At 54.5% G+C, this 57,671-nt stretch carries 43 protein-coding genes, 1 tRNA gene and 2 pseudogenes (1 of these 46 running past the window's edge); 17 read left to right on the forward strand and 29 right to left on the reverse strand.

Annotated elements, in window-relative coordinates:
- Positions 1-554: 554 nt before the first annotated feature.
- Positions 555-1,391, reverse strand: coding sequence for a CDP-diacylglycerol--serine O-phosphatidyltransferase (gene pssA, locus AYI87_RS10130; protein WP_144201769.1), 837 nt, complete (start codon positions 1,389-1,391; stop codon positions 555-557).
- A gap of 133 nt (positions 1,392-1,524) precedes the next feature.
- Here pssA and AYI87_RS10135 point away from each other — a divergent pair, with 133 nt between their 5' ends.
- Complete coding sequence (locus AYI87_RS10135; RefSeq protein ID WP_260865115.1) at positions 1,525-1,968, forward strand: DUF4124 domain-containing protein; 444 nt, start codon at positions 1,525-1,527, stop codon at positions 1,966-1,968.
- A gap of 170 nt (positions 1,969-2,138) precedes the next feature.
- Here the strand turns inward: AYI87_RS10135 and AYI87_RS10140 are convergent, their stop codons facing one another.
- From AYI87_RS10140 to rluD, 4 genes are all read right to left on the reverse strand, one after another.
- Positions 2,139-2,456 carry a hypothetical protein gene (locus tag AYI87_RS10140; RefSeq protein WP_144201773.1) on the reverse strand — a complete coding sequence of 106 codons (318 nt, stop codon included), beginning with the start codon at positions 2,454-2,456 and terminating at the stop codon, positions 2,139-2,141.
- A 146-nt stretch (positions 2,457-2,602) separates the two neighbouring features.
- On the reverse strand, positions 2,603-5,176 hold the full coding sequence (clpB, locus tag AYI87_RS10145) for an ATP-dependent chaperone ClpB (RefSeq protein WP_144201775.1): 2,574 nt from the start codon (positions 5,174-5,176) through the stop codon (positions 2,603-2,605).
- A 114-nt stretch (positions 5,177-5,290) separates the two neighbouring features.
- A complete protein-coding gene (gene pgeF / locus AYI87_RS10150) occupies positions 5,291-6,010 on the reverse strand; it encodes a peptidoglycan editing factor PgeF (protein WP_144201777.1) in 720 nt (239 codons plus the stop codon).
- Positions 6,010-6,981, reverse strand: coding sequence for a 23S rRNA pseudouridine(1911/1915/1917) synthase RluD (gene rluD / locus AYI87_RS10155; RefSeq protein ID WP_144201779.1), 972 nt, complete (start codon positions 6,979-6,981; stop codon positions 6,010-6,012). The genes pgeF and rluD overlap by 1 nt, the downstream gene beginning before the upstream one ends.
- A 123-nt stretch (positions 6,982-7,104) precedes the next feature.
- On the opposite strand from rluD, the gene AYI87_RS10160 reads away from it, so the two are divergent.
- From AYI87_RS10160 to AYI87_RS10170, 3 genes are all read left to right on the forward strand, one after another.
- Positions 7,105-7,863 (forward strand): outer membrane protein assembly factor BamD, encoded by a 759-nt coding sequence (locus AYI87_RS10160; protein WP_144201781.1) that lies wholly within the window; start codon positions 7,105-7,107, stop codon positions 7,861-7,863.
- A 436-nt stretch (positions 7,864-8,299) separates the two neighbouring features.
- A tRNA-Phe gene (locus AYI87_RS10165) sits at positions 8,300-8,375 on the forward strand.
- A 155-nt stretch (positions 8,376-8,530) separates the two neighbouring features.
- A complete protein-coding gene (locus AYI87_RS10170) occupies positions 8,531-10,156 on the forward strand; it encodes a methyl-accepting chemotaxis protein (protein WP_144201783.1) in 1,626 nt (541 codons plus the stop codon).
- A 1-nt stretch (position 10,157) separates the two neighbouring features.
- Here the strand turns inward: AYI87_RS10170 and AYI87_RS10175 are convergent, their stop codons facing one another.
- A complete protein-coding gene (locus AYI87_RS10175; protein ID WP_144201785.1) occupies positions 10,158-11,738 on the reverse strand; it encodes a diguanylate cyclase in 1,581 nt (526 codons plus the stop codon).
- Between the two features lie 132 nt (positions 11,739-11,870).
- The gene (locus AYI87_RS10180; protein WP_144201787.1) at positions 11,871-13,733 is read right to left on the reverse strand and encodes a methyl-accepting chemotaxis protein; all 1,863 of its coding nucleotides are present in this window, start codon (positions 13,731-13,733) and stop codon (positions 11,871-11,873) included.
- A 261-nt stretch (positions 13,734-13,994) separates the two neighbouring features.
- On the opposite strand from AYI87_RS10180, the gene AYI87_RS10185 reads away from it, so the two are divergent.
- From AYI87_RS10185 to AYI87_RS10200, 4 genes are all read left to right on the forward strand, one after another.
- A complete protein-coding gene (locus AYI87_RS10185; protein WP_144201789.1) occupies positions 13,995-14,939 on the forward strand; it encodes an ornithine cyclodeaminase family protein in 945 nt (314 codons plus the stop codon).
- A gap of 257 nt (positions 14,940-15,196) precedes the next feature.
- Positions 15,197-15,769 (forward strand): RNA polymerase sigma factor, encoded by a 573-nt coding sequence (locus AYI87_RS10190; protein WP_011866753.1) that lies wholly within the window; start codon positions 15,197-15,199, stop codon positions 15,767-15,769.
- Positions 15,769-16,281, forward strand: a complete 513-nt coding sequence (locus tag AYI87_RS10195; protein WP_144201791.1) for a hypothetical protein — start codon at positions 15,769-15,771, stop codon at positions 16,279-16,281. The genes AYI87_RS10190 and AYI87_RS10195 overlap by 1 nt, the downstream gene beginning before the upstream one ends.
- Entirely contained in the window at positions 16,278-17,225 is a 948-nt protein-coding gene (locus AYI87_RS10200) for a DUF4097 family beta strand repeat-containing protein (protein WP_144201793.1), read from the forward strand. Before AYI87_RS10195 ends, AYI87_RS10200 begins: the two co-directional genes overlap by 4 nt.
- A 37-nt stretch (positions 17,226-17,262) precedes the next feature.
- Here AYI87_RS10200 and AYI87_RS10205 read toward each other — a convergent pair whose 3' ends face one another.
- The gene (locus AYI87_RS10205) at positions 17,263-18,183 is read right to left on the reverse strand and encodes a LysR family transcriptional regulator (protein WP_144201795.1); all 921 of its coding nucleotides are present in this window, start codon (positions 18,181-18,183) and stop codon (positions 17,263-17,265) included.
- A 622-nt stretch (positions 18,184-18,805) separates the two neighbouring features.
- Here AYI87_RS10205 and AYI87_RS10210 point away from each other — a divergent pair.
- Positions 18,806-23,785, forward strand: a complete 4,980-nt coding sequence (locus AYI87_RS10210; protein WP_144201797.1) for a S8 family serine peptidase — start codon at positions 18,806-18,808, stop codon at positions 23,783-23,785.
- 91 nt (positions 23,786-23,876) lie between these two features.
- Here the strand turns inward: AYI87_RS10210 and AYI87_RS10215 are convergent, their stop codons facing one another.
- From AYI87_RS10215 to AYI87_RS10240, 6 genes are all read right to left on the reverse strand, one after another.
- Positions 23,877-24,110, reverse strand: a complete 234-nt coding sequence (locus AYI87_RS10215) for a hypothetical protein (protein ID WP_144201799.1) — start codon at positions 24,108-24,110, stop codon at positions 23,877-23,879.
- Positions 24,111-24,420: 310 nt separating this feature from the next.
- The gene (locus AYI87_RS10220; RefSeq protein WP_144201801.1) at positions 24,421-26,109 is read right to left on the reverse strand and encodes an NAD-dependent malic enzyme; all 1,689 of its coding nucleotides are present in this window, start codon (positions 26,107-26,109) and stop codon (positions 24,421-24,423) included.
- A gap of 210 nt (positions 26,110-26,319) precedes the next feature.
- Positions 26,320-26,784 carry a DUF1456 family protein gene (locus AYI87_RS10225; protein ID WP_144201803.1) on the reverse strand — a complete coding sequence of 155 codons (465 nt, stop codon included), beginning with the start codon at positions 26,782-26,784 and terminating at the stop codon, positions 26,320-26,322.
- Positions 26,785-26,839: 55 nt separating this feature from the next.
- Positions 26,840-27,979 carry a serine hydrolase domain-containing protein gene (locus AYI87_RS10230; RefSeq protein ID WP_144201805.1) on the reverse strand — a complete coding sequence of 380 codons (1,140 nt, stop codon included), beginning with the start codon at positions 27,977-27,979 and terminating at the stop codon, positions 26,840-26,842.
- A 19-nt stretch (positions 27,980-27,998) separates the two neighbouring features.
- Positions 27,999-29,225, reverse strand: coding sequence for an Nramp family divalent metal transporter (locus tag AYI87_RS10235; protein WP_260865129.1), 1,227 nt, complete (start codon positions 29,223-29,225; stop codon positions 27,999-28,001).
- Positions 29,226-29,364: 139 nt separating this feature from the next.
- On the reverse strand, positions 29,365-29,895 hold the full coding sequence (locus AYI87_RS10240; protein ID WP_144201808.1) for a PH domain-containing protein: 531 nt from the start codon (positions 29,893-29,895) through the stop codon (positions 29,365-29,367).
- A 229-nt stretch (positions 29,896-30,124) separates the two neighbouring features.
- On the opposite strand from AYI87_RS10240, the gene AYI87_RS10245 reads away from it, so the two are divergent.
- Positions 30,125-32,698 (forward strand): TonB-dependent receptor, encoded by a 2,574-nt coding sequence (locus AYI87_RS10245; protein WP_144201810.1) that lies wholly within the window; start codon positions 30,125-30,127, stop codon positions 32,696-32,698.
- A 249-nt stretch (positions 32,699-32,947) separates the two neighbouring features.
- Positions 32,948-33,583 carry a glutathione S-transferase family protein gene (locus AYI87_RS10250; RefSeq protein WP_144201812.1) on the forward strand — a complete coding sequence of 212 codons (636 nt, stop codon included), beginning with the start codon at positions 32,948-32,950 and terminating at the stop codon, positions 33,581-33,583.
- 116 nt (positions 33,584-33,699) lie between these two features.
- On the opposite strand, the gene AYI87_RS10255 is transcribed toward AYI87_RS10250, so the two are convergent.
- The 6 genes from AYI87_RS10255 to AYI87_RS10280 all read right to left on the reverse strand — a co-directional run bounded on the left by AYI87_RS10255 (position 33,700) and on the right by AYI87_RS10280 (position 39,240).
- The gene (locus AYI87_RS10255; RefSeq protein ID WP_144201814.1) at positions 33,700-34,308 is read right to left on the reverse strand and encodes a hypothetical protein; all 609 of its coding nucleotides are present in this window, start codon (positions 34,306-34,308) and stop codon (positions 33,700-33,702) included.
- A gap of 145 nt (positions 34,309-34,453) precedes the next feature.
- The gene (locus AYI87_RS10260; RefSeq protein ID WP_144201816.1) at positions 34,454-34,954 is read right to left on the reverse strand and encodes a DUF4447 family protein; all 501 of its coding nucleotides are present in this window, start codon (positions 34,952-34,954) and stop codon (positions 34,454-34,456) included.
- Positions 34,955-34,990: 36 nt separating this feature from the next.
- Positions 34,991-35,392, reverse strand: a complete 402-nt coding sequence (locus AYI87_RS10265) for an SMI1/KNR4 family protein (protein WP_144201818.1) — start codon at positions 35,390-35,392, stop codon at positions 34,991-34,993.
- A 96-nt stretch (positions 35,393-35,488) separates the two neighbouring features.
- A complete protein-coding gene (locus AYI87_RS10270) occupies positions 35,489-36,271 on the reverse strand; it encodes a RelA/SpoT domain-containing protein (protein ID WP_144201820.1) in 783 nt (260 codons plus the stop codon).
- Between the two features lie 150 nt (positions 36,272-36,421).
- Entirely contained in the window at positions 36,422-38,506 is a 2,085-nt protein-coding gene (locus tag AYI87_RS10275; protein WP_144201822.1) for a M13 family metallopeptidase, read from the reverse strand.
- A 200-nt stretch (positions 38,507-38,706) separates the two neighbouring features.
- Positions 38,707-39,240 carry a sugar O-acetyltransferase gene (locus tag AYI87_RS10280; protein ID WP_144202173.1) on the reverse strand — a complete coding sequence of 178 codons (534 nt, stop codon included), beginning with the start codon at positions 39,238-39,240 and terminating at the stop codon, positions 38,707-38,709.
- 190 nt (positions 39,241-39,430) lie between these two features.
- Between AYI87_RS10280 and rsuA the strand changes: the two genes are divergently transcribed.
- Positions 39,431-40,123 carry a 16S rRNA pseudouridine(516) synthase RsuA gene (rsuA, locus tag AYI87_RS10285; protein ID WP_144201824.1) on the forward strand — a complete coding sequence of 231 codons (693 nt, stop codon included), beginning with the start codon at positions 39,431-39,433 and terminating at the stop codon, positions 40,121-40,123.
- A 14-nt stretch (positions 40,124-40,137) separates the two neighbouring features.
- Here rsuA and AYI87_RS10290 read toward each other — a convergent pair whose 3' ends face one another.
- Positions 40,138-40,575 carry a DUF3069 domain-containing protein gene (locus AYI87_RS10290; protein WP_144201826.1) on the reverse strand — a complete coding sequence of 146 codons (438 nt, stop codon included), beginning with the start codon at positions 40,573-40,575 and terminating at the stop codon, positions 40,138-40,140.
- A 364-nt stretch (positions 40,576-40,939) separates the two neighbouring features.
- On the opposite strand from AYI87_RS10290, the gene AYI87_RS10295 reads away from it, so the two are divergent.
- Positions 40,940-42,763 carry a diguanylate cyclase gene (locus AYI87_RS10295; protein ID WP_260865116.1) on the forward strand — a complete coding sequence of 608 codons (1,824 nt, stop codon included), beginning with the start codon at positions 40,940-40,942 and terminating at the stop codon, positions 42,761-42,763.
- Positions 42,764-42,903: 140 nt separating this feature from the next.
- Here AYI87_RS10295 and AYI87_RS10300 read toward each other — a convergent pair whose 3' ends face one another.
- Positions 42,904-43,674: a substrate-binding periplasmic protein gene (locus AYI87_RS10300; RefSeq protein WP_258406387.1), complete on the reverse strand. Its 771-nt coding sequence runs from the start codon at positions 43,672-43,674 to the stop codon at positions 42,904-42,906.
- A gap of 331 nt (positions 43,675-44,005) precedes the next feature.
- Between AYI87_RS10300 and queG the strand changes: the two genes are divergently transcribed.
- The gene (gene queG / locus AYI87_RS10305; RefSeq protein WP_144201830.1) at positions 44,006-45,169 is read left to right on the forward strand and encodes a tRNA epoxyqueuosine(34) reductase QueG; all 1,164 of its coding nucleotides are present in this window, start codon (positions 44,006-44,008) and stop codon (positions 45,167-45,169) included.
- Positions 45,170-45,378: 209 nt separating this feature from the next.
- Here the strand turns inward: queG and AYI87_RS10310 are convergent, their stop codons facing one another.
- The 3 genes from AYI87_RS10310 to AYI87_RS10320 all read right to left on the reverse strand — a co-directional run bounded on the left by AYI87_RS10310 (position 45,379) and on the right by AYI87_RS10320 (position 48,012).
- Entirely contained in the window at positions 45,379-45,582 is a 204-nt protein-coding gene (locus tag AYI87_RS10310) for a dodecin (RefSeq protein WP_011866777.1), read from the reverse strand.
- Between the two features lie 87 nt (positions 45,583-45,669).
- Positions 45,670-47,373, reverse strand: coding sequence for a GMC family oxidoreductase (locus AYI87_RS10315; protein ID WP_144201832.1), 1,704 nt, complete (start codon positions 47,371-47,373; stop codon positions 45,670-45,672).
- A gap of 36 nt (positions 47,374-47,409) precedes the next feature.
- Positions 47,410-48,012 (reverse strand): gluconate 2-dehydrogenase subunit 3 family protein, encoded by a 603-nt coding sequence (locus AYI87_RS10320; protein WP_260865117.1) that lies wholly within the window; start codon positions 48,010-48,012, stop codon positions 47,410-47,412.
- A gap of 255 nt (positions 48,013-48,267) precedes the next feature.
- Here AYI87_RS10320 and AYI87_RS10325 point away from each other — a divergent pair, with 255 nt between their 5' ends.
- Both AYI87_RS10325 and AYI87_RS10330 read left to right on the forward strand, forming a co-directional pair.
- Positions 48,268-49,818: a glutamate synthase-related protein gene (locus AYI87_RS10325; protein WP_144201836.1), complete on the forward strand. Its 1,551-nt coding sequence runs from the start codon at positions 48,268-48,270 to the stop codon at positions 49,816-49,818.
- A 221-nt stretch (positions 49,819-50,039) separates the two neighbouring features.
- Positions 50,040-51,554, forward strand: a complete 1,515-nt coding sequence (locus AYI87_RS10330; RefSeq protein WP_144201838.1) for an SEL1-like repeat protein — start codon at positions 50,040-50,042, stop codon at positions 51,552-51,554.
- A gap of 147 nt (positions 51,555-51,701) precedes the next feature.
- Here the strand turns inward: AYI87_RS10330 and metE are convergent, their stop codons facing one another.
- Complete coding sequence (gene metE, locus AYI87_RS10335) at positions 51,702-53,981, reverse strand: 5-methyltetrahydropteroyltriglutamate--homocysteine S-methyltransferase (RefSeq protein WP_144201840.1); 2,280 nt, start codon at positions 53,979-53,981, stop codon at positions 51,702-51,704.
- Positions 53,982-54,181: 200 nt separating this feature from the next.
- On the opposite strand from metE, the pseudogene AYI87_RS10340 reads away from it, so the two are divergent.
- Positions 54,182-54,883, forward strand: a pseudogene (locus AYI87_RS10340) (LysR substrate-binding domain-containing protein); the annotation flags it as partial.
- Here AYI87_RS10340 and AYI87_RS10345 read toward each other — a convergent pair.
- From AYI87_RS10345 to AYI87_RS10355, 3 genes and pseudogenes are all read right to left on the reverse strand, one after another.
- Positions 54,882-55,502: pseudogene (locus AYI87_RS10345) on the reverse strand (HDOD domain-containing protein); the annotation flags it as partial. The pseudogenes AYI87_RS10340 and AYI87_RS10345 sit on opposite strands and share 2 nt — an antisense overlap.
- Before the next feature lie 241 nt (positions 55,503-55,743).
- Entirely contained in the window at positions 55,744-56,355 is a 612-nt protein-coding gene (locus AYI87_RS10350) for an arylesterase (RefSeq protein WP_144201842.1), read from the reverse strand.
- A gap of 363 nt (positions 56,356-56,718) precedes the next feature.
- On the reverse strand, positions 56,719-57,671 hold the end of the coding sequence (locus AYI87_RS10355; protein ID WP_144201844.1) for a TonB-dependent receptor. 1,018 nt of this gene lie beyond the right edge of the window; the window shows 953 of its 1,971 coding nt (coding positions 1,019-1,971); the start codon falls outside the window, past its right edge; its stop codon occupies positions 56,719-56,721.

The following is a 57,671-nucleotide window of genomic DNA, read 5'->3' on the forward strand; positions in this document are numbered from 1 at the left end:
CAGCGGGCTAGGGCTGCGTATTCTACGCTTCTCCCTGTCGGCGTCAAGCGCTTTTTTCAAAAGATTTTTAAGTGGTTAATTACTGTGCTTTCGCGTTGTAACTACCGGTTTAAAAACTCGAACCGCTTATCACCTTGACTCGACCTTGGTTGCTTACTCACTTGGTAAGTAGCGCCGTTTGCCGTGTCAGTGGGAGCGCATTATAGGGAGCCAAATCTTTTGCGCAAGGGCTTTTTTAACGAAAGATACCGATCGAACAAAAAACACGCAAAACGAGATGGGCCCAGCGAAAAGCCACACACAAAGGCAACATGCAAGTAACGACGACACCACAAACTGTCGATTGGGTGACTCGCTTGTTTGAAACCGGAAAATAAGTTTGGCACAAAAAATTCGACTCTGCCAAAAATCTGAGCAGCCCGATTGCAAGGCTGTCCTGCTGGCTTATTTACACTATATAGCAAGCCCTCTTTATCTCGGTGTCGCTTTATCTCTGTGTCGCCTTCTCTATTGTCGCCTTATATGGGTATAGGCTTAGAATATAAGCTTAAGTGTTACTGCTTCTTATCAGTATCTGAATCATCTTGCTCAGTTGGTTTGGATTCATCAGTCTCTTGAGCAATATCTATATCGGTTTCGTTCTCATCACCCACCACATGGCTCACCTTTAACTTCTTCACCGTGCGTATGGTGTAGATGGGACCTGAGAGTGCATAGAGACTAAAGACGATAAACAGGATAGTGGCCGGTTGAACCGAGACCACCACAAACAAGCCCACCAGCGCCAGGATCACCATGAAGTTAACCCGGCCGCGCCAGTCATAGTCTTTGAAGGAGTAGTAGCGGAAGTTACTCACCATCAAGAGGCCGGCACCAGCTGTCATTAACAGCGCCAGTATACTGACCTGCTGGCCTTCTATCTCATAATAGGTACCAGTCCAGATGGCGCCGGCAATAATGGCCGCAGCGGCCGGACTTGCCAAGCCTTGAAAATAACGCTTATCGGCGACACCAACTTGGGTATTAAAGCGTGCGAGCCTGAGCGCGGCGCCGGCACAATAGATAAATGCCGCCAACCAACCGACTTTGCCAAGATCGGCCAAGGCCCAGTTATAGGCGATCAACGCTGGGGCCACCCCGAAGGAGACCATATCGGCCATGCTGTCATATTCGGCGCCGAATGCACTCTGGGTATTGGTCATCCTTGCGACACGGCCATCGAGGCCATCGAAGATCATGGCGACGAAAATGGCAATGGCTGCCGCCTCGAAATGACCATTCATGGAGGCGATCACTGCATAAAAGCCGGAAAACAATCCCGCCGTAGTGAACAGGTTGGGTAAAAGGTAGATACCGCGGTTCTTCACCGTCTCTTTGTTTAAATTTTGCATATAATAAGGAGCAAGGTTATCTTGATAAAATAAAAAGATAACACAGATTTAAGCTCACTTTTTATACGGACCTCTAATTGTTGGCAGATGAGTCACTCCTGCACTCTCTCCCGGCCTAAATATGGATACTATGATGACCGGAAAATTTTATCTCAGCGCACTGTTAAGCCTATTCCTTTGCGCCCCAGCATTTGCAACGACCATCTATAAGTGGGTGGATGAAAACGGTGTCACCCACTACAGTCAGGAAAAGCCCCCCGAGGCAAAGACAGAAAAGCTCTATAGCGAAGATATCGAACAAAAGAAGGTTGGCTTCACCGCCCCTAAGGTCACCGAAAAACAAGGCGAACAAAAGAGCGAGGCCGCATTAGCCGCCGAGGCGATCAATGAGAAAGATAAGGCGCAGGCCAAGGCCATCTGCGAAAATGCCAAGCATCAATTGAGTGTGCTCGAGACACATACTCGCCTGACACGTAAGAATGAAGAAAATGGTGAAATGGTGCGTATGACAGAGGAAGACAGGCAGTCAGAGATCGCCGCGCAGAAACAGCGCATCAAGCTCTTCTGCGACAAATAGCTCTGCTAATTTAAACACCTCTTCTAATATAAACAGTCCTTCTGGCTGCTACTCCTCCAAATAGAGAAGTAGAAAAGCAGAGAAGAAATAGAGAAGCGACAACCAAAATGAATCTGGTTGTCGCTTCTTGTTTTTAGGTTTATCGTCCTACTAGGCTTAGCCGACCTAATCTAGCCGCTCGCTTTCACCGTATACATAGAACGGCTCACCCCATCCTGACAGGCCTGAGTACCGGCGTTCCAGCCTTTATCAAACTCGCTCAAACCATCCAACACCTTATCTTTCATTCCTTCTAAGGTATCGGCGCCCGGTTTTTGCTTCAGGTAACCGGCGCTGCGACAACCTGTGTTGTAGCCATAGTGATAGAGGCTGTCATAGTCGACGCTGCCGACGCCGACAAAGGCCGGGCCACTGCTTTGCTCTGGTGCTGAGCTACATGCCGTCATCAACACGGCCAGAGATGCTATAACTGCTAACCTTGCTTTCATCCAGTACTCCTTCACAGTATAAAAACTTAAATTAGGAAGAGATCTCGCCCTTTGCAAACTAGTGCAAATAATAACCAAATGCAATCTGATGCCAGCGATAAAAAAAGCCCAAACCTAAGTTTGGGCTTCTTACATAAGACTAAGGCTTATTGATGGAAGGCGAGTTCGCCACCCGCGGCATCGACCTTGATTGGCGTGCCAGGTAACAGCTCACCACTCAAGAGTTTCTGAGCCAGTGGATTTTCCACCTCTTGCTGCAGCGCGCGTTTCAGCGGCCTTGCACCATAGACGGGATCGAATCCGGCCTGAGCAATTAAGGCTAAGGCATCATCACTCACCTCAAGCTCAAAGTCTTTCTCCGCTAGTCGCGCCTTCAGATTATCTATCTGGATCTGCGCGATATGGGCGATATGGTCAGACTCAAGCGGATGGAAGACCACGCTTTCATCGATTCGATTGAGGAACTCGGGTCTGAAACTATGAGTCACCACATTCATCACCTCGCTCTTCATCTCGGCATAACTGGCGATACCGAAACGCTCCTGAATCACATCTGAGCCCAGGTTAGAGGTCATGATAACCACGGTATTTCGAAAATCGACCGTGCGTCCCTGACCATCGGTCAGACGACCATCGTCCAGCACCTGCAACAGTATGTTAAACACATCGGGATGCGCCTTTTCCACCTCATCGAGCAGGATCACCGAATAAGGCTTACGTCTCACCGCCTCGGTCAGATATCCGCCCTCTTCATAGCCCACATAACCTGGAGGTGCCCCTACCAGACGCGATACCGAATGCTTCTCCATAAACTCGGACATATCGATTCTCACCATAGCCGCTTCGGTATCAAACAGGAACTTCGCCAGCGACTTACACAGCTCAGTCTTACCCACACCGGTAGGACCGAGGAAGAGGAAGGAGCCGATAGGACGATTGGGATCCGCAAGGCCAGCGCGGCTACGGCGAATGGCGTTGGCCACCGCATCCACGGCCTCGTTCTGACCAATCACTCGGGTATGCAGCGCCTCTTCCATGTGCAGCAGCTTCTCCTTCTCCCCTTCGAGCATCTTAGATACAGGGATACCGGTCGCCTTAGACAGTACCTCGGCGATCTCGACGTCGGAAACCTTGTTACGCAGCAGCGTCATATCCTGCATCTCGGCCTGAGCGGCCAGATCCAGCTGTTTCTCCAGCTCTGGGATACGACCATATTGCAGCTCGGACATGCGCGTCAGATCGCCTGCGCGTCTGGCTACCTCTAGATCCATACGGGCCTGCTCGAGATCCGCCTTGATATGCTGAGTGCCCGCCAGCGCCGCCTTCTCGGTATGCCATACCTCATTAAGTTCGGCCGCCTTGGCCTCGACCTCGGCAAGCTCGCTACGTAAGGTGGAGAGTCGACGCAGACTCGCTTCATCACTCTCCTTGCTCAGGGCCTGCTCCTCCAGCTTCAGCTGTATGGTGCGGCGCTCTAATCTATCCAGCGGCTCTGGCTTAGAGTCTATCTGCATACGAATACTGGACGCCGCCTCATCGATAAGATCGATCGCCTTATCGGGCAGCTTCCTGTCTGAGATGTAACGATGCGACATGCTGGCCGCCGCCACGATAGCGGGATCTGTGATCTCCACATGGTGGTGCAGCTCATAACGCTCTTTCAGGCCGCGCAGGATGGCGATGGTGTCTTCGACACTCGGTTCGTCCACCAGCACCTTCTGAAAACGTCGCTCGAGGGCGGCATCTTTCTCGATATATTGACGGTACTCGTCTAGAGTTGTCGCGCCGACGCAGTGCAGATCGCCCCTGGCCAGAGCAGGCTTGAGCATGTTACCCGCATCCATAGCGCCATCGCTCTTACCGGCGCCCACCATGGTATGCAACTCGTCGATGAAGAGGATCACCTGCCCCTCTTCCTGAGCCAGCTCGTTGAGCACTGCCTTGAGGCGTTCCTCGAATTCGCCGCGATACTTGGCCCCAGCCACCAGGGCGCCCAAGTCGAGTGACAAGACGCGCTTATTCTTGATCCCCTCTGGCACCTCGCCATTGATGATGCGTTGGGCCAGCCCTTCGACGATGGCCGTCTTACCCACACCCGGCTCACCGATGAGCACAGGGTTATTCTTACTGCGGCGTTGCAGCACCTGAATCGTGCGGCGGATCTCATCATCACGGCCAATAACAGGGTCTAACTTGCCCTGCTCGGCGCGCTCGGTCAGATCCACGGTAAACTTCTTCAGCGCCTGGCGCTGATCTTCGGCGTTAGGGTCGTCGATATTCTTGCCAAGACGCACCTCTTCGATTGTCTTCTCCAGCAGCTCCTTGGTAGCGCCAGACTTCTTCAGACATTGCGCCAAGGCGTCGCTACCTTCGAGTGCCGCCAACACAAAGAGCTCGCTTGAGATATATTTGTCTTTGCGCTTTTGCGCCAGCTTGTCACACAGGTTCAGCAGGCGAATCAGTGCCTGCGAGAGCTGGACATCGCCGCCCGTGCCCTCAATTTGCGGTAATCGTTCAAGCTCCTGGCTCAGGGCGGAACGCAGAGTGCTGACCGAGATCCCGGCCTGGGTCAGCAGTGGATGAATTGAGCCACCATCTTGATTAAGCAGCGCCATCATCAGATGGATCGGCTCAATAAACTGATGGTCACGCCCCAACGCTAATGACTGAGCATCGGAGATTGCTATCTGGAATTTGTTCGTCATACGATCGAGTCGCATACAGCCTCCTAAAAATTAACGAATGAAGGAAACCTTCAGTGCTTTGTTACCAGTATAAATGGGGACTTTTTAGGAGGATTCAAGCAACAAGGAAAAAATTGCTTGAAATTTGCGCTATTTTTCCAGCCAGATAAATGAGGCCATGCGCCCAGTTTTTGCCTCGCGGCGGTAGGAGAAATAATCTGCGCTCATGCTATAGGTGCAGTGAGGCAGTTGATAGACAAAGCCGACACCGAGACGCTCGGCCCGATAACGGGCTATCCCTTGCAGATCGGCTAAAAACTTATCGTCTCTCGATGTAAAAAAGGCATCTGTTTCGGCATGCTGGGCGAGAAACTGCGCCCTGACTTCCGCCCCAACCTCGAAGGCCTTAGGGCCGATACAGGGGCCAAGATAGATAAGTAACTCTTCGGCGGACGCATCAAACTCAGCGATAACCGCCTCGACAATGCCGTTACATAAACCGCGCCAACCGGCATGCACCGCCGCCACCTGAGTCGCCGCGCGATCGCAGATAAGTACAGGCAGGCAGTCGGCTGTCATCACCACACACACATGCTCGCCACTGCGGCAGAAACTGCCATCGGCAACTCGGTTTGTATCCTGATCCAGATTCACCAGCTCAATACCATGGATCTGCTCCAGCCAGGCTGGCTTACCAGACATGCCCAAGGCCTGAGCCGCAAGCAGACGATTTTGGCGAACATGCTCGGGATCGTCGCCAACATGGTCGCCAAGGTTTAGACTATCGAAGGGAACCTGGCTCACGCCGCCCTGACGCCGGCTAAAAGCCAGCTTCACGCCAGGGGGAATGAACCAGTCTTGAGGCAGCATTAATATTCCGCCGGATGAGCCTTGGTGTCGTCGCGCAGGGCGCGGGTCAAGGCCACCATATCTTCTGGGATAGGCGCCTGCCAGCTCATGATCTCGCAGGTGAAGGGGTGTGCCAGCTCGAGGCGCACCGCGTGTAGCGCCTGACGCTTAAAGCCGTTCAGTGCCTCCATCAGTTCAGGTGTCGCCTTCTTCGGTGGACGAGGACGACCGCCATAGACGGGATCCCCCACCAAGATGTGACCTATGTGCGCCATGTGCACCCTGATCTGGTGGGTACGACCGGTTTCCAGACGCAGACGCAGACGGGTATGGGCGCGGAACTTCTCTGCCACACGGTAGTGGGTCACAGAGGGGCGACCACTATGATGCACAGCCATATGGGTGCGCTTAGTCGGGTGACGGGCAATTGGCTCATCCACCACGCCGCCGGCCGTCATAGTGCCACTCACGATCGCCTCATACTCACGGGTGATCTCGCGGGCCTGCAGGGCTGCAACCAGATGGGTCTGCGCCTCGACCGTCTTGGCCACCACCATCAAGCCCGTGGTATCCTTATCGAGACGATGCACGATACCCGCCCTGGGGACGAGCTCGATCTCAGGACAATGGTGCAGCAGTGCATTCATCAGAGTGCCGTCGCTATTGCCCGCTCCCGGATGTACCACCAGACCCGCCTGTTTGTTGATCACGATAATATGGTCATCTTCGTAGACGATATCCAGATCGATCGCCTGGGCCTCGGCCTTGATCTCCTCTTTGAGAGTCGCTTCGATCTCAATTTCCTGGCCTTCGAGCACCTTTTCTCTCGGCTTAGTCTGCACCATACCATCGACGTAGACGGCACCAGCCTGTATCCACTCTTTAATACGTGTACGGGAGTAATCAGGGAACAACTCGGCCAGAGTTTGGTCTAATCTCTGCCCGGTTTGTGTTGCTGTGATCTCGCTTTTTAGATTAATCTCTTGTGTCATAGGAACCGTACCCGCGTTTTGGGGTCCAAATTAAAGTGCTATCTGTTACAATCGTATTGTTTCTATTTTATCGTGAAATGGAAAAATTCTTAAACAACAACTTACAAAGAATCGAATTCAAGTATGCATAATTTTGCTAAAGGCGCAGCTATCGCCTTGTTGTCATTGGCCTTAGCGGCGTGTAGTAGTAAACCCGAAGATGATATTGAGCTGAGTAAATCTTCCCCCGAAGTCCTCTATTCTCAAGCCAGAACCTCGATGGAGTTGGGCAACTATAGTAAAGCAGTGCGCTCTTTGGAAGCACTAGACTCTCGCTATCCCTTCGGTCCACACAAGACTCAGGTACAATTAGACCTGATCTACGCATACTACAAACTGGATGATTCAGCGTCGGGTATTGCCAATATCGATCGCTTCATTCGCCTTAACCCCACACATAAAGATATCGATTATGTCTACTATATGCGTGGTCTGGTGAACATGCAGTCGGACAACTATATGTTCCACGACATGCTCAACATCGACAGAACCGACCGAGATCCCAAGGCCGCCCAGGACGCCTTCAAAGACTTCGATCGTTTGATCAAGCAGTATCCTAACAGCAAATATGCCGCCGATGCGCAAAAACGCATGCAGTTCTTGAAAAACCGTCTGGCCAAGTACGCCGTCACGGTTGCGGAATACTACATCAAGATGAATGCCTGGAGCGCAGCCGCCGTGCGTGCCCAGACAGTGCTGGAAACCTATCCTGGTACACCTTCGACCGAGCGCGCCCTAGAGATCATGGCAACCGCCTACGAGGAACTCGGCCAACAGAAGCTAAAAGATCACGTACTCATGGTGATGCAGAGCAACTTCCCTAACAACGATATGCTCAAGTAAGCCTGGCAATCCAAGGCATTAATTGATTTAAGAGACCCCGCAACTGCGGGGCTTTTTTTGATCTGTTTGTCTCGGGAGCCTTTTACCTGAAATCTTAGTCCCTCGCATGCTCACTCGTCATCCAGCCTCTTTCCCACCACATGGCCCAACTATCGGCATAAATTGCCAGTGCACCTTAGCCGTCGCTAACACCTTGCCCGTTATTAACGAAATAACCATACATTCTGCCTAAAAGAATGTCAGATTTTGTCGAGATGCGCGACCAAGAACCTCCCCACAGCCCACATCCTTTCACGCTCCTCCCAGAGGCCCGACAGCGACATTTGATCTAAAAATCGACGTTTCGGGCAAAAGTTATCCAAACAAGCGAGATAAACAAAGTTTTTGCAAAAATGTGTTGACTCAAATGCGCAAAAGCCTTTTAATGCACCCCGTCGCCCGAATAGCTCAGTCGGTAGAGCAGAGGATTGAAAATCCTCGTGTCCCTGGTTCGATTCCGGGTTCGGGCACCATATTCTAAGGGTGCCTAGCGCACCACACAAAAAAGCCTCGCACTGCGAGGCTTTTTTGTTTCTATTCATCTTACCCATTTCAATCTTTTGCTATACCTATAGATACGTCATAAGTTTTAGCTTTCTGCTATTTACCTCTTCATTTGGGTATCTATATGAACAATATTCAAATCAAGCACAAGATGGCTTTCGGCATCTTACTGCCCCTCTCGCTCCTCATCTGTATCTGCATCTTAGCAATCAACATGATGAATAATATCGAGAAAGGTGTCGTCACCATCTATAACGACAGAGTCGTTCCGCTAGAAGATCTCAAGGTGATCGCCGACGACTACGCGGTATTTGTTATCGACGCCATCAACAAGGCCAATGCTGGTGAATTCAGCGCCGAACAGGCCAAACAAGCCCTGCAGGAAGCAAGCAACAACATAGACAGCAAATGGCGCCAATACGTGGCCACCGAACTCACCAGGGATGAGAAACGTCTGGTCGATGAGGCCGAACGCCTGTTTGTTCCGGCCAACCAACGTATCACCCATCTGGAACAGCTGCTCGGTAGTAAGTCAGGTAATATTTCCGGTCAGTTGCGGGAGGAGATAATCCCACTCTACCGAGTGATCGATCCCATCAGCGGCACCATTGCCGAGCTCATCAGCCTGCAGCTCAAGGTCGCCGGCGAGGAGAAAGACAGGGTCGCCGAGATCTACGAGTCCTCTATCTCCCTCTTTATACTCATCACCCTAGTGGCCGCCATTGCCAGTATAGTGCTCGGCATCTGGATTAACCGCAGCGTAATGAAACCCATCAACCACATACGCACTCAGCTACATACCATACAGCAGGACTCGGACCTCACTGTCACCTTCGAGCAACTAAATAAAGACGAGCTGGGGCTGATCTCCACCGGGCTCAACGATGTCTTTCGCCACCTACGGGGCATCCTCAAGGGGGTAGCCGAGGCAGCCAACAGCGTCAGTGACTCGGCATTAGCCCTCAACGAGTTCACCCAGATTTCCAATGCCCGCATTCAACAGCAGCAGGCGGAGACAGAGCAGACCGCCACAGCCATGAATGAGATGACGGCAACGGTTAACGAGGTGGCGCAAAGCACCACGGCCGCCGCCGACTCAGCCAGAAATGCCGACAGATTCGCCGCCAACGGCAATGATATCGTCCAGCTGTCGATTAGCAGCATGCAGGCATTGTCGATGCAGATCCAGAGTACCTCAGAGGTGATCACCCACCTGTCACACGAGAGCCAACATATCGGCAGCGTACTAAGCGTCATCAAGGGGATTGCCGAGCAGACCAACCTGCTGGCGCTCAACGCCGCCATCGAGGCCGCCAGGGCCGGTGAGCAGGGGCGTGGCTTTGCCGTGGTCGCCGACGAGGTTCGCTCCCTCGCCCAGCGCACCCAGGAGGCGACCCAGGAGATCGAGACCATGATAGAGACGCTACAGAGCGGAGTGAACGAGGCGGTCACCGCCATGGATGTGGGCATTAAACAGGTGGATGATGCTAATCAACAGACCAACAAGGCGGGGGAAGCGTTGCAGGAGATAGTCGCCTCGGTCGACAACATCACAGAGATGAACACCCATATCGCCACGGCGGCAGAGGAGCAGAGCAGTGTCGCCGAGAGCATTAACCGCAGCATCATCGCCATTAGCGATATCGCCAGCCAATCCACCGAATCCGCCTTGGAGCTGGGTCACTCCATCGCCCAGCTCACTTCCCTGGCCGACTCGATGCGGCAACAGGTCACCACCTTCAGGCTCTGACTCAGCCGACCACGAAGAGCGGGCTCACCTTGCGATGCAGTATCTGCAGGTTATTTCGCCCGCTCTCCTTTGCCTTATAAAGCTGCTCGTCGGCCAACTTGACCATCTGCTGCCAGTCGTCATCGGCAAATTCAGGATGATAACCGTCGTAGAGCACGGCCCCCATGCTGACGGTGATGATCTCATAGGGCGAGGCTTGATGATAGATGTTGAGATCCCGCACCCTTTGCAGCATGCGCCTGGCCAGCAACTCCATCTGCGCCAGGTTATCGCCATGGATCACCACACAAAACTCTTCACCGCCATAGCGGGTAACTAGCTCGCCCCGGCGACGACACTCAAGCATCAGAGCCTGGGCTACCTTGATCAAGGCCTGGTCACCACTCTGATGCCCAACCGTATCGTTATAGGGCTTAAAGAAATCGATATCCAGCATGATGAAGCCAATCGCGCCCTTGCCCTCGCGCCACTGCTTATGGGCGCGCTCGGCGAACACCTCCAGGCTGCGGCGATTGGCGATGCCTGTGAGGGGGTCGTTAAAAGAGAGAGATTCCAGATAGTTTTGATGCCGCTGTAGCTTCTCCACCACCAGATTGAAAGACTCGGTCAGCTTGGCCACCTCGGTGATCGCCCAACCCGTAGGCATGGTGAGTAATACGCCTCTGTGGGCCATCTTATCCAGCACGGCGTTGGCAATCCGCAGCGGCCGGACCACCAGCGCCGAGAAGGGAACGATGGCGATGTAGGACATCACCAGGACGCTTAAAAACATCAGGATCGACTCTACGGTAAAGATAGAGGGGATAAGGTTACGGTCGTGGATCACAGTGATTTTGAGCGAAGGCACGTTGAGCGCATCATGCAGGTACCAAGAATGCTCCGCAGAGATCTCATCCACCTTAGGTGTCTCTCTAAAACCCAGCGAGGTCTCACCGGAAAGCTCAGGCTTAGCCAACACCTCGAGATCGAACTTGATCAGGCTAAACTGCTCTATCTCCTCGTGAATCGCCTGACTTACGTTACGTACGGTCAACAAGCTGCCCGCCACCTCTCCCTCGCCGTTACTGGGCAAAACGGTGACGTTGCTGAAATAGACCGCCCTAGATCCCATGCGCAGCAGGCCGCTGCGCACCGAAGGCTTCCCCGCCTCCATCTCCGCCTTTGAGGGGAGGACCTTGCCCGCCACAGCAACCTTGCCTAAGGGCAGCTGCTGGGAGCTAAAATCGGCGCCACTTCGATAATGCCACACCAGCTGATTTTGGCGGTTAAACACATAGAAACCATCGATATTGGCCGCCTCGAAGGCATTATCGTAAAGGTTTTTGGCCACAAACTCAGGCGATACATTATCGACAAAGCTCACCATATCATCCCAGATGGCGTAGTCGTAGCAGAGGGTGTCCAGGTTTTTTTGGGCGTAGGCGATCCCCTTTTGGACCGCCTGCAGATCTCTGTCTTGCCTTGAGATCACTTGCTCTTCAATTCTTGGCAGGTAGATGAGGTAATAGATGCCGCTTGCGGTCAGAAACGACAGCAGCAAGAGCCCTAGGGCTAAAATATTTAGGAAGTGATTTAATCGCATCGACCACTCTCTTTTGTCCTGCACTCTAGACTAGCTTAGTCGACCCGGCGACAGAATTTGAGTATAAACCCAGCATTTCACAAATAAATTTCAAAAAAAAAGGGGCCTAAGCCCCCTTTCTAAATCAACCGCCTAAATCTTAAACAGACTCACCGCCTGATAGAGCACCTGGGTGCGCGCCTTCACATCGTCAGAGGCCTTGGCATTTTCATCCGCCGCCTGGGCCGACTCGGCGGCTATGTCTCGGATCACCACCACATTCTTGTTCACCTCTGAGGCTACCATGCTCTGCTCCTCGATGGCCGCAGCGATTTGCGTACTCATGTCCATGATGTTGGTGACATCTGCGTTGATCTGCTCCAGCAGGGCGCCGGCACTCGCCGCCTGATCGGCACTCTCAATGCCTTGCCTTTGGGTCGCTTCCATCAGCTGCACGATAGAGCGGGTACGAGACTGCAGCGTCTGAATGATACCGGCGATCTCCTCAGTCGACTCCTGGGTACGCATCGCCAGACTTCTCACTTCGTCGGCCACCACGGCAAAGCCTCTGCCCTGCTCACCGGCCCTGGCGGCCTCGATGGCAGCATTTAGTGCCAGTAGGTTGGTCTGCTCTGCGATGCCACGAATCACGTCCAGCACGCTGCCTATTGTCTCACTGTCTTTCTCAAGCTCGGAGACCACCTGGGCCGAATCGGTCAGCTGAGCCGCCAACGCCTGGATCTTCTCTATGGTGTGCTCAACCCCAACCTGGCCTTGCTGAGCATTGTCATGGGTATTACCGGCCCGCTCCGCCGCCAGCTCGGTATTGCTGGCGATCTCATCTATGGTCGCCCCCATCTCGGTGATCGCAGTTGCCACCATGTCGGTCTCGTTAAGCTGGCGTCCTACCCCTTCCGAGGCGCGCATCGAGTTCTCCGACAGCTCCTGACAGGAGTGATTCACCACCTCGACCGAGGTCAGCACCTCTCGGATCAGCGACTGAAACGACTCCACCATGCTATTAAAATGACGGGCTATCTGGCCGATTTCATCATCCACCTTAGTGTCACACCTCAGGGTCAGATCTTTGGTCGCCTCGATACGGGAGATCGCATCGCTGATCCGCTGTACCGGCTCCATGATGCTGCGTATGATCGCCAGAGTGAAACCGATTAAAACCAGAGTAATTAGGATAAAAACAACAATACTGATGGTAACAGTTGCACTCTCAGCATCACTAATCGCGTCCATGGATTGTGCCTTCAGTTGCACCAAGGACTTCTCCGCCGAGGAAATACTGTCTCGCAGGCTCGCCATGCTGCCACTGTCTTTATCCAGTCCCAGCTCCTGCTCTTTGCTGACCAGAGCCTTGAAGTTCTTCTCATAATCGTCGATCAGGGCATTAAGCTCACCCTTGATCGAATCGCTGAGCATGGCGCCAGAAACTTGCTGTCTCAGCAGCGCCAAGTTGCCATTAAACTTATCCAGATAACTCATGGCGCGCCTGAGCATAAAATCCTTCTCGTTGCGGCGCAGTTGCAACATGGTCACCATCAGCTCGGGCTCGTTCTTCTCCTTCACCAGGGTCTCTACGTTATGTACCGCACTACGCAGCGCACCATAGAGGCCATCCTTGGGATGCAAACCAATCTGCTTCTGCAGCTCGGCAATCTCGGCAAAGGTAGATTCGTAACGGGTCAGGTTCTGCCTAAAGGCCTGCAGATCACTCTGTGCAATGTCGTTACGCTCGAAGATAGTCGCCAAGCCGGCCATCTTCTCGTCTAATTCTCTCGCCTGCGCCTTGTGTTTATCCAGATAAGCCAAGTCCAAACGGGCAAAGAAGTCTTTTTCATCTCGACGTAAACTCAAAACATCCTTTTCAAGTTCGATAACTTGTTGTGCAGCATGGGACAAATCATCCAGCTTTGCCGCCGAAAAGCGCTGCAAGCCAAACATCGCTATCACAGAACAGATAGACACTGCTGCGCTAACGAGTAATTTGTGACGAATGAGCATAGGGGGAGATCCTTTTTGTTGAAGTGATTGCTTTACTTGTCTTCAACGACAATTAACACCTTGGAATGCCAAATTTGATTCCAATATTGAGTATAGTAACTATCGACTTACATACATTCATCTTTAATGAATTATTAATAATTCAGCCGCTTGCCGAGCTCGATTGACTAAAAAAAATCCACCATCAACTTTAAGTATACGGCCCAGCTTTCAATTCAACCATCAATTGCATACAATATCCCAAAATAAACAGGAGGTAATATGCAAGTTATCGATGCCGACACGGTGAACCAGGCACTGGACTTCCCCAGCCTAATCGCCGCCTTAAGAAACACCTTTGCCCTGCCCGCGGGTATGCCTCAGCGCCAGGTCTTTCCGTTAGACGACAGCAGCCACAGCGATGCCTTTGCCCTATTGCCGGCCTGGAACCAGAAGACCATAGCGGTGAAGGCCTTTACCTATTTTCCCGGCAACCCCAAGAAGTCTCCCGAGCTGGAGAGCCTCTACTCCAAGATTTTGATCTTTAACCGCGAAACCGGTGAGCCCCAGGCCCTGGTCGACGGCACCAGCGTCACCTACTGGCGCACAGCCGCAATCTCGGCGCTGGCGAGCCAGTATCTGTCACGGTCTGGTGCCAAGCATCTGCTACTGTTCGGTACAGGCAGGCTGGCGACCTTCATGGCACTGGCGCACGCCAGCGTGAGACAGCTGGACACCATAACCGTATGGGGCCGCTCGCCGGATAAGGTTGATAAGACCATCAGCGCTATCCAGGCCGCCGCGCCGCAGATAGAGGTGAAGGCCTGTGAGGATCTGCCAAAGGCCGTCGCTACGGCCGACATCATCAGCTGCGCCACCGGGGCACCAGCGCCACTCTTCGATTCCACCTGGGTAGTTCCCGGCACCCATGTGGACTTGGTGGGCAACCACAGTCATGACAGACGCGAATGCGACAGCGAGCTGGTCGTCAAGGCCGAGGTTTATGTGGATGCCAAGGTCAATGTCTTCGCCGAAGCAGGCGAGCTGCTGATCCCTGTGTCGGAAGGCGTGTTTGAGCTGTCCCAGGTCAAGGGCGAACTCGCGGATCTTTGTCGCGGTGACATAGCTGGTCGCCAAGACGAGCAAGGCATTACCCTATTTAAATCGGTCGGCACCGCGCTTGCGGATCTGGTGGGTGCCCAGCTGGTATACGAAAAACAGGCCTAGTGCTTATAAGCTCACATCATAGGGCAGCTAAGCTAGTACAGCTCATCTAGTACAGCTAAGCCGCCCTGTTTTCTTTACCTTCTACGACATTCGCTCCTTCAATGACGGGTTCTTCAATGTCGGCTTCTTTCATCGCTTTGAATGTTTCTGTCTCTTAAAACTCTGCTTTTCCCACCAGGTTGGCATTCGAATCTTGCTGATATACCTTAAGCCAACACTTTTTTTCATTTCGCTTTAAACCATTTCAATCGCTGCCTATGTCTAATAGGTATTGTTCACTCACAGGGAAGACAGATTTGAGCGCACTCACGAGTCCAGATGATGCTCACCAGCTCCTCGATGCCGTATTGGTGCAGCGCGCCAAGCAAGGAGACAAGACGGCATTTAGGCAACTCTACGATCAGCATCACAGACGTGTCTACGCCCTCTGTTTTCGTCTGGCCGGCCAGACCGAGCTGGCAGAAGAAGCCACCCAGGAAACCTTTGTGCGCCTGTGGCAGAAGCTGCCCCTGTTCGATGGCAAGAGCCAATTTACCACCTGGCTGCACAGCCTAACGGTGAATCAGGCGCTGAGCTGTATCAAGAAGCATAAGAGCTTCTGGGCCAGGTTTATGCCGAGCGAAGAGACTCACGCAGCCGCCATCGACTTCGACTACCAGGGGGTGGACAAGTTGCTGCTGCGTCTGCCGGAGCGCGCCCGTATCGTCTTCGTCCTCTACGCTCTGGAGGGATATCAGCATGACGAGATCGCCAAGCGCCTCAATATAGCCCCCGGCACCAGCAAGGCGCAGTACCACAGGGCCAAGAAACTACTGCAGGAGATGATCTAATGGTCGACAAGGCAGATACGCTAAAGCGTCTCCTCGAAGAGACGCCGAGGGAGATGACGCCAGAGCGGGATCTCTGGCAAGGGGTCGAACTTCGCCTCGATGCCCCTAAGGATAGCCCCCGCAGCTATTGGCGTCCCATAGCGATAGCCAGCACCCTGTTGCTGGCGCTGCTGGTCGGCAAGTTAAGCCTTGGGCCAACAATGCCAGATGCCGAGAACGACGCTCTCATCCAGACCCTGGCCGCCATTCAGACCCAGCATAAGGCGAGCGTCGATGCGCTAAGCCTGACCAAGCGAGTCGATTGGCGCAGCAGCCCTTACAGCCAGCCGGTCGAGCAAGGGATAGAACAGCTAAGAACCGCCGCCAAAGAGATCTATGAGGCGCTAAAGCTCAACCCGACTGACAAACAGCTGTGGCAGCTTTGGCTATGGACCCAGCAACGCGAGATTGAATTAATCAAACAGGGGCAGAAACTCCCTGTCGATCGAGATACCACAGGAGAGATGATATGAAAATACAACTAAAAACCACCGCCCTGGCATTGCCTTTTATCTTATTAAGCCAATCTGTGCTGGCGGCGCAGAGCGTGGATAAACGCATCGAAGTCGAAGGGGGCCTGCGCCTGAACCTGGAAGTGCAGCGCGGCGAAGTCGAGATCCTCTCCTGGGATCAGGACGCCATCTCCATCACGGGTACCTTAGATGAGCTGAGCGAAGGCCTCACCGTAGAGCAAAAGTCCGGCACTATCTCCATCGAAGATAAGCTGCCCCGCCACTACTCGGGTAGCAACAAGGAGGGCTCACGCCTGACCATCAAGGTGCCAGCAAAGCTCAAGCTCAGCGGCGAAGGGGTCTCGGCCAATTACAGTGTGAGTAAGCTTGCCGGTGACATCAATGTGCAGACCGTCAGCGGCAACATCAAGGCCGAAGATCTCACCGAGCAGGTGAACATCAATACCGTCTCGGGCAACATTGTCAGCCAGGGGCTTGAAGGCAAGCTCAAGCTGGAGACAGTATCTGGCAACATCAAAGACAAACAAAGCCTGGGCAAGATCAGCTACACCCTGGTAAGCGGTAAGCTGGAGGCCGACAGCAGCGCCGACCAGGTCTCCATCGAGCTGGTATCGGGAGATGCCAAGGTAACTTTAGATAAAGTGGACCGACTCAAAGCCCAGAGCGTCAGTGGCGACCTGAACCTGTCGGTTTCCGCCCTGGCCACCAAGGCCAGCCTGGACAGCGTCAGCGGCGATATCAGCTTCAGCCTACCGGCAAACCTGGATGCCACCTTCGCCATCGACGGCGGCCCAAGCGGTGACATCGACAATCGCCTGACACAAGATAAGCCGAAGCGACCTAAATATGGCCCAGGCAGCTCGCTACAATTCCAGATGGGCAAAGGCAGCGCCGATATACTGATAGGTACCATCAGCGGCGATATCAACCTCAGGTCAAACTAGGCTCAACGGCCAAGGCCAACCCAACCTGGATTGGCCTTTAAAACCCACTCGCCCTATCCAGATTTCCGGCAAACAAGGCCTGAATAAATTCCTCGGCCCCCTGGCTGAGACGACGATTCTTCATCGAGACCACACTAAAGTTGGCGCGAATATCAGGCATACCCACCACCTCTAGCGCCACCAAGTCACCCGAGGCGAGTTCGGCCTGCACCGAGATGTCCGGCGTCAAGACTACAAGGTCACATCCTTGCAGCGACGCCTTGATCGGCTGAAACTGATCATATTTCAATAAACCGGCGTAGTCGTGGCGATCTTCATCAAACAGATCATCAAACTGTTCTCTCAGGCGATCGGGAAAGGCCCTTGGCACTCCCAAGGGATAATCCCTCAGGCTCGGCAGATAGACACGATCAAGCTGCGCCAACGGATGTTCGCGGCGACAACAAAATATAGCATTTGACTGGGGTAGACGACATGTCTCGATATTATCGCGCTGGTCAAGCAAGGTGGCATTGGTTTCGGCGATAAACAGATCCAGCTGCCCCTTGAGCAACATCTTGTAGAGGCGGCTCCAGCTCTCCACTTTCAGCTCGATCAACACCTGAGGATTATCTCGAATAAAGCCCCCCAATGCCGGGCCTATGATGCTGTTCAGTGGGATGGGGCTGGCGCCGATAACCAGGCGCTTCTGCGCTATGCCCTGACGACTCTTGATCTCAGACTCAAGATATTCGAGCTGACTGACGATCTGCTCGCCTTGGGCTAACACCATCTTACCATATTCGGTTAAGGCGAACTGCTTCTCATCTCTGGCCAGCAGACTGGCCCCTAGACGCTCCTCCATCTTCTGAATGCTGCGCGATAGAGAGGGTTGAGCCAGATGCAGCTCATTGGCAGCCTTGCTAAAACTCTTTAGCCTCGCCAGCGCGATAAAGTGTCGTAGGTGTCTTAGTTCCATCGGTTAGCCCATAGGTCTGCCAGATAATCAGGTAAAATATCTACGCACGACACAGCGTCATGCGAGATAACATTTCTATCATTTACCACTTCATAAAGACATAGCAGGCACCCGACACTAGGCGATGTTTCTCGCACAAAGCGAGCAAGAGGTAGCGAAGCAGCAAGGTAAGCAGATGACATTAAAATAAATAATATCAATCAATTATGTCAAATTTCAGTCGACGCCACTCGAACTGAAAATCGCCCAATCACCAAGCAACAAAGTTTTAACAATTTGTATCAGAATGCGACCAAATGCTACAAGCGCGCTAAAAACGACCACATATTTGATCTACAAACAAAGCCGTCATTTTTAGCATCATTCTTCAATAAATGGACGCAAAACCAAATTTATCACCAACAAAACAATCCAATATCGCCAAAAACTTCAGTCAGTGTACTTCCTCACCCCTTAACAATATTACCAATTGCTTAACCATGAATGCATGGCAGCTATAGCCCTATAGCTTTTACGCATTGGCGTCTTTATCACCAACTCATTAACAATCGATAGTTGTACGAGTGCCTTACTTTTACATCGACGCCTCGGCGTTACCTATAAAAAGAAAAGGGAACAACCCATGAAACTGAAGAAAGTTAGTCTCATGACGATGGCGGCCATCTATGCCGCTGGCGTCGGCGGTGCAGCCGCTTCGAGCAATGCTAATAACCATGAGATGCGTGCCATCGAAATTACCGATGCCATCATCCAATACAACGAAGACCTGTATAACGGTAAACGCCGTAATGGTACCCAGGCCGACAATCAACAAAACACACGCGCGGTCTCGACCAAAAACGTGCACCGTGCCATCGCAACCAGCAAAGACAACAAGGTGCCTTTTAAATATGAAGCGGGCATCACAGGCGAGCAGACCTATATTGTCGAGCTCAGCGACAAGCCGGTTTCACTCTATCGCGGCGACCTCCCTAGCCTGGCGGCCACCTCTCCGACCATGAGCACAGTGCCCGTGATGCTCAATGCCCGCAGTCACAACAAGGTGGACATGAATAGCCGCGCGGTCAAGCGCTACAGCGACTATCTCACCAATAAGCAAGATGAAGTCTTAGCCCAGATGGCCAGCTCGGTTGGTGGTAAGCTGGATGTTAAGAAGCGCTACCAACTCGCCTTCAACGGTATGGCGATGCGCATGACCCAAGACCAGGCAGCGCGCGTTGCGGCGCTACCAGGTGTACGTAACGTCACGCTGGAACAGACCTATCAGCTACACACAGATGTCGGGCCACAACACATAGGCGCCGACGGTATCTGGACAGGCACCACGGCCGATGACAAGTATATGGGTGAAGGCATAGTGGTCGGTGTGTTGGATACGGGGATCAACACAGACCATCCTTCATTTGCTGCCGTCGCCGGTGATGGCTATGTGCACCAGATGCCTGCGCGTTACAGCCACTATCTGGGTGACTGTGAGAAGGCTGAATTTGCCAGCATGTGTAATGACAAGCTGATCGGGGTGCGATCTTACGAGGAGATCACAGATACCTACCTAGACCCAGCCTTCCAGCCAGGTATCCCAGCTTGGCGGATTGAAGAGCCTAAGCGCCCACAAAACGGTGAGGACTACAACGGTCACGGCTCACATACCTCATCTACTGCCGCTGGTAACGTACTGCTAGACGTAGACCATGTAGTACCGCTGCCGGGTGAAGTCGGAGACGGTGTGCCAACAGGCCTGAAATTCCCACGCATTTCGGGTGTCGCACCGCGCGCCAACGTCATCATGTATCAAGTCTGTTACCCTGGTGATGGCAGCTATGGCGAGAGCTTTGGTGGTTGCTTGGGCTCGGCCCTACTCGCGGCTATCGATGATGCCATTGCCGATGGCGTGGATGTGATCAACTACTCTATCGGTAAGACCTACGGCTCTTTCCCTTGGGACGATCCTATGGAGCTGGGCTTCCTGGCCGCTCGTGAAGCGGGCATCTCAGTGTCGGCCTCTGCCGGTAACTCCTATATGCCAGAATATGGCAATCAGGCGCGCGGCGCGATCGACCATCTATCACCTTGGCTCACCTCTGTCGCGGCGACCACACACGGCCGTGAGATCGCTGTCGAAGGTAAGATGCTGACCAATGCCACGGGCGGCGATCAGCCATTAAGTGACCTGGTCGGCTCGGGGATCACCGATGCCTACACAGGTCCAATTGTCGAGGCTAAGGCCTACGGCAGCGAGTATGAGATGTGTAACGAGCCCTTCCCGGCCGGTTTCTTCGATCTCGACCCTCAGGGCAATGCCTACAGCAAGGCGCCAATCGTCGTCTGTAAGCGCGGCGAGATCCCTCGCGTCGAGAAGGCCACCAACGTGCAGGCGGGCGGTGCCGGCGGTTTCGTTCTTTGGAACCCTGAGTACTCAGATCCAACTCATAACGATCCTTATGCCATCCCTGGCATCAACATCGATTATCAAGCCTACTATGGCGGTTGGGACAACGGCTATTTCGGTCTAAGCCAGTGGCTCGCCTCGGGCAGCAACCATGAGATCACCATTGCCGCATCAGAAGTCCTGACCAAGCAAGGCACCAGCGATTATGTGGCAAACTTCTCTTCTCGCGGCCCTAACCTTCAAGTGCCGGACGTGATGACGCCTAACCTGGCAGCCCCTGGTGTAAGCGTATTTGCCGCCTGGGCCGATGAGATGCCTTTTAGCGCGCTGGCAATGCCAGCCGACTATGCGGCCATCAGTGGTACCTCTATGGCAGCCCCACACGTTGCCGGCGCCATGGCACTGCTAACTCAGGCGCATCCGGACTGGACACCTGCGCAGATCCAATCGGCGCTGATGACCACGGCTTCAATCGATGGCGTGACCCGCTCTCGCGACGCCTATCCTTATGATGTGGTGAAGGCAAACCTGACCGATGCAGGTAGCGGGGTGATCAATGTATCGCGCGCCAACAACGCGACACTATTGCTGGATGAAACCGCGGGCAATTACCGCGCGGCCAACCCAAGAAATGGTGGCAATATTCATACCCTGAACCTGCCATACTTCTTCAATACCGAATGTGCCGGCACCTGTAGCTGGATGCGTATCGTCACCGCGACGGAAGATGGCACCTGGACGGTCGATGCAACCCCAGAAAGCATAGATGGCGCTCCGATGCTAGAGCTGGAGGTATCACCTAAGACCTTCACGCTTAAGGCGGGAGAAACCCAAGCCATCAGCCTAACCGCCAAGGTGTTAGAGGTTGAGGCCTATCGCGCAGATTCATCGCAGCTCCAACTCAACGGTTTAGTGTCTATCACGCCATCAGACACCAGCAAGCCTGCACAAAACCTGCCTGTGGGGGTTGTGTACAAGGGCGACAATCTGCCATCTCAAGTCTCTGGCATCATACATAGAGACAAGGGTCACACCCTGACACCTATGTTAAATACCAAGGAGATCCAACAGCTTAACTCTCATGTTTATGGCCTCTCTAAGGCAGAAAACCACGATGTCGCCCTCAAGAGCGCCAAGGTGAGAGACTATGCTCAGGGATTCACCCGTCAAGAGATTGAGGATGGCGGTGCCAAGGTTGTCTTCTTCGATGTCCCCGAAGGCACCAAGCGTATCGTCTGGGAAGTATTGAAAGCGCCACGAATCGCCTTTACCTCTCTGGATCTGGGTATGGATATCAACGGCGATAACGACATTCAGTGGGCAGATGAAGCCATCTGTTACTCCTACTCGGATGCCGGTGATTTCTGCGCAATCAACGACCCTGTCCCTGGTCGCTACTGGGCCATCGCCGCAAACATGAAGTGGGAATGGGAAGATGCTAAGAACAGCGCCGACCTGTTTGAACTGAGACTCGGTATAGTCGGTGAGGACGATCACGCCAATATGACGGTTGAGGGCCCTGCCACCAATGATGGCATGACGCCTTTCCAACTGAAGCTTAACCATGACCTATCTGGCGCAGAAGAAGGCGATGTCTACTACGGCGTGGTCAGTATAGGTAGTGACAGCTACAACGATAGTAACCTGGGTGATTTCGGGGTTAAGCTACAACATAAGGGTAGCGACACTCAAATCGAAGCCTCACAAACCGCAGCGAAGGAAGGTGACATCCTAGACTTCAGCGTTGAGCTGGCACCTAACCTGTTAGGCGGCGAACGTGAGTTTACTCTTAACGCTCAACTATCCGATGGTTTGGTACTGCTTGCAGACTCGGTGAAAGTGGGCGGCATGGGAACCTATGCCGAAGACACCAGCGTTGAAGGCAATCTGATCAGCATCGCCAGCACGCAGCCATCTTCCAGTGAGATGAAGCGTCACTATGTCTTCACCACAAATGAGACAGACGCCAGCTGTAAGGTACCTTATGGCGAAGACGAGACCTTCTACGATATTCCTTCGGCTGGTTTCGGCCACATGGGGATCTCTGGATATTCAAATCGTCCAATTTATCTGCCATTAAGTGCCAGCGGTTTACCGACTGTCCCTCTATATGCCAATCCGGATGAATATGGCTATGACACCTTAGGTATCTCGCCATTCGGCTATCTGCAATTAGATCCTATGCCTATGTTCTGGAATCAAGACCGTCCATTTAACGAATTCTTCCAGGACTTCCCTGATACGCTGATCGCCCCACTCTGGCGTGGTGACGTGAGAATGCCTCAGGCCTCGTTCAACTGGGATACCCTAAAGTATCAAGATGCCGTCTATGGTGTGGTCACCAACAAGCACTACATCTTCCAGTGGGTGGGTGGTGAAGAGTGGAGCAACTTCCTGGTGGGGGCCAACAACCCGGATCCAGATGCTCAATATAATATCGAGACCATAGTGGCCACAGATATTAGCTTTGAGGCAGAGGCACCTGAGATCATCTTCGCCTATCGCACCCTGAAGTCGGCTAACTCTAACCTGGGTTCAATCGGCCTACATGGTTACTGGGGTGAACGCCACACCTTCGGCCCAATCCATGGCTGGTCAAACGATGGCTTTGCCTTCCGTGACGTCGACAGCAAGGTGAAAGAAGGCATGGTGATCTGCGCCGATTACCGCGGTCCAGAGCAATCGGCTGTATCACTGACCTTCTCCGCGAGAGTCTCTGCCTCGGCAGTGGGCAAGGATAACAGCGTTACCGTTGATACCCAGTACGCCGACTCTGAACTGGTCTCTGTCACCCATCATGTGGCGAGCGCCACTAACATCTCGGTTGCGCCTATTGCCGACATGATGATGGAAGAGAACACCACGCTGGAAGGCATCACTGTGACCTACAACGATGTCAAAGGCACAGCCAACGGTATCATGGTATCGGGTGAGCACATCACGGCAACTGTAGATGGTGACAGCTTCAGTATCACACCTGATGCCGACTGGTATGGTGAGACTCTGGTGACGGTAACCGTACACGATATGGCCTACCCATCTGACGCCGCCTCCACCAGCTTTATGCTGACGGTGAACTCAGACGGTGTTGAACCTACGCCACCGGCGCCGGAAACCCCAGAACAGGGCGGTGACTCTGATTCGGGTGGTAGCCTTGGCTTCCTGGCACTGGGCCTACTGGGTCTAATCGCCGGACGCCGTAAGTTGCACTAAGCAGTAGCTGGCAGTAAAACATTTAGTTAGACCTTGTCATTGGGCCCTCTCTGAGGGCCCTTTTTTATGCCATCTTAAAGTGGCGCAGCCACTAGTTCATACCGTGGCAATCACTGCACTCTTTGATGGTTAGCTCTGGGGTATGCACCTCTGCATCGGGTGCATGGGCATCCTTCATGGCGTGACAGTCATTACAGGTTGCCAGCGTGGCCTCTGACTCAGTATGCATGGTCAGGTCGATAGGCTCATGGCAATCTTTACAATCCATGGCGACGGCGGCGCCAGCAAATAACAGGCCGGCGGCTAGGGTGATCAATGTTTTCATCTCGGGCTCCTGGTTTTGGCAAGTCAAACAACTAAAAAGTTTATATTCAAAGGCTTGCCGCCTTGTATGGCCAAAGGGCACAAGCTCCAGGATGTATGATCCAAGGAGCAAGTCGCAGCAAGCTATCCGGCGAGCATTACCAGCCATGATTAAGCCAAACTTAAAAAAGCCGTCGCGATGAAAGAAGTGCCGACAGGATCATAAGCTGAAGTAACGCTTTGTGATCCAAAGCAAAATTTCATCTTGCATAAGACACAAAAAAGCCGCCCTGAGGCGGCTTTTTCAAGCGCAAACAGCTAAGCCAAAGCGGTTAGAAAGAGGTGCGCTTATAACGGCGATATTCCGCCGTCCAGAAGTTATCTTCAATCGCCTGCATCAGCAGCTCGTCGCTGGCCGGCAGCGCATGGCCTTGCTCGATGGCAACCTTGCCCACCGCGAAGGCGATGTGCTTACTAACAGAGTGAATATCTTCCAGCGCCGGCAGCAAAGAGCCCTCGCCGTCCTTCGCCAGCGGCGAGCACTCAGCCAGGGCACGGCTCGAGGCCATCAGCATCTCGTTGCTGACACGCTTGGCACCAGAGGCCAGCACACCAAGGCCAATCCCAGGGAAGATATAACTGTTGTTACACTGGGCGATCTCATAGGTCTGCTCCTCGATCACCACAGGCTCAAACGGGCTACCGGTTGCCACCAGCGCCTGGCCCTTGGTCCAGTGCAGAATATCTTTCGGCGTCGCCTCGACGCGGCTGGTCGGGTTAGACAGCGGGAAGATGATCGGGCGTTCACAGTGGGTGTGCATCGCCTTGATGATCTCTTCGCTGAACAGACCCGGCGCGCCGGATACACCGATCAGCACGGTCGGCTTACCATTGTGCATCACATCCAATAGCGAGATGTTCTCACTCTCTGTGTTCCAGCCCTCAACCTTGGCCGCCTGCTGCGCCAGATTCTGCTGGAAAGGCAGCAGGTTAGGCATGTTATCTTGCAGCAGTCCCCAGCGGTCTACCATGAACACCTGCTGGCGCGCCTGCTCGTCGCTGATCCCTTCTGAGACCATCTGGGCGATGATCGCCTCGGCAATACCACAACCTGCGCTGCCCGCGCCCAGGAAGGCGATGCGCTGCTGGCTCAGCTTACTGTCCGCCGCCTGACAGGCCGCCAACAAGGAGCCAACGGTCACCGCCGCCGTGCCCTGAATGTCGTCGTTGAAGCAGCAGTATCTGTCCTTGTAACGCTCAAGCAGCGGCATGGCGTTTTTCTGAGCGAAATCTTCAAACTGGATCAAAGCATCCGGCCAGCGTCTGTGTACCGCCTCCATGAAGGCCTCGACAAACTCGGCGTACTCTTCGCCACCGATGCGCTGATTACGCCAGCCCATATACATAGGATCTTCCAGCAGATGCGGGTTATCTGTGCCCACGTCCAAGGTGATAGGCAGCGTATAGGCCGGGCTGATACCGCCACAGCTGGTGTAGAGTGACAGCTTACCGATAGGAATACCCATGCCGCCGATCCCCTGGTCACCCAGACCCAAGATGCGCTCACCGTCGGTAACAACGATAATCTTCACCTTCTGACGGGTCGAGTTGTTGAGGATGTCGTCGATGCGATCCTTGTTGGGATAAGAGATAAACAGGCCGCGGTTACGACGATAGTTCTTCGAGAAACGCTCACAAGCCAGGCCAACCGTCGGCGTGTAGATGATGGGCATCATCTCGGTAATGTGATTCTGCAGCAGACGATAGTACAGAGTCTCGTTGGTATCCTGAATGTTACGCAGATAGATATGACGGTCGAGATCGTTGCCGAAGTTCTTGTACTGATCGTAGGCGCGCGATGCCTGTTCTTCGATGGTCTCGATCACGTGAGGCAGCAGGCCCTCTAGGTTAAAGAAGATACGCTCCTCTTCGGTGAAGGCACTTCCCTTGTTGATCAAGGGGGCTTCAAGAATGGCAGGGCCGGCAAAAGGAAGATATAGCGGGCGTTTATTATCGTCCATTGGTAACCTTTTCTCTATCTGTGGGTATGTTGGAATGGCTGTGCTATCAATTTTGGCAAGATTACCACAAAGTGTGATCTTTGTTGCCTTTCGCGCGATCATTTTTTTGATTATTTTCACACCCTGGTTGTTTTAAACAGCCATGGCACAGCCCTAACCCCAGGCATAAAAAAACGCGGCCTGAGCCGCGTCTTTAGCGAATGATATTATTTACTTACCGCGATACTTGATCGACAGCCCCATCAAGAAGTTGCGCAGCACCTGGTCGCCGCACTCTTTAAAGTGCTTGTGACCGGGCTTTCTAAACAGGGCACCCAGCTCGGAACTACTCATCTTAAAATCCGCCAGGGCCAAGGTCTCGATGATATCCTCTTCACGCATCTCAAGCGCGATCCTCAGCTTCTTGAAGATCAGGTTGTTGTTTAACTGAGACACAGGAGTGGGGATCTCTGCCCCATCGCGCAGGCCGCGTTTTTCGATGATCAAGCCATCCAGAAACAGGCACAAGGTCTTGTCGTTACAGGGCTTATAACCCTCCTCGGCCTCTTTCTTGAGCATGTTGAGCAGGACATCCTGGCTCATCTCATGTTTGACCTTGGCGAAGATCTTGATCATCTTGGCATTCTTGTAATCGAATACGAATCGTAGACGGCGTAAAATATCGTTATTTATCATGACTTAAATTCTTAAATTACTGGCTCGCGCGGGTGCGCCTGCCATAGCGATGACATTATAACCGACTTTGCGTCGGCGCCGAGGCATTATTTTCAAGCTTTCTGCCTGGCATCAAGCTCTCTCGCAGTGCCTGACGCAGCTTATCGTGCAGGCCAAAGGCTTGATTACTCTGATCGATCGGCCAGGAGGCGTTTTCAAGCACCACCAGATAAGTGTCTGACTCGGGATAACTCAGGCTGAGGGATTGATAGCCAGGCAGATAACCAGAATGGCTGTACTCCTTTATCCTCTGCTGGTTTACCTGCACGCCGAAGCCGTAAAAGAGCTGCGACCAACGATGCGGCCGCAATATCTTGGGAGCCATCATAGCTTGGTAAGCCTCGTCGCTAAGCAGCTTTCCGCCATGGAGCGCCCTGAGGTAATTCAGTAGCCCAGTAGCCGAGCCCGTCATGCCGCCGCCGGGCAGTAGGTTCATCTGCACCTCATATTCCATCGGCTCTTGGGTGCTTATCTCTATCCCTGCAATCAGCCCCTGCTGCGCCCCAAGCTGGGCCTTGATACCTTTGACGCCGTGCTCGCTCAGAAAGGCATTCACCAGGGTGGCAAAATCCTGCTGATAGGTAATTTCGAGCAGCTTTGCCAGCACTTGATAGCCCAGATTGGAGTATTGAAAATCGCTGCCAGGCGCGAACCGATTCGCCTTGCCCTGAGGCGCTATGCCAGAGCTGTGGCTAAGCAGCTGAGCGATAGTGATGCGCTCGTCATAGGTTGGCAGATTAGTCGATGCCAGATAGGGATTAATCTTATCCTCCAGAGCCAACTTGCCCTGGCTTACCGCCTGCATCACCAGGGCGGCGGTGATCATCTTGCTCTGGGAGGCCAACATGACCCGGCTATCGAGTGTCGGCGCGGCGGCCTCACCGTAAGCATTAGTCTTCACGTAGCGCAGCTCACCGCGCTGCATCAGGGCGATCACTCCATAGAAGGGACGCTCGTTGGCGGCGATGATGTTATCGAAAGCACTGCCGATCTTGGCAAAAGCCTCGCCAATCGCCAAGTCATGCGCAGATGGTACATCAACCCGCTCAGCAGCTTGCTCAATCTTAGCCTCAATAACTAGCTCGCTAGCAGCCACGCTGCCGCTGGCCATGGCCCCCAGCAGACAGAGGCTGCTCGCCAACACACTCATCTTCATCCTTGTTCTCCTACACGGCTTAACCGATAAACTTCCAGTAGACAAATAAAGCGGCAAACCCTAGCAGATAAGTCATGCCGATCCAAGAAAGCAGCCGCATGGCCACACCATAGCGATCGCCGGGCGCCAGGTTGTCACTGGTCATCAGGCGATAGTTGAGCCAGGCGAAGATGATGGTGGTCATGAAGGCCAGGGTCATCACAAACTGCAGCAGTGGCAGCAATGCTCCCTTAAAGAAGAGTATGATCCCCAGCCCCAGCAGGCTCACAGCCAACATGGTCAGGTTGAGGCCGCGCTCGCTAACCTCATCCTTTCGCAGTAGCTGCACACTCAGGATAAGGGTACGGCTGTAGCCATCCACCACGGTAACCGTGGTGCTGAAGATACAAAGCAAGGCCACCAGGGCGATCAGATAGCGGCTCCCCTCCCCCAGCACCTGGCTATAGAGCTGAATTAACTGCTCGGCAAACTTGGCCCCGGAAGGCGAGAAGTGTACGCCCGAGCCGTGCATCACCATGGCGCCCAGCGAGAGAAACACTACGGCCAGTATCGCCGTGGTGATAAAGCCCAGATTGAAATCGAACAGTGCCTGCTTAGGCGTCACCCGCTGCTGTTTCTGTTTTTCCAAAAGCCAGAGGGAGTTCCAGCAGCTCACCTCAATTGGCGCCGGCATCCAACCCATCATGGCGACCAAGAAGCCCACATGAGCCCACTGCCAGGGTGAGGGCGACACGAAACCGGGCGCCAGAATAGGTTCGGCGTTAAAGGCCAGCGCGGCGGCGCTCAGGGTGGTCACTGTCAGGCAGAGCATGATCACCTTGGTCACCCTATCCAGCACCCGATAATGACCCAGCACCAACAGCAGCAGGCTGGCGACCAAGACGATCAGCGCCAGCAGATCGATTGGCAGCGGAATAAACTGGGTGAGCAGCGCGGCGGTTAACATGGCGACGCCTGCCGTGCTAGCCACCGCCGCCAAGGCGTTGAGCAGCGAGAAGAGCAGCAGATAGCCCCTTCCCTGACGTTGATAGCCATGCAGCAGGCTCTCACCGGTCGCCGCCGTATAGCGGGCCCCGGCAGCAAAGAAGGGATACTTGAGCAGATTCACCAGGAGAATCACCCAGGCCAGCTGCCAGCCAAACTCGGCGCCTGCACGGGTCGAGGCCACCAGGTGCGAGGCGCCGATGGCCGCGGCCGCCATCAGCAGGCCAGGGCCTGTGGCGGTTAACAATCGGCGGCACTGCAACCAGAGGCTCGTCTGGGTTGTATTTACACTTACGTCTTCCACTCTCGATTTCCTTCAGATAAACAAAAAATGCTTGGCCAGGCAGGGCTCCGTCAGCGCCAGCCTGCTGCGGCTGATGCTAAGACTGAGCCAGCTTGTGCTAAGACTGAGCCAGCTTGGCCTCGATGCGTATCAGGGTCTGGTCGATACTCTGCAGGCAGGCCAGGGTCTGGGCGGCCACATCTACTTTCGCCTCGCCGGGCTGGCTCTGCTCGGCCAGCGCACTCTTTTGCGCCATCACGGCGGCGCGAAACTCGGCCACTTCCTCGACGCCGGTAAGGCTGATCAGCGCGCCATTACCTGACTGCCCCGCCGTCTCTATGGTCAACTTGTGGATGCCGAATAGGCGCATCAGTGGCCCCTGGATCATCGCCATGTCGGTGATCTTATCCAGCGGTACGGTATTTTCGGTGCGGGTGAGTATACCCTTACGCACGATAAGCTTCTTGGTGGTCAGCTCGGCGCTCATGTTGGCGATATACCTGTGCGTCGCCCACAGGCCGATGGGATACCAGAGCAGCAAGAGCGGGATACCCACGACAGAGACGGCAAGCACTAACGCCCCCGAGGTCAGCCAATAGTGCCCAAGCTTGCGGTGAAAGCGCGCGTCGAGCAGTGTTTTTTCTTCCATTTTATTTACATCTCCCCATAGGTCTGGCGGGAACCGAGCTATGACAATGCCAAGAGCTTTTGTATTAATCAATCAAATTCATGGGTTTATTTATTTACATTTGTTATCAATTCGCCCTATTGACTTTGTTACTTTAGGAATTAGTTTAGTAACGTTAATGTAACAAATGGTGGCGGTAGTTAAGTGGTAGTCACTGAATTAAAAATATAATGATTCAAAAGGGATGAACATGAAAAGACCTCAATACTGGCCCAGCGCCTGCGCTATCGCCATTACCATTGCGCTAACCCCACATGTTTATGCGGCCGACGAAGGCGTCGAGCGCATAGAAGTCACAGGCTCTCGTATTAAACGTACCGACATCGAAGGCCCATCGCCAATCCAGTCGATCAACAAAGACGATATCGCCAACATGGGTTTCGACAACCTACAACAACTGCTGGAACGCATGCCAGCCAACGGCGCGGGCGCCTTCTCGACCCGAGGTAACAGCCAAGACTCCACTGCCAACGGCGCGGCGTCTATCAGTCTGCGCGGCATGGGCCCAGACGCAACTCTGGTACTGATTAACGGTCGCCGCGTGGCCATCAGCTCATTCGCCGAGGGGATCACTAACTCCTTCGTCGACATCAACAATATTCCAGTATCCGCCATCGAGCGTATCGATATCCTTAAAGATGGCGCCTCGGCCATCTATGGTTCAGACGCCATCGCCGGTGTGGTCAACATCATTCTGCGTAAGAATTTCGAAGGTATCGAAGTCAACCTGGGCTACGGCGAAGCCTCTGGCTCCGGCTATGACGAGCAGAGCGGCTCTATGCTTTGGGGCATGCAGTCCGATAAGGGCAGTGCCTCTATCATTCTCGATTACTTCAAAAACAGCACGCTCGCCGCCAGTGAGATGGGCCGCTTCGGCACCGCCAACCAGAGCCCATACGGCGGTGAAGATTTCCGCTCATCACGCGGCTTCCCAGGCTACTTCTATGTCGATGGCGTCAAAACCATAGACCCTGACTGTCCGGCCGACTCGGCCACCGCCAGCGGCAGCTGTCTGTTCGACTACGGTCCATACAACCTCACCATCCCAGCCGCCGAGCGTGTGGGGGCAATCGCCCAGTTCGACTATCACCTGAGCGACGAGATGACCGCCTTCCTGGAAGTCGCGGCCCAGCACAACACCTCTGAGGCCGGCGGCGCGCCGACTCCGCTGGATGAAGATGCCATGCTGACGGTTCCAGGCACCCACCCTAACAACCCGTGGGGCAAGGATATTGAGATAGGTCGTTACCGCACAGTGGATGCCGGCGCCCGTCGCTGGGACATAGAATCTGACACCCTACGTCTGGTTGCCGGCCTACGCGGCAACATAGATGAATGGGATTGGGAAGTCTCGGCTCAGAAAGGCCGCAGCGAATCAACCCAGAAGGGTGACAGAACCCAGGGCTGGGTGCGCACCGACTTTCTGCAAGCCGAAATCGACGCCGGTAACTACAACCCATTTGGCGGCACCATGAATTCACAGGATGTGATCGATCGCATCACCACCAGCCTGGTTCGCCAGGGTGTGTCACACCTGACCGCTTATGACGCCAGCATCACGGGCCCGGCCTTTACCCTGGCGGATCGTGAAGTCATGATGGCCGCGGGCGTCGAGTACCGTGAAGAGGACGTGAGCGATGTCCCTGATGATCAATTCCAGCGCGGCCTGATCTTCGGTACCGAAGCCGTATCAGCCCAGGCAGACCGCGACCAGTACGCGGCCTATGTAGAATTTTCTATCCCAGTTACCGACAACTTCGAGCTGCAACTGGCCGGCCGTTACGACCACTACAGCGATTTCGGTTCAACCACTAACCCTAAGGTTGCCTTCCAGTGGGGAATTAGCGATCAGCTGACCGCTCGCGCCTCTTGGGCTACCGGTTTCCGCGCGCCATCTCTGGCACAAATCGGTCTTGGCCCATCGAGAGAGAGTAGCTTCTTCATCGATACCTACCGCTGCGCCGCCGACAACGTCGACTGTACCGCGCTGGACTACAACACAGAATTTGCCGGTAACTCAGAACTGGACGCCGAAGAGTCAGAAACCTGGAACGCGGGCCTAATTTGGGCACCTAGCCAGAAGTTTGATATCGGCTTCGACGTCTTCAGCATCACCCAGGACAACAAGATCGATAAGCAGCCACTGGGCGAGATCTACCTAGCGAACTGTAACGATCAAAACAGCACTGTGTGTGAGCGTCTGGCGCCGCAGCCGGGGCAAACTCTGGGCCCAATCAGCCTGATCCACTCAAGCTTCATCAACTTAAGCTCGCAAGAGGTTCAAGGGGTGGACGTTTCCAGCCACTACGGCCTGGAGATGGACCGCTTCGGCGACCTCAAGTTTGGCCTGGAATACAGCTACCTGCACAAGTTTGAGAAGGACAAGCTGGATTACACCGGCGAGTACCGCTACCCGCAACATCGCTGGTTGCTGACCACCAACTGGACCATGGATGACTTCGCCGCCAACATCAACTTCAGCTACATCGGCGAGTTTGAAGATACGCCAGATATCGACTTTGACGGCTCACTCGACTTCGAGGTCAACAAGTCGCGTATGGTCGAGTCTCAACTCTTGGTGGACATGTCAGGTTCATACCGCTTCAACGACACCTTCAAGTGGACAGTCGGCGTCAACAACGTAATGGATGAAGAGCCGCCATTTGCCATCGGCGACGGCGATACCGACCTCTACGGCTATGTGATTGCCACCCATAACCCAATGGGCCGCTACTTCTACACCAAGTTGAGCATGAGGTTCTAATACCAATCACACTAAGTAAGCTATCAGAAATAGCGTAAGAAAAACGTTTGAGAACAAGGCGGGATTTTTCGATAAGTAGTTATTCTACAATCAAAAAAACTAACGCAGTTATCGAACGTTTTAACAAGCTTGGATGATCAGCTATTTACTAGGATAGGTAAAACATACACTGTCACAAAAATGGCATCCAAATGGATGCCATTTTTATTTACACTCATTACTCACCTAAAAACATGAACGAGGAAAAGGATGATCACTCTATATGGAACCCCAAGAAGCCGCGCGCTACGCGTCTCCTGGCTACTGGAAGAATTGGCTATCGACTGGCAATTTCATTTCATCAACTTTGCCAAGGGCGACAACCGCAGCGAGGCCTTTCTGGCCATGAACCCTTGCGGTAAGGTGCCCGTTATAAAGGACGATGATCTGGTGCTCACCGAATCAGCCGCCATCTGCCAGTACCTGGCGGAAAAATATGGCCAGGGACAGTTTCTGCCCACTCCAGGTACACCACAAGCCGCCCTTTACCACCAGTGGATGAGTTACATCATTTGCGAATTGGAGCAGCCCCTGTGGACCATGGGCAAGCATAAGTTCGCCCTACCCGAGGAGCACCGCCTGCCAGCCATACTGCCCACTGCGGTATGGGAGTTCGACAAGGCCGCCGCCATCGCCGAACAGTGGCTGCCGGGCAGCGACTACCTGCTGGGTGATACCCCAACGGTTGCCGATATCATGCTGGCACATACCCTGATGTGGGCCACGGTATTTGAGCAGCAGATCCCACCTAAACTCGCCGCCTTCAGAGACAGGATGCAGACCCGCCCGGCCCTGGCCAGCGCCCTCAAAAAAACCGAGGCCGTCGCCGCCCAGGCAGCAGAGTAGTTAGGCGTAAAAGGTTTAGCAGCATAATGTCTAACACTTTAGAGATTATGCTGCCATCCATCACCATGAAGCCTTAGCAAATAGTCTTCATTTTCGCTGTGTAAAGCGAACTGACATCAGGCAGATGGGCAGCCTGGCACCTTGGAGAGATCCAGTCTGATCTCGTCAAACCTAGAGCTTATCTTCAAGATATGCTCATCCAGGCTCACCTCATACTCCCCCATCCAGTCCAAGGTTTGAATCGGCGCCAATCGATACCGCCACAGGGGCAGATCGCACTGCATCCACACCCTGTGATAGGCCTTGCCCATGGCGCCGGGATCTACTGTCTGCACCCAGATGGCGAAATCTTCATAGCGCTTAAACTGACTCTGCTCATTGGCTGGCGCGCTAAAAACCAGGCTCATAAACAAGCCCAGCGCTAAGAAGATCAGCTGCACGGCCCCCAGCAGATAACTCAGCCCAATAAGGATAGTTAACGGCCAACTGCCTTTGACGACCTGTGCAAATTGACGACGAGAACGCTCCAACAGCGACAATCCAAACAGTAGGACAATCAGCTTGATCAGTAGGGTCACAGGTTGCGCCTTGGTCATAAAGCTAGGATCAACCCAGAAGGCGCCAAACAGGCCGGGTAACAGGCTCTCAATCAGCGGCAGGTAGATAAGCGCTGCGATGGCAATGAAAAAAGCAATAGGCTGGCGAGGGCTGACGGCTTGGTACATATCCTTGTCCAAATTGAGTTAACCTTTAAGTAACATCTGCACAAGATAGCATTGGGCTCGTTGAAGCAACACAGTTTAAAGATGAAAGATAATTAAAAAAGCCCCGCTCGTTAGAGCAGGGCTTTTTATCGAATCAGGGGTTAACTCACAGCTGTGTAGCTGCCCACTTGGCGCGGCTCTCGCGGCTCTCTTTCAGGCCTTCCTTCTCGCGATAGGCTTTATAGGCATCGACGTCCAGCGGCACCAGAGTGACCTCGACTTCCAGCACCAGCTTACACTCTTTCTTGATGCGCCAGGCCGCCGTGTTGTATAGCTCGGTCAACGGCAGCGAGCTTAAGAACTCGGGGTTGTACTGGGTGTAGATGGCCTGTGTCGGGTAGACCACGAAGCTCAGACGGCGCTTAGGCTCCTTCTTAAACAGCTCCTCGATGCCGTCACAGGTGTTGAGCACCTGCATCTCTATGGTCTCATCCAGTTCCAGCAGCTTCTTGGCCGCCAGACCAGACACCTCGGCCTCACCCGCTTCCCAGGCCAACACATCGGCTTCGCTGCACTTGCTCAGCTCGCCCACCTGGGCGGCAGTTAGGCCGAGTGAGTGACGCAGGTATTTAATTTCTATTGCATTTAATTCAGCTGTCTTTGCCATCTTGATATCCAAATTTGAGTTAATCTTGTCACGCGCCTAGGCGGGGATCCAAACCTCTTCGACCCATTGCCAGAACGACTCCCAGCTCTCCTCGGCCAGCTCGCCGTCTTGCCACAGCATCACCTGACCTTCCTGATCGATACAGTAAAAGTCATCGCCCTGCTGACAGATGGCGATATATTCCCTCGGCATGCCGATAGACCAGGCATAGGAGGTCACCTCGGGCAGATAGGTATGGGCATAGGGATCGGCTGCGGTCACAGGCTCTATAGTGCCGTGAATCACGTCGCTGGCGTAGAGGAGATACTCTTTCAGCTCAGCGGGTAAGGGGATCAGGATCTGCTCTTCCACTTCGACCAGTTGATCGAAGCTGGGCAGCTCCAGAGGGACGGGAACTGTCTCGCTCAATTCCCTGAGTTGCTCGATAAGATCGTGCATTGTCGTCTGCTCTAAATGGGCTAATGGCCGCAAGTATAATCGCTTTAAGCCCAGATTGTTAATCCAATTTATCGCAGACACAGCGCCACACAAAGATTAGGCCGCGGCTAGCAATTCGGCACTGTCCAGCCTTTTATAGTAGAGCCACGCCTTGTGGTACTGCTTGTGGGAAGCCTGACGCAGATTGGTTATCTGCGCCAGCTCCAACTGACTCAAGTCGCGGGACTGGGCCATGGCGCGGGCCTCGATGGCCTGGATCTGCTCGTAGGCCTTATGTTCCTCTCCGCTCTTGATCTCGGCGATAGCCTTGAGGTGCAGCTGCACCTCGGCGATCATGCCTGTTTGCGGTAACTGCACCAGCAGGTTGAGGTCGCGATAACCAGAAGCCTTAGGCTCGGCGAAACGGTTTTTCACCTGCAATACCTTGACCTGTTGCTGAAGATCCTCAAACGCCGTCATCAGCCCCTGAATATCGTTAGCTACCAGGCTGGCCCTGGCAAGATCCGTGATGCGGCTGGCATCGCCGTCAAACTTGGCGGCAATCTTGGCCTTGGCACGCTCATAACTTTTCACTTCGGGGATCAGCAGCTGGTAACTCTCTTGGGTATTTAGCCCCTCTAGCAGGTTAGTCAGCTCCTGCTGGGCGTTCTGGGCCTGGGCATAGAGGCTATCGAGGTCGTCGCTACTCTGGCGGATCAGGGCGGCGGAACTACTGGCGATGGCATGCAGACCATGCTGGTCTTTACTGAAGGACTGTTTCTGAGCGTAGCAACCAGATTCTTCTTTGGTGTCGATTAAGGCGTCGTAATTGGTCGCCAGGGCGCTACGGGTGGAGACAAGTAACAGGAAGATAAAAAAGGGTCTAAACAACTTATTCATAACCGTCCTCGGTAAAAGCGCAAACCTTGTACCCTTAATCTAGCCAGGGTTCACTTAACCCTTGCTGAATGGATGATGAACAATTATTTATCATGAAACAGACATAAAAAAAGAGCGCCAAGGCGCTCTTTTTCATCGAGAAAACTCGAATTACCAGATCTTCACACGCTGAGCGGGTTCGATGTACATGGCATCGCCCTGCTTAACGTCGAAGGTGGTGTAGAACTCAGGCATGTTAGACAGCGCGCCCAGGGCACGGAACTTAGCCGGTGAGTGTGGATCGGTCGCTACGCGGTTACGCATCGCCTCTTCCTTGATCTTGGCGCGCCAAATCTGGCCAAAGCCGATGAAGAAACGCTCGTCGCCAGTCAGACCGTCGATAACCGGTGCTTCCTTACCATTGAGTGACATCTTGTAAGCCTTGTAGGCGATGGTTACGCCAGACAGGTCGCCGATGTTCTCACCCAGGGTCAACTCACCGTTAACATTCAGGTCGTCGAATACCGCGTAACCATTGTACTGATCTACCAGCGCCTTACCGCGAGCAGCAAACTCTTTCAGATCTTGCTCGGTCCACCAGTCGCGCATGTTGCCTTCGCCGTCGAACTTAGCACCCTGATCGTCGAAGCCATGGCCCATCTCGTGACCGATCACGGCGCCGATACCGCCGTAGTTCACTGCATCATCTGCCTCCATGTTGAAGAAAGGTGGTTGCAGAATTGCCGCCGGGAAGACGATCTCGTTCATGGTTGGGTTGTAGTAGGCGTTCACCGTCTGTGGTGTCATGTGCCATTCCCACTTACGGATTGGCGCACCTAGCTTCTCAAGATCTTTCTCGTGGCTCAGCTCGCTGGCGCGCATACTGTTGCCTACCAGGTCATCGGCCTTGATGGTCAGCTTGTCATAGTTTTCCCAGCGATCTGGGTAACCAATCTTAGGATCGAACTTAGCCAGCTTGTCTTTGGCCGCGACTTTAGTGTCTGGGCTCATCCATTCCAGGCCATCGATGCTCTCGCCATAGGCGCGACGTAGGTTTTCAACCAGCTCCTGCATGCGGTGCTTAGCTTCAGGCTTGAAGTGACGCTTCACGTAAACCTTACCCACAACCTCACCCAGCAGGTTGTTTACCGTGCTCACGCCGCGCTTCCAGCGTGGCTGTTGCTCAGCCTGGCCGTTGAGTGTCTTAGAGAAGAACTCAAAATTTTCACGGTCAAGATCTGTGCTCAGATCGCCGGCGAAGTGGGTCAGGGTCTGCCAGGTCATGTAGGTCTTCCACACAGACAGGTCATTAGCCTTCAGCACTTCGTTGAAACCTTCGATGAAGCTTGGCTGGTTGACGATGATGTCGGCTTGCTTGTCAGCGCCCAGGGTCTTGAGGTAACCGTTCCAGTTAATGTCCGGCGCCAGCTTAGGCAGATCGGCCACCTGATACAGGTTATAGGTCTTAGTGCTGTCGCGGGTCTCGACGACGTCCCAATGACGGCTGGCGATAGCGGTTTCCAGCGCCAGGATATGCTCGGCGCTCTCTTTCGCGTTTGGCAGACCGGCCAGGGTGAACATCTTCTCGATGTGGGCCACAAACGCCTTACGAATGTTGACGAAACGCTCGGCTTCGTTGAAGTAGTAATCCTTCTCAGGCAGGCTCAGACCGTATTGCCAGATGTGAGTGGCGTAACGGCTAGAGTCTTTAGAGTCGATGTCGATGTAGAAAGCCAGCGGCGTGCCGCCACCAATCATCTGGCTATGGGCAAAGTATTCCACCAGCTGATCTTTGTTCTCCAGAGCGGCGATCTTGTCCAGCTCACCCTGAATCGGTTTGATGCCCAGCTTGTCTAACTGCTCTGTGTCCATGAAAGAGCGATACAGGTCGGCAACCTTCTGCTCGTCGCTGCCCGCCTTCAGGTTAGGGGTAGCCGCCACTTCTTCGATGATGGCTTTAACATCGTCACGTGACTTCTCACGCAGGTCATAGAAGGCGCCTGTGCTGGTGCGATCGCCTGGGATCTCAGTGTTCTTGATCCAGGTGCCGTTAACGTAGGCATAAAAATCATCTTGCGGACGTACCGACTTGTCGAAGTTAGCGAAATCGATACCCGAGGTCAGGGCCTGTTGTACCGCTACCGCGGTCTCTGTCTTGGCGGTTTCCGGGGCCTTAACTTCTGCCTGGTCGCTGTTGCAAGCGCTAAGACCAAGAATCAAAGAGGCGCAAACCCCTCCAACGAACACTTTTTTCATGTGAATTCCTTTTATGCTTAATTGTTTTTTTGTTAGCAATGCGACTGTCATGGCGAAGCCAAAATGGTGCAAAAACTGCTTCAAGAGACCTATGTTAATGGGATTGGGTCAATGTAAACAAGTTTATCTGCGGCCCTTGGGCGAATTTCTGGTCACTCATATGTAAGTAAAGATTTCCTCTCCCAGGCGCTAACGCCCTATTACGCCTCAATGTGACGTATCACCCGCGCCGGATTACCACCGACTACCGTCTTAGCGAGGACATCATTAGTGACCACGGCGCCCGCCGCGACAACGGCCTCGTCACCTATGGTTACGCCCGGTAAAATGATCGCCCCGCCGCCTATCCAAACCCGATCACCTATATGGATAGCCTCGGCCAGCTCCCAGCCCTGACAGCGACGCGCCGCATCCAGCGGATGGTTGGCAGTATAGCACTGCACGTTTGGCCCTATCATGGTCTGGCGCCCTATGGTGATGGGAGCATTGTCCTGTAAGGTGACATTGACATTGATGAACACCTGAGGCGCGACATGCAAATTCTGCCCATAACTGACATAGAGCGGCAGCTTAATCACAGCCTTGGCATCCAGATGAGGCAGCAGCTCATTGTCCACTTCCCCGCGGCGGTTCATCTCGGCATTGGCCTGTTGTCGCGCCTGCCAACGGCTCTGCAGCTCGCCATCGAGGCAGTTGTACTCCTGACCGCTGACCATCTTGTCAAATTCACTCACTTCTTCCATCGCCTACCGGCTCCTTTCGAGGATGCATAATGTGTCTGAAATTTGCCATGCTAACACTTTTCAGTGCTAGCTCTTTTCCCCACTGACGCTTTTCGTGACGAGTCCTTTTTAATTGCCACTTTCCATTAGTTCTCGGCAGCCTCATAATACCGCCACAAAGTAGCATCCTTAGGGTAATCCAGTGCGTCTAGACAAATTTATCAGCGAATCCACCCTGCTCACCCGCTCTCTGGCCAAGAAGGCCCTGCACAGGGGCGAAGTGACCGTCGATGGTCAGGTCATTAAAGATGGCAGCTTCAAGCTGAATGAGAGCCAGAAGGTCTGTCTGGACGGCGAGCCTATCTCGCTGATTGGGCCGCGTTTTATCATGCTGCACAAGCCGGCGGACACCCTCTGCTCCACCGTCGATGAGGTCTACCCTTCTGTGCTCAACCTGCTCGAGCTGCCCCACAAAGACGATCTGCATATCGCCGGACGCCTGGACGCAGATACCACGGGCCTAGTGCTGATCACCAGTGACGGTCAATGGTCCCACAGGGTTACTTCGCCGAAACGCGAATGCGGTAAGACTTATCTGGTGCAGCTTGCCGATCCCCTCAAGGCCGAGTGGGTCGAGCAATTTGCCACCGGGCTGGCGCTGCGCAGCGAAGAGGGACTCACTAAACCGGCCAAGCTTGAGCTGCTGGGCAGCCACGAGGCGAGACTCACCATTACCGAAGGTAAATATCATCAGGTGAAACGGATGTTTGCTGCCGTCGGCAACAAGGTGGTGAGACTTCACAGGGAATCTGTTGGCGAGATAGTGCTGGACGAGAGTCTGGCACCGGGGGAATGGCGCTACCTGACAGAGGATGAGATCGCCTCGGTCAAGTAGCGCGCAGCATTCAGTTATCGACCAGCGATAACCGCCTTGATGCTGTTAAGCAGGGCGCGGTCGGTGCGCGCCTTCTTCAGCTTCTTCACACTCTCCTTGAGCGAGGCGTCCGCCAGGCGGGTGAAGATGTTGTTGTACTCCTTCTCCTCGATCGCCTCGTCGCTGTCGGCCAACTCGGCAATATCCTGGGCGACACGGCTAAGCTGCAACCAAGAGTTAGCGATATAGAAGCCGTGGAATTCGGCTTGGCTGATTAACCCCTTGGCGCTGGCAGGCAAGGCGTTCCAGGCAGCCGCAAACTTCTCCTCTTCATCGCTGAGCAGCTCATTGAACAGATTGGCATAGGCCTCCAACAGATTCGCCGGCACCTTGTCCATGGGGATCACTGTGTTACATACATTCAGCGCTGCCTGCTCGGCGATCGCCTGATATTCTTGATTGGGTTTACTCATAAAACACTCTCGACACAAAGCGCCGCATTCATCACGGCCTGGTTCGCCTGTATAAACTTGCCAAATAGAGCCGACAAGCAGGCGCAGAATAAAGGCTGACGTTATACCTTAGTCTGACTGAAAAGCAAAATTGACACCTTTTGTTATATAAAAGTTAAAAATAAACGCATAAAAAATATACTTTTTACTGTCAATAAACTGTCATCCGTATAATATAGTTACAAAAAAAGTGTTTATGCTATGGTTAAATGGTCACATAGCAAGGTTGGCAAAGCTAAAAATGACAAGAAAAACAAAAGCAAAATCCTGGATAACTTCTCTGCTGCTAATCAGTCTTAGCCTCTCACTCTTAGGCCTCAGCCCATTGAGCCAAGCGCAAGAAGATAGCGCCGAAGAGATAGACGCCATTTTTAAAAAGTTCGACCAGGGTGAGTATAAAGATGAGCAGGCGATCAAAGAGGCGCTCGGCTACCTGACGGCCAATATCACGGCCGACGACATGGAGCGTTACCTCAAGCTGCAGACGGTACTTTGCTGGAACAACTACGACATCACCAAACAGCAGGCGCTCAAAGATGCCATCGCCTTTGCCGACCTGAAACTGCTCACCGAAGGGGTCGCCGCCTCGGCGGAGGCCACCACAGATCTCAAGCTGTGCCGCGCCTTCATGCACCAATTACTTGGCAAGGTCGATATTGCACTGGAAGAGTACAATAAGGTTGTCGCCGAAGCCTACCTGATAGAATCGCCACGACTCATTGCCGACTCGCGCTCACTGCGCGGCGCCATCTACTCTTTTCAGGGTAACTTTGCCCAGGCGCTGGAAGATCTGATCACCGCCCAGCACCTCTATGAATCCCTCAACCTGCAACATTGGGCCATCTACAATCTCACCGAGCTGGCCACCAGCTACCGCCGCTTCGGCGATCCCCAGACGGCAATAAAATATTATCGCAAGCTGGAGAAGGGCTTCGAAGATACCGGCGATAAAGATGGCGCCAACGCCATCAAGACAGAGATAGGCTTCGCCCTCGAGGAACTTGGCGAGTATGAGGCGGCGCTAAAGAAGCACAAGGAAGCCTATCAATACTGGCGCGATACCCTGGGCGAGGAAGCCAGTGCCCACACGGCGGTGAATGTCGCTGGCGTGCTGATTCAGCTACATCGTCAAGGGGAAGCCAAGCCCTATCTGGATGCAGCGCAGCAAAGCATCACCCCGGACCAAGGCGCCAGCTACAGCTTCATGCGTCTGTATCAGGCGCAATCAGCCCTCACCAATGGCCAGTATCAACAGGCGCTCGACTATATCGACATGGCCGAAGAGACCTTTAAGCAGATCAAGAACGCCCGCGGCCTGGAACAGCTGCACATGGTACACAGCCAGATCTTCGTCGCCGAGAAAGACTGGAAACAGGCCTACGAGGCGCTGCTGAGCTACATACAGACCCATAAGTCGCTGGATGCTACCCAGCAGACCAACCGAACCACAGAGATGCGCACCCGCTTCAATACCGAGCAGATAGAGCGCGAGAACCAGCAGCTGATCGAACTGCAGAAGATAAAAGAGAACGAGCTGGTGATCCTCAAGCAGAACAAGTATCTGCAACTGGCGGTGATCGTCCTGGGCTGTATCATAATGATCATTCTCTCCACCGTCGCCTACAAGCAGTCGCAGAAGTCCAAGCTGCTCTCTATCCTGGCGCTGACGGATCACCTGACCCAGCTGCCCAACCGGCGCTACACCTACTCCAAGGGCGAGGGTTACTTCAAGTCTAAGGATGAGGGCCACCATCCGCTGTCGATCATACTGTTCGATGCCGACCACTTTAAGAAGGTCAACGATAAATATGGCCATGACATCGGCGACAAGGTGCTCATCGCCCTGGCCAACATCAGCAACGGACTGATGCGCAAACAGGATCTGGTGGGTCGGGTTGGCGGCGAAGAGTTCTTGGTTATCTTGCCCGGCACCACGGCCGAGCAGGCGCTCAATGTGGCGCAGCGCTTGGTGACCACAGTAGAGAGCAGCAACTTCGATGACGTCTACATGAACTTCAAGCTCACCATCAGTGCCGGTATCGCCTGCACTGATGGCGACAAGAGCTTCGAGCATCTACTGAAGCGCGCCGACGATGCCCTCTACCGCGCCAAGTCATCGGGTCGTAACTGCGCCATACTGGATACCTAACGCAATAGTTAGACACCTAACACCATAGTTAGATACCTAACCGTTCGGCAAGATTGGCTAGCCTAAATAGCCTGTGAGATCGCAAGCGAAGCAGGTTAAACGCTAAGACTGAGTCGCTATATACTTGGTCATGATATAAGTTAATCGCCGTGTTTAAGTAGCTCGATACGGCTCGGGGGATTTAGCTTGGGAAACCAAACATGATAGAGACGGGCCATCTCACCCGAGGCCTGTAACTTAGCCAAAGCCTCATGCCAGCGACTCACCCGCTCAGGGTCGGTCCCCTTAGAGAAGGCCAGGTAGAGATCTATCTGCGCCAGTTCCAGCACGGGATACACTTCATCCAGCCCCATATTCACCTCGGCCAACAGACGCTCCACCGCCAGATCCGCCTGACACCAGAAACGTATCCTGTCATGTTGTAGCTGGCGCGCCGACTGCTGTGGAAAGCTGGCTACCGTCAGGTGCTCGACTCCTTGCCGCGTCAGGATAGATTCTCCCAGAGAGCCGCGATAGACGCCGACGCTGCCCAGAGCATCCAGCTCGGCCACCGAGGCGGGGGTCACCCTGTCATCGGCCTTGGCATAGATAGAGATACTTGTGGTGGCGATGGGACCGACGAAATCGAAATCCCTGCTGCGCTGCTCATTAAGGGAGGTGGCAAACAGCAGCACGTTGGCCTGGCCCTCTGCGATGGCATAGGCGCGGGCCCAGGGCAGCACCTCGATATTGGCCTCCTCACCGAGCTCCTTAGCAAGACGCTGCACTAGGCTGACGCCATAGCCCATGGGAAGCCCCTGCTCCTGATAGCTCATGGGCGCCCACTCTTCGGTAAGCATGCGCAGGGGGGCCGCCCCGACAGGCCGGGATGACAAGACCAGCGACATGCCGATCAGTAATAAGCCGGCCAATGATAAGCCGGTCTGTGATATGAGCCGCACGCTACGCCAGATCAAATAGTTCTCCCGGAAATGAGGCCAACGCCTGTTATTGATTATCGTCTAAGATGGACAGGCTTTCCCTCTGCCATGAATGCTAAGCGCTCTTGCAACTAGCTCTGTTCAACATAAATAGCGCCCAGCCAAATTGCAATAGACACTTGCTGAGGCAAGACCAGACGCTCTCATCCTCTCTTTCTTCTTGTATCAGGCAATCCCCAAGCCGGCTTAAGTTTTCTCCTCCCGCGCAAAACTGGTATCATGGCGCCACTGTTCACCCTGGCTCCTCGCCCTTAATCTAAGTATGTCAGACCAAAGCCTCCTCTCGCCCCAAGCGTTACAGCAACTCACCCTCAAGATTAAAACCTGGGGCAAGGCGTTAGGCTTTGCGCAAATCGGCATCTGCGACACGGATCTTCGCGCCGAAGAGCCCAAGTTTCAGGCCTGGCTCGATAAGGGCTATCACGGTGAAATGGGCTACATGGAGAGCCATGGCATGATGCGCGCCCGCCCGCAGGAGCTACATCCGGGCACTGTGCGGGTCATCTCGGCGCGTATGGATTACCTGCCGCCAGAAGCGGGTTTTGCCACCCATCTCAAGGATCCCAACCTAGCCTATATCTCGCGCTATGCCGGTGGTCGTGACTATCACAAGATGATCCGCAATCGCCTGAAGAAGCTGGGGCAACAGATTGAGGCCGAACTGGAAACCTTGGGGCTCGAACGCCCCAACTATCGCCCCTTTGTGGATTCGGCGCCGATTCTGGAGCGCCCACTGGCCGACAAGGCCGGACTCGGCTGGACCGGCAAACACAGCCTGCTGCTCAATCACGAGGCCGGTAGCTGGTTCTTCCTCGGTGAACTCCTGATCGACCTGCCATTGCCGGTAGACATTCCGGTGCAGGCCGACTGCAACACCTGCGTCGCCTGCATCAAGTCCTGCCCCACCAACGCCATCGTCGAGCCCTATGTGGTGGACGGCAGACGCTGCATCTCCTATCTCACCATAGAACTTCAAGGGGCGATCCCCGCAGAGTTCAGGCCTTTGATGGGCAACCGCATCTATGGCTGTGACGACTGTCAGCTGGTGTGTCCAGTCAATGGCGAGGCGCCGCTCACCCAGGAGAGCGATTTCCACACCCGGGATCCGCTCAAACATCCAGAGCTGCTCACCCTCTTCGCCTGGAACGAGGCCGAGTTTCTGAAGTTTACCGAGGGGAGCGCCATCCGCCGTATCGGCCACAAGCGTTGGCTGCGCAACATAGCCGTCGCGCTGGGCAATGCGCCGGCATCGCAGGAGATCATCGCCGCCCTCGAGGATCGCAGGGAAAGCGATGAGGTAGATGAGATGGTGCGCGAGCATATCGACTGGGCACTGGCGCGCCATAAGCTCGGCGACTATCAGGCCAACCGTAAGACGCAGCGAGTGATCCGCACCATAGAGAAGGGGCTCCCCAGAGACGCCTAGGCCATGAGCACAAGGCACTCAGCAGACGCCTCAGAGGAGATATTAATACCAATCACGGTAAGTAAGTGATCAGAAATAGCGCTGGAAAAACGTTCGGGAACAAGGCAGCATTTTTAGATAAGTAGTTATTCTACAATCAAAAATGATAACACCGTTATCGAACGTTTTATCAAGCTAGAGTGGTCAGTTATTTACTAGGATTGGTATCACTAGTCTAAGGTAAAGCCCACCTTGACCGTCACCTGCCAGTGGGCGATCAGCCCAGCCTCAAGGTGTCCCCGGGTCTCAACCACCTGAAACCACCTCAGATGATGCAGCGACTGACTGGCCGATGCGATGGCATTCTTAATCGCCTCGTCCGAACTAATGGGCGAGGAACCAACGAGTTCGATGATCTTGTAGGTATGACTCATGGGGGATCTCCTGTTGCAAATCGGCTATCCCCTTGAGTATAGGAAAGCTTTGCGCCCCTGTGATCTTCAGGCGCAAAATCCGTAACACTAGCTTGGTTTTAGCCGCGTCAGCAGCTTGTCGGCCACCCGAAAAGCGTTGGCATAGATGGTCAAGGTCGGGGTAACGCTGCCGCCGTTCGGCATAAAGGCACCGTCGGTCACATACAGGTTATCACAATCGTGGACCCGACAATCTGGGTTCAGCACAGAGGTCTTTGGATCCGTACCGAATCGGCAGCCGCCGGCCACTAAATTAGCAGTGGGATCGCTAAACACATTTCCCCACACCTCGTCGGCGCCCATCGCCTTCATCACCTCTACGCCCCGGTCGACCAGATACTGAGCCACCTTAAGATCGTGTGGATGAAAACCGGCGCGCACCTTGGCCACCGGCTGACCCCATTTGTCTTGCTCCTCATCGTCCAGAGTAACAAAGCAGTCATCATTGGTCAGCCAGTCACAGAAGACCTCGAACTTAAAGTCCCGCGACTGGGTAAAGTGTGCCTTGAGTTTCTGCTTGAGCGGCGTCCCCCAAAGCAGGTTGCCCTGATGCCACTTGAGGGCATTCGCCTCACTGGTGGGTGATGGCGGGTCAAACACGAAGTCTAAGGTGCCCCCCTTCACCGGCTTATCGAACGCCGTCTTGTCGTCGATAACATACCAGTCCTGCAGGGCACGGTTAAAGAAGGGCCCACGCTGCTTGAGCCCATTAGCCGTATCCTTAGGCAGATTATCGAGCTTAAACACCCCATGGCCCGTGCCGCCGGCGCAGCAGTGCAAATTCTTACCCAGCTGATCGAAGCGATTGCCTATCCCCTTGGGATGTTTCTCCCCTGGGCTGGCCAGCAACAGGCGGGCACTCTCTATGGCGTAGCAGGCAACCACGAAGATCTTGGCCACAACGCGCCGACTTTGGCCACTGGCATCGAAATAGTCGGCAGAGCTCACTCTTCCTTGGGCATCGGTATTGAGGCGATACACCTTGGCCCGGGTGATGATGCGACAATTTCCGCTGGCCACGGCATCGTTTAGCAGCGCTGCCCGCGAGCTGCCCTTGGCGCCAGAGTGGCAGCCATAGCTGCCGCAGTAGCCGGAATACTCGCAGCTCAGACGCTGCTTGAAGGGGCGAGACAGGATCGCCCGCGCCATGGGCAGAGGATGCAGCTTAAGTGTCTGACAGGCATTATCGAAACGCGCCGCTATTGGGTGCTCTGCCGTTGGCGGAAAGGGAAAATCTGGGGTCGTTCTCGGCTCTAACTGTGGATGCTTCACCACCCGACCGCTGACGCCGACAATCTGCTCCACCTTGGCATAATAAGGCTCGAGCTCCTCATAGCTGATGGGCCAGTCTACCGTGTTGGCGCCGGGGATCGACCCGAAAGTGGAGGCGAGGCGAAAGTCACTCGGCTTGAGGCGATGAAAATAGCCGCTCATGAAGTTGGAGGCGCCACCGACGATATTGCCACCCCAAAACTGCGCCGTGGTCTCCCTGCGCCAGCCGCCCTCGCCGTCGGGAAGCTCGAGCACATGGCGCTCCTCATCGAACTGAGAGCGAAACACCCTATGGCGCGGCAACTGCTCATCTTTAACGAAATCCTGCTCGGTATACCAGTCGCCCTTCTCAAGCACGGCGACGGCAATCCCCGCCTTGGCCAGCTCATAGGCGATTGGGCCGGCGCCCGCACCGCTGCCGACGATACACACCTCAAACTGTTGCGGCGCCTGCGCCTCACTATTAGCTGCTAATCCCATCAAAGATTCCTGTAAAAACGACCCCATAGTCTCTATTTAAAAATCCAGATAACTCTTACCCGGCACGGGCCGTGGAAAGCCTGGCTGATGTTCGAGCCAACGCCAGCCAATCTCATCCGGGTTACCGCCGTAGAGTGGATCTAACATCAATGCCTCAATCAGATAATAGAGCAGCAGGGAGAGCCAGTTTTCACCTGCGCGGCTCTTGGCGATCGCTTTTAGCAGTGCCTCCTGCTCATCCCAGCTCAGCACCAGGAAGCTACGTCCGGTCTGGGTATCGGCCCAATCTTCCAACCAGGCCGCCCCCTGCAAGATGAACTGCCTGTCCTCATCGGCGCGATTGTCAGGATCTTCCATGGCCCATAGCAGATAGCGATAGGCGTTCAGCTCCTTAGCCGAAGGGCCATCACCATCGTCGGGAAACAGGTGCTGCTGCACGCTCTCTATGACGGCGCGGTTGATCACGTCGAAATCTTTGGGGCGCGTGGTGAGAGAGAAACCTTCGTCGCCGGCAAGACTCAACTCAGGCTTCGCCGCCAGCAGCAGACCCAGGGCGCCGCTGCGCACAAGAAAGTCGCGCCGGGTCAGGCCGCTTTCGAAGGCATATAGTCTAGTTGCTTCGCGCTTACTCCTCGCCAACTTAATCTCCCGTTTGCTCACTAGATCTGCCTGTTTCATTGCCCATGACATAAGTCACAGCGCCTTACATAAGACCCTGATTATCGCCAAATTAATTCAATTGAGTGTGAATTTTTCGGCGCGCCGGGTCAACACCCACATCGAGTATCGATAGGCGATGATAGAGATGACTAACCATTAATCGCGAGGCGGCGACCCGCCGCAAAAGCGCCTAGACTAAAGACAACAGCCGCGCAGCAAGCCTAAGGAGCTCCCATGGTTAAACCCGTCGTCGCCGATAATAAACCCAAAAAAGTCGAGCTAACCAAAGGAAAGGAATACTATTTCTGTGTCTGCGGCCGCTCAAACAGCCAGCCCTTCTGTGATGGTTCCCATAAGGGAACGGGATTTAGCCCCAAGGCCTTTACCGCCGAGCGAAGCGGCGAGGCCTACCTTTGCGCCTGTAAACACACGGGCAACGCCCCCTACTGCGACGGCACCCACAAACAGTTTAGCGCCGAACAGGTGGGCAAGGAGGGCCCGGGCCGCGAGGCGATCGCCAAAGATGGCAACCAGGCTCCCAAAGCGGTCGCCACCAAAGAGGAGCCCGGCGTCGAGTTGATCCATCAGCTCGCCAGAGATGGACTCAAGACACTCGGCCATCATGGCCCCATGGTCGCCATGGGGGTGCCCAGATATCAGCTGCCCAGCTGGGATGAGATTCAGATCATGACTGCCCAGATGGCCAACAAGCCCCTGTTCGAAGACGAGGCCATCGACACCGAGCTAGTAATAGGCCCTGAGGCAAGAAAGCCCCTGAGGCTGAAGATCCCATTACTGGTGTCAGACATGAGCTTCGGCGCCCTATCGGAAGAGGCCAAGGTCGCCCTGGCCAAGGGGGCCGAACTTGCGGGTACCGGGATCTGCTCCGGCGAGGGCGGTATGTTGCCCGAGGAGCAGGCGGCCAACTCACGTTACTTCTACGAGCTGGCCAGTGCCCAGTTTGGCTATCAGGAAGCCTTGATGGCCAAGATACAGGCGTTTCACTTCAAGGGCGGCCAAGGCGCCAAGACAGGCACAGGCGGACATCTGCCGGGCAGCAAGAACCAGGGGAAAATAGCTGAGATCCGCGGCATTCCAGCGGGCCAAGATGCCATCTCGCCGCCCAGGTTTAGGGAGCTCAACTCTGTGGCCGACTTTAAACGCTTCGCCGATAGGGTACGTGAACTCAGCGGCGGCGTGCCTATCGGCTTTAAGCTGAGCGCCAACCATATCGAGCGGGACATTCAGTTTGCCCTCGATGCCAGCGCCGACTACATCATACTCGACGGCCGTGGTGGCGGCACCGGCGCCGCGCCGCAGATCTTTCGCGACCACATCAGTGTGCCCACCATCCCCGCCCTGGCACGCGCCCGCCGCTACCTGGATCAGCAGGAGGCCAGCGGCCGGGTGACGCTCATCATCACAGGCGGCCTGAGGCTACCCATGGACTTCGTCAAGGCGATGGCGCTAGGTGCCGACGGCGTTGCCCTGGCCAACAGTGCCATGCAGGCGATCGGCTGCGTCGCCGCCCGCATCTGCAACACCAACAACTGCCCCGCCGGTATCGCCACCCAAAATGCCGACCTGCGCCAACGCCTCAATATCGACAAGTCGGCGCAGCAGCTGGCCAACTTTCTGGGCGCCTCCACCGAGCTGATGCAGGTGATGGCCAGGGCCTGTGGCCATCACAGCCTGCAGGACTTTACCCTGGACGATATCGCCACCTGGCACAGCGAGATGGCAAGGCTCTCCGGCGTCTCCTACGCAGGCGTGACGCCAATTTAACGTGACAGGTTACACTCACCTGCCCGCCTCCCCCAGCCGTCCCCTTCGGGCGCGGGCGGGCGCTCAACTCTATTAAGAGCGAAACAATAAGACAAACGCCACACCAGTAAAGACTTGTTTAACAAGATAAATGGGTGCACACTTGCCAGCGATTTAGGACAATCCATCGCCTAAGGCCAAAAGCCACCTCAATTCAGCCATAGATAATGTGAAGGATCACAATGCAAGTCGTTATTTTCTCGATAATCTTAGCCCTACTCTTTATCAGCCTGCTGCTGGTCTACCTAAACTGGCGCGGCAAACAGCCCATCGAAGTCACCGGCGGCCCAGATGAGGTGATTTTTCTCGCCAACCAACTACTGCACAGCGGTCGAGAGGCCCAGGCCCTCGATTATCTGGAGCGCGCAGCCGCCATGGGGATGGCGCACGCGGCGCAGTTCCTGGGTGAACTCTACAGCCTCGAAGATCATCATCTGTATGATTTAGACAAGGCCAATCATTGGTTTCAACAAGCGGCCGAGCTGGATGAGCAATTTGCCCAGATTCAACGCCAGATGCTCAAGTTGAAGGTTCATCCAAGCCAAAAAGGTGGCAGTCACGAACTGGAAGCCATACTGAAACCTGGCGCCGATCAGGGCAACAGCCAGCATCAAGGCGAACTGGGCAGACTCTATCAGGAGAGCCCACTGCTCGACCCAGACGGCAGCAAGGCGCTGCACTATCTCGAGCTTGCGGCCGAGGCGGGTGATGCTGAAGCGCAATACCATCTGGCCAAAGTGCTGCTGGAACCGCGCCATGGCAAGCCGGATCCCATCAGGGCCAGAGCCCTGCTCACGGCCATTGCCAACAGCGAACCACTGGCCAAGAGCCAACTGGCGCAGATGCTGCTTAGGGGAGAAGGTGGCCCGGCCGAACCCCGTGAGGCCGAGCGCCTGATGCGCGAGGAAGCAGAGGACAACGAGTTTGCCCTCATCGAGCTGGCGCACCTCTATCAGGAAGGTAAACATCTGCCTAAGGACATCGATAAGGCTGAGGAGTGCCTAAGACAGGCCGTGGCCAAGGAAAACAACAGTGCCACCTACCAGCTGGGGGAGCTACTGCTCAAACATAAACGCGCCAACAAAAGTCACCTTGAGGCGATCGCCCTGCTCACGCCATTGGCCCAGCAGTGGATGACAGACGCCCTCTTCCTTTTGGGTCAGGCTCACGAAGAGGGGCTTGGCACCCGTCGACATCTTCCCACGGCCCTGGCTTACTATCGTTTGGCGGCGACCGATCCCGCGCCCTATCATCTTGAGCGGGTCGAGACATTAAGTGCCAAGATGGGCAGCTATGAGAAGGAGCAAGCCGAGAGCCTGTATCAAGCATTTCTCGCCGAGCACCCCATAGAGAAATCTCAGCAGGCCTGCATAGATCTGACCCATGGCCTGCGCCTGCTCCATGAAGATGACAGAGGCCGACGCCATCCGAGAGAGGCCATTAGCTTCTTGGAGCGCGCCGCACTCGCCGGCGAGAATCTGGCATTTGAGCCGCTGCATAAGGCCTGCGCAGAGCTGAGCCAGAGGGTCGATGCCGCCGTCTGGGCACAGATAGCCCTGGAAGATCAGTTCTATTTTCTGCCCACGGGTGAGATGGAGAGCAGCTTAGCCAGCCTCAAGCAAGGCTTTAGCGAGTCAGAGCAGGCGCTGTTTGAGCAGCGCTTACAAGAACGGCAAGAGTCACTCACAGGTCACTAGGCTTTCACCAGCACTAGTCGCTAAGTTCAAACGCACTAAACCCCAAAAAAGCGCTAAGCCCAAAAGCACTAGCCCCAAAATATAAGCCCAAAAAAGGGTGGCCAGTAAGCTGGTCACCCTTAGTCTAAAAACGGGAATTAAAAGAGACTAACCCAGGCGGCGTCTTAGCTCCTTGGTCGCCTTCACCATGTTTTGCAACGCAGGCTCCACCTCATCCCAGGTGCGCGTCTTGAGGCCACAGTCTGGGTTCACCCACAGCTGTCCCACAGGGATCTTGGTCGCCGCCTTCTCAATCAATGCCACCATCTGCTCCACAGTCGGAATATTCGGGCTGTGGATGTCATACACACCCGGGCCTATCTCGTTGGGATACTCGAAGTCCTCGAAGGCATTGAGCAGCTCCATGTGCGAGCGCGAGGTCTCTATGGTGATCACATCGGCGTCCATGGCGGCGATGGCATCTATGGTAGCGTTGAACTCGCTGTAGCACATATGGGTGTGGATCTGGGTCTCATCCTCGGCGCCCGCCGCGCTCAGCTTGAAGGCGGCCACCGCCCAGTCGAGGTAATGCTGCCAGTCACTGGCCTTTAGTGGCAGGCCTTCACGAAACGCCGGTTCATCTATCTGTATGATGCCGATACCCGCCGCCTGCAGGTCAGCCACCTCGTCACGGATCGCCAGGGCAAGCTGATTGGCGATCTGCTCGCGGCCGATATCCTCGCGGGCGAAGGACCAATGCAGTATGGTGACCGGGCCGGTCAACATCCCCTTTACCGGCCTGTCGGTCAGGCTCTGGGCGAAGCTCGCCCAGGCAAGCGTCATCGGCTGACGACGTGAGACATCGCCATAGATTAGCGGCGGCTTGACGCAGCGTGAGCCGTAGCTCTGCACCCAGGCAAACTGGGTAAAGCCTACCCCGTCGAGCTGCTCGCCAAAATACTCCACCATGTCGTTGCGCTCCGCCTCGCCATGGACCAGGACATCGATCCCCAACTTGAGCTGACGCGCTATGCTGTCGCGGGTTACCGCCTCGAGCTGCGCCACATAGGCCTGCTCGGTCAGCTCACCCTTACGCCAGCGACTGCGCAGGCCGCGAATGGCCGGCGTCTGCGGGAAAGAGCCGATGGTGGTGGTGGGTAGCAGCGGCAGACGAAAACGGGCCTGTTGCTTTAGGCGGCGCTCGCCAAAACCGCTAGGACGATTGAAATCCTCAGGCGTTAAGGCCTTGAGTCTCGCCTGTACCTCAGGGTTGGCCGCCTGCTCTCGGGCCTGACGTCTCGCCTCACAGCGCGCCACTATCGCCTGGGCTGCCTCGCTCTGTGGGGTAAGCAACAAGGTGCGCAGCGCGGCCAGCTCGTCGAGTTTCTGCTTGGCAAAGCTGAGTTGATTGGCGAGCTCTGGCGCCAGCTCGGTTTCGCTCTCCAGATCCACGGGCACGTGTAAGAGCGAACAGGAAGGCGCCAGCCAGACACGCTCTCCAAGATCTGCCACCACAGCGCGCAGCCGCTCGGCCAAGATGTCGAGATCCGCCGCCCACACGTTGCGGCCGTTGATCACCCCAAGGCTGAGCACCTGCGTAGGCTTAAGGCTGGCGCCAAACAAAGTGAGCTGCTCGGCATCGCTCACCTGATCCAGATGCAGGCCATCGACTACGAGATCCTTAATTAACTCATGATGATGGGCCACAGAGCCATAGTAACTGGCCAGCAGCAGCTTAACCCCCTGGCCACTGAGTTCCCTGTATGCCGGCACGAAGGCCGCCAGCCAGTCATCATCTAGTTCCAGCGCCAAGATAGGCTCGTCGAGCTGCACCCAGGTCACGCCCTGGTCGGCAAATCGCGCCAGAATGGCCTGGTAGGCCTCGACCAGCGCGGGCAGCAGGCTCAGTTTATCGAAGGGCTCGCCCTCGCACTTGGCAAGATAGAGGTAGCTGACCGGGCCAAGCAATACCGGCTTAGGCTGATGCCCCAGGGATTTAGCCTCGTCCACCTCGTCGAACAGCTGCTCATAAGCTATTTCGAAGCGCTGACCCGCCGTGAGCTCGGGCACTATGTAGTGATAGTTGGTGTTGAAGTATTTCTTCATCTGGGCGGCACGGCTCGCCTCCCCCGTGGGCGCGCGGCCACGGGCCACTCGAAACAGGGTATCGAGATCCACCTGCTCGCCGCTGCGATGGCGCGCCGGGATGGCATTAATGGTAGCGCTCAGGGTGAGCACCTGATCGTAGAAGGCAAAGTCCCCAACCGGCACTTGCTTCACCCCCGCCGCCTGCTGCCACTGCCAATGGGTTCTGCGCAGTTCACTGGCGACCGATTGCAGCTGCGACTGGTCTATCTCACCACGCCAATATTTTTCCAGGGCAAATTTGAGTTCCCGTTGACGGCCGATACGGGGAAAGCCTAATGAAGCGATATCTAGAGTTTGCATATTGTATACCTTTTGCATTAAGATGAGCGAAATTCATGGTTAGCGCCCTTCGCTGTCATCGCAATACAGGTTTGAGAACTGAAATTGCACAACAAACTAAAATAGGCGTCTGGACGTCTAGAAGTTTATTGTGCTAGTCTGTTGTCTCGCAATCGAATTGATTTCACGAGCAACATGAGCCAAATTCATGTGAGGTAAAAATGATAGAGCTTAGGCATTTACGTACATTGGTCGCCCTGAAAGAGAGCGGCAGTCTCGCGGGCGCAGCCAAGAAGCGCTTTGTCACCCAGTCGGCCTTATCCCACCAGATCAAGGAACTGGAGACCCGCATCAACTCGGCGATTTTCGTGCGTAAGAGTAAACCCCTCTCCTTTACCCAAGAGGGCGCTAGGTTGCTCAATCTGGCCGAGGAGATCTTGCCTAAGGTGATAGAAACCGAAATCGATCTCAAGAATGGCCTGGGCAGCGAGGCGAGAGATCTCTTTGTGGGTATCGAATGCCACAGCTGTTTTCGTTGGCTGATGCCGGTGATCGAGCAGTTTAATGCCAGCTTTCCTCACACCAACTTGGAGCTGTCGAGCCGCCACCTGTTCGACTCGCTGACCGCGCTCAAGCAGGGACAGCTGGATGTGGTACTCACCTCAGACCCTATTCCCGACCATGATATCGCCTATCAGCACCTGTTCGATTTCGAGGTAAAACTCCTGGTCGCCGCGGATCATCCGCTGGCCGAGCTCCCCTATGTCACGGCGGCGCAGCTTAGGGATCAGACCCTGCTCACCTACCCAGTGCCACTAGACAGGCTGGATATCTATCGCCACTTCATGGAGCCGGCGGGCGTGCCGGTTGCTAAACAGATCCGCTGCGATCTCACCGCCATGTTGCTGCAACGCATCGCATGTCTTCTCTGAGTTCCTCATCCAACCCTAATGACTCGAACGCCTCAAGGGTCAGCGTCTGCTTCTGATTATCGATCAGCGACTTGATGATAGAGAGCGGGAACGACTGCTCCGACTCGGCATTCAGGTAGGCAAAGGCCGTCAGGGCGATGATCTCGCCAAATACGCTAAACAGCGCCAGGGTCTGTACCTCATCGGGATTGATGTTCACCCCTTCCATATGATGCAAGCTATCCACGGCGTCGGTAGCGATGCTCTCGGTGAGCGCCCAGTAGCCGTATACCAGCTTCTTGTAGGGCTGTGGCAACTCGTCGAGACGCTCCTTGAGGTAGAAGGTGAAGGCATAACGGTAGATATTGACTTGGCCCAGGCGCACCAGGGCATCTTTCAATGAACGGTTCTTCGATGACACGCTGGCGTTAGCCGCCGAGTTGCTGCGCCATAGCAGATGCGCCGCCAACGCGGGATCGGAAGAGACTATATCGATCACATTGCGGATATCGCCATCGGCAATAATGGCTTTCTTCAGCGGGATCAGAATACCCCGTCGTCCGATAACCTGTTCTTCATTGGCAATAATTGCGCGTACTTGAGTGAATACCTGATGCTCAAGATCTGTCATGAGAAGTTATTAACCTGATTTATTATTGGCACGGCGCCATTTGTTATCCGAGAATTTACCCATAAAACGACTGTCTGGGTCAAGTCGATTTGGGGTAAAAACGGACATTAACCTAAATAAATTCATCTTGCCACTCACGCCTGAGCTTTCAGCCTACTATGGACGAAAGATAAACGACAAAATTCCGCCACTTAACCAAGGGATGACGTCCGTTGTTCGGCTACTGCCAGGGCCATTTTAGCTATAAGGCACCTGCCTGTTGCAGACGCTGGTATAGGTGCTCGGCGAGACGACGATAGCCTTCATCGTTGAGGTGAATCGCATCAGATTTTACTTCTGATAATTTTAGCAGTTCTGTCAGAAAATCCTCAATAAATAGCGGCTGATATTGCGCGGCCAGCTGTCCATACAGGGGCGCCGTTTCCAGCCAGATGCTCTTCTGAGGTACGCCAATCAACACCACTGGAATATCGCGCCGCTGGGCCTGTGCCAGCATAGCAGAGAGGTTGGCCTCGACCTGCGCCGCGTTGCCATTACGCAGAAAATCATTACCCCCCTCAAGCAAGATAATGAGATCCGGCGGCGTCTCATCCAGCACTCGGGCGAAGCGCTCGCGGCCCTGGGAGGTGGTCTCTCCCGAGATGCCGGCGTTGATCACCTCACGTCCGCTCATTGCTTGCAGCTGCGCAGGATAATCCATGCCGGGGCTGGCTCCCACGCCTTTAGTCAGGCTATCGCCAAAGGCAAGGATTCTGGCACTCTCCGGCAAGGGGGCAAGAGACGGGCCGCCGCTTGACCAGAAGATGATGGCCAAGAGCAAGATAACGGGCACAAGCAACCACTTTAATTTCATCCTTTGTCCTCACTAAACATATCAAGGGAAGGTGCGAATAAGTCCCGTGCTTGCTCTGCGTGTGCTTAAAGTGGATAGATGCAAGGCACAGTTTGCAGCGAATGGCCCTAGTCCTTCGCAAGAACTGTAACGCAGAAAATACCGCTGTAAGCCTCGCCCTGCGGGGCTTTGATAGCAACACCATTTCGGCGTTATTCAACTTCAGCAGGCCTCGGCATGCCCTCAGTTGAATGCCTTGAACTGTCGCTGCTATCAAAGCCAGAGCTGTGCGACGACTTGTTCGCACCTTCCCAAGCCCTATGATGAACAGCAGGCAATAAAAAAGCCAGTCAGATCTGACTGGCTCTTAAGGCTAAAGCCGCGTTAGAAGCGGTAGCTGGCGGTCAGGCGCAGCGCTCGGCCCGTACCAGGATAATAACCGCTACCCCAGGTGCTGAAATACCCTGAGCTGACATATTCCTTGTCCAGCAGGTTATCGACCCGCAGGCTGGCCAGCCAGGCATCGCGGGAATAGTTGATGGCGATATTTGCCAGGGTATAGGCATCGAGCTTATCGCCTAAGTTGGCATTATCGCCTTCCATGTAGCGCTCACCCGTGTAGACCGCCTCGGCGAAGAGCTGCAGATGTTCATAAACATCGTAGCTGACATAGCCACGGCCGCTGTTCTTGGCCACCCAGGAGAGCGCCTTACCTTCGTTTAGTCCTTCGGTAAACTCGGCGTCTATATAGTTGTATTCAAGCCCAAGCATTAGATCCTGAGTCGCCTGCCAGTCCCAGTCTGCGCTTACCCCATAACGGCGTGAGGCATCGGCGTTAACGTTGGCGCCGGGGAAGCTGCCACCCACGGGGGTTTCTGCGCTCGGGTCGAAGACGATCTCATCTTCGAGATCCAGACGATAGGCGCTCACGCGCAGGGTGTTTTGCTCGAGCAGCAGATCCCAGCCCGCCTCGTAACTGCGGCCGGTCTGCGGCTTGAGCCCCTGAATACTTGCCGGGGTGTAGGCCTGCTCATCCACCTTGGCGAAACGGAAGTTGTCGTCGGCACGCAGGTAGAATCTATGATGCTGATTAGGGCGATAGTTGAGACCGAGCTCGAAGGCATGGGCATCCTGATCAAGATCTATCCCATTTGGATAGGCTTTGCCGTCCACCAGCTCATCGGTCACCTCGGCGTAACGACCGCCCACCACGTAGCTGAAACTCTCGGTGAGAGGCACTGTCGCCTGCAGATAGGCGCTGGCCAGCTTCTGCACATTGCTGCGATTGCTAAAAGTCGCCTCGCCGCGACTAAGATCCAGACCGGTCACCAGCTTAA

The organism is Shewanella sp. KCT (assembly GCF_007636505.1).
Lineage (GTDB): Bacteria > Pseudomonadota > Gammaproteobacteria > Enterobacterales > Shewanellaceae > Shewanella > Shewanella halotolerans.

Excerpts from the sequence above, each read along its gene's own strand:
- AYI87_RS10325 (WP_144201836.1), top strand. The coding sequence starts at position 48,268 with ATGGTTAAACCCGTCGTCGCCGATAATAAACCCAAAAAAGTCGAGCTA.
- AYI87_RS10240 (WP_144201808.1), bottom strand. The coding sequence starts at position 29,895 with ATGGAAGAAAAAACACTGCTCGACGCGCGCTTTCACCGCAAGCTTGGG.
- AYI87_RS10245 (WP_144201810.1), top strand. The coding sequence starts at position 30,125 with ATGAAAAGACCTCAATACTGGCCCAGCGCCTGCGCTATCGCCATTACC.
- AYI87_RS10195 (WP_144201791.1), top strand. The coding sequence starts at position 15,769 with ATGGTCGACAAGGCAGATACGCTAAAGCGTCTCCTCGAAGAGACGCCG.
- AYI87_RS10225 (WP_144201803.1), bottom strand. The coding sequence starts at position 26,784 with ATGATAAATAACGATATTTTACGCCGTCTACGATTCGTATTCGATTAC.
- AYI87_RS10170 (WP_144201783.1), top strand. The coding sequence starts at position 8,531 with ATGAACAATATTCAAATCAAGCACAAGATGGCTTTCGGCATCTTACTG.
- AYI87_RS10175 (WP_144201785.1), bottom strand. The coding sequence starts at position 11,738 with ATGCGATTAAATCACTTCCTAAATATTTTAGCCCTAGGGCTCTTGCTG.
- AYI87_RS10220 (WP_144201801.1), bottom strand. The coding sequence starts at position 26,109 with ATGGACGATAATAAACGCCCGCTATATCTTCCTTTTGCCGGCCCTGCC.
- pssA (WP_144201769.1), bottom strand. The coding sequence starts at position 1,391 with ATGCAAAATTTAAACAAAGAGACGGTGAAGAACCGCGGTATCTACCTT.
- AYI87_RS10330 (WP_144201838.1), top strand. The coding sequence starts at position 50,040 with ATGCAAGTCGTTATTTTCTCGATAATCTTAGCCCTACTCTTTATCAGC.
- AYI87_RS10310 (WP_011866777.1), bottom strand. The coding sequence starts at position 45,582 with ATGAGTCATACCTACAAGATCATCGAACTCGTTGGTTCCTCGCCCATT.
- AYI87_RS10185 (WP_144201789.1), top strand. The coding sequence starts at position 13,995 with ATGCAAGTTATCGATGCCGACACGGTGAACCAGGCACTGGACTTCCCC.
- AYI87_RS10160 (WP_144201781.1), top strand. The coding sequence starts at position 7,105 with ATGCATAATTTTGCTAAAGGCGCAGCTATCGCCTTGTTGTCATTGGCC.
- AYI87_RS10350 (WP_144201842.1), bottom strand. The coding sequence starts at position 56,355 with ATGAAATTAAAGTGGTTGCTTGTGCCCGTTATCTTGCTCTTGGCCATC.
- metE (WP_144201840.1), bottom strand. The coding sequence starts at position 53,981 with ATGCAAACTCTAGATATCGCTTCATTAGGCTTTCCCCGTATCGGCCGT.
- AYI87_RS10205 (WP_144201795.1), bottom strand. The coding sequence starts at position 18,183 with ATGGAACTAAGACACCTACGACACTTTATCGCGCTGGCGAGGCTAAAG.
- AYI87_RS10215 (WP_144201799.1), bottom strand. The coding sequence starts at position 24,110 with ATGAAAACATTGATCACCCTAGCCGCCGGCCTGTTATTTGCTGGCGCC.
- queG (WP_144201830.1), top strand. The coding sequence starts at position 44,006 with ATGTCAGACCAAAGCCTCCTCTCGCCCCAAGCGTTACAGCAACTCACC.
- AYI87_RS10210 (WP_144201797.1), top strand. The coding sequence starts at position 18,806 with ATGAAACTGAAGAAAGTTAGTCTCATGACGATGGCGGCCATCTATGCC.
- AYI87_RS10190 (WP_011866753.1), top strand. The coding sequence starts at position 15,197 with ATGTCTAATAGGTATTGTTCACTCACAGGGAAGACAGATTTGAGCGCA.
- AYI87_RS10315 (WP_144201832.1), bottom strand. The coding sequence starts at position 47,373 with ATGGGATTAGCAGCTAATAGTGAGGCGCAGGCGCCGCAACAGTTTGAG.
- AYI87_RS10200 (WP_144201793.1), top strand. The coding sequence starts at position 16,278 with ATGAAAATACAACTAAAAACCACCGCCCTGGCATTGCCTTTTATCTTA.
- pgeF (WP_144201777.1), bottom strand. The coding sequence starts at position 6,010 with ATGCTGCCTCAAGACTGGTTCATTCCCCCTGGCGTGAAGCTGGCTTTT.
- AYI87_RS10140 (WP_144201773.1), bottom strand. The coding sequence starts at position 2,456 with ATGAAAGCAAGGTTAGCAGTTATAGCATCTCTGGCCGTGTTGATGACG.
- AYI87_RS10255 (WP_144201814.1), bottom strand. The coding sequence starts at position 34,308 with ATGTACCAAGCCGTCAGCCCTCGCCAGCCTATTGCTTTTTTCATTGCC.
- AYI87_RS10230 (WP_144201805.1), bottom strand. The coding sequence starts at position 27,979 with ATGAAGATGAGTGTGTTGGCGAGCAGCCTCTGTCTGCTGGGGGCCATG.
- AYI87_RS10270 (WP_144201820.1), bottom strand. The coding sequence starts at position 36,271 with ATGAATAAGTTGTTTAGACCCTTTTTTATCTTCCTGTTACTTGTCTCC.
- AYI87_RS10250 (WP_144201812.1), top strand. The coding sequence starts at position 32,948 with ATGATCACTCTATATGGAACCCCAAGAAGCCGCGCGCTACGCGTCTCC.
- AYI87_RS10265 (WP_144201818.1), bottom strand. The coding sequence starts at position 35,392 with ATGCACGATCTTATCGAGCAACTCAGGGAATTGAGCGAGACAGTTCCC.
- rluD (WP_144201779.1), bottom strand. The coding sequence starts at position 6,981 with ATGACACAAGAGATTAATCTAAAAAGCGAGATCACAGCAACACAAACC.
- AYI87_RS10260 (WP_144201816.1), bottom strand. The coding sequence starts at position 34,954 with ATGGCAAAGACAGCTGAATTAAATGCAATAGAAATTAAATACCTGCGT.
- AYI87_RS10275 (WP_144201822.1), bottom strand. The coding sequence starts at position 38,506 with ATGAAAAAAGTGTTCGTTGGAGGGGTTTGCGCCTCTTTGATTCTTGGT.
- AYI87_RS10180 (WP_144201787.1), bottom strand. The coding sequence starts at position 13,733 with ATGCTCATTCGTCACAAATTACTCGTTAGCGCAGCAGTGTCTATCTGT.
- clpB (WP_144201775.1), bottom strand. The coding sequence starts at position 5,176 with ATGCGACTCGATCGTATGACGAACAAATTCCAGATAGCAATCTCCGAT.
- AYI87_RS10290 (WP_144201826.1), bottom strand. The coding sequence starts at position 40,575 with ATGAGTAAACCCAATCAAGAATATCAGGCGATCGCCGAGCAGGCAGCG.
- AYI87_RS10135 (WP_260865115.1), top strand. The coding sequence starts at position 1,525 with ATGACCGGAAAATTTTATCTCAGCGCACTGTTAAGCCTATTCCTTTGC.